General features: G+C 68.6%; 49 protein-coding genes and 3 pseudogenes. 27 read left to right on the top strand and 25 right to left on the bottom strand.

Annotated elements, in window-relative coordinates:
* Both E3T42_RS16820 and E3T42_RS14325 read left to right on the top strand, forming a co-directional pair.
* A pseudogene (locus E3T42_RS16820) lies at positions 1-209 on the top strand (DEAD/DEAH box helicase); the annotation flags it as partial.
* A 358-nt stretch (positions 210-567) separates the two neighbouring features.
* Complete coding sequence (locus E3T42_RS14325; RefSeq protein WP_134366782.1) at positions 568-1,101, top strand: GNAT family N-acetyltransferase; 534 nt, start codon at positions 568-570, stop codon at positions 1,099-1,101.
* Between the two features lie 122 nt (positions 1,102-1,223).
* Here the strand turns inward: E3T42_RS14325 and E3T42_RS14330 are convergent, their stop codons facing one another.
* Both E3T42_RS14330 and E3T42_RS17460 read right to left on the bottom strand, forming a co-directional pair.
* On the bottom strand, positions 1,224-1,811 hold the full coding sequence (locus E3T42_RS14330) for an NUDIX hydrolase family protein (RefSeq protein ID WP_134366783.1): 588 nt from the start codon (positions 1,809-1,811) through the stop codon (positions 1,224-1,226).
* Between the two features lie 69 nt (positions 1,812-1,880).
* Positions 1,881-2,006, bottom strand: a complete 126-nt coding sequence (locus E3T42_RS17460; RefSeq protein ID WP_255572818.1) for a hypothetical protein — start codon at positions 2,004-2,006, stop codon at positions 1,881-1,883.
* On the opposite strand from E3T42_RS17460, the gene E3T42_RS14335 reads away from it, so the two are divergent.
* On the top strand, positions 2,005-2,766 hold the full coding sequence (locus tag E3T42_RS14335) for an alpha/beta hydrolase (RefSeq protein ID WP_134403216.1): 762 nt from the start codon (positions 2,005-2,007) through the stop codon (positions 2,764-2,766). The two genes, E3T42_RS17460 and E3T42_RS14335, sit on opposite strands and share 2 nt — an antisense overlap.
* Before the next feature lie 169 nt (positions 2,767-2,935).
* Here the strand turns inward: E3T42_RS14335 and E3T42_RS14340 are convergent, their stop codons facing one another.
* On the bottom strand, positions 2,936-3,373 hold the full coding sequence (locus E3T42_RS14340; protein WP_134366785.1) for a DUF5997 family protein: 438 nt from the start codon (positions 3,371-3,373) through the stop codon (positions 2,936-2,938).
* A 97-nt stretch (positions 3,374-3,470) separates the two neighbouring features.
* On the opposite strand from E3T42_RS14340, the gene E3T42_RS14345 reads away from it, so the two are divergent.
* Positions 3,471-4,262: a LysR substrate-binding domain-containing protein gene (locus E3T42_RS14345; protein WP_160141070.1), complete on the top strand. Its 792-nt coding sequence runs from the start codon at positions 3,471-3,473 to the stop codon at positions 4,260-4,262.
* Between the two features lie 130 nt (positions 4,263-4,392).
* Positions 4,393-5,619, top strand: coding sequence for a GAF domain-containing protein (locus E3T42_RS14350; RefSeq protein ID WP_134403217.1), 1,227 nt, complete (start codon positions 4,393-4,395; stop codon positions 5,617-5,619).
* A 5-nt stretch (positions 5,620-5,624) separates the two neighbouring features.
* Here the strand turns inward: E3T42_RS14350 and E3T42_RS14355 are convergent, their stop codons facing one another.
* The 4 genes from E3T42_RS14355 to E3T42_RS14370 are packed head-to-tail and all read right to left on the bottom strand — an operon-like array spanning position 5,625 to position 8,617.
* On the bottom strand, positions 5,625-6,320 hold the full coding sequence (locus E3T42_RS14355) for a GyrI-like domain-containing protein (protein ID WP_134366788.1): 696 nt from the start codon (positions 6,318-6,320) through the stop codon (positions 5,625-5,627).
* Positions 6,317-6,748, bottom strand: a complete 432-nt coding sequence (locus tag E3T42_RS14360; RefSeq protein WP_134366789.1) for a VOC family protein — start codon at positions 6,746-6,748, stop codon at positions 6,317-6,319. The genes E3T42_RS14355 and E3T42_RS14360 overlap by 4 nt, the downstream gene beginning before the upstream one ends.
* A gap of 49 nt (positions 6,749-6,797) precedes the next feature.
* Positions 6,798-7,625 carry an ABC transporter permease gene (locus E3T42_RS14365; protein ID WP_134366790.1) on the bottom strand — a complete coding sequence of 276 codons (828 nt, stop codon included), beginning with the start codon at positions 7,623-7,625 and terminating at the stop codon, positions 6,798-6,800.
* The gene (locus E3T42_RS14370; RefSeq protein ID WP_134366791.1) at positions 7,622-8,617 is read right to left on the bottom strand and encodes an ATP-binding cassette domain-containing protein; all 996 of its coding nucleotides are present in this window, start codon (positions 8,615-8,617) and stop codon (positions 7,622-7,624) included. The genes E3T42_RS14365 and E3T42_RS14370 overlap by 4 nt, the downstream gene beginning before the upstream one ends.
* A 174-nt stretch (positions 8,618-8,791) precedes the next feature.
* Between E3T42_RS14370 and E3T42_RS14375 the strand changes: the two genes are divergently transcribed.
* The gene (locus E3T42_RS14375) at positions 8,792-9,277 is read left to right on the top strand and encodes a hypothetical protein (RefSeq protein ID WP_134403218.1); all 486 of its coding nucleotides are present in this window, start codon (positions 8,792-8,794) and stop codon (positions 9,275-9,277) included.
* Between the two features lie 12 nt (positions 9,278-9,289).
* Positions 9,290-9,442, top strand: a pseudogene (locus E3T42_RS17465) (two pore domain potassium channel family protein); the annotation flags it as partial.
* Between the two features lie 132 nt (positions 9,443-9,574).
* On the opposite strand, the gene E3T42_RS14380 reads toward E3T42_RS17465, so the two are convergent.
* Complete coding sequence (locus E3T42_RS14380; protein ID WP_134403219.1) at positions 9,575-10,435, bottom strand: transglutaminase family protein; 861 nt, start codon at positions 10,433-10,435, stop codon at positions 9,575-9,577.
* Between the two features lie 89 nt (positions 10,436-10,524).
* On the opposite strand from E3T42_RS14380, the gene E3T42_RS14385 reads away from it, so the two are divergent.
* Positions 10,525-11,073 (top strand): pyridoxamine 5'-phosphate oxidase family protein, encoded by a 549-nt coding sequence (locus tag E3T42_RS14385; RefSeq protein ID WP_134366794.1) that lies wholly within the window; start codon positions 10,525-10,527, stop codon positions 11,071-11,073.
* Positions 11,074-11,109: 36 nt separating this feature from the next.
* On the opposite strand, the gene E3T42_RS14390 is transcribed toward E3T42_RS14385, so the two are convergent.
* Positions 11,110-12,084: an FKBP-type peptidyl-prolyl cis-trans isomerase gene (locus E3T42_RS14390; RefSeq protein WP_134366795.1), complete on the bottom strand. Its 975-nt coding sequence runs from the start codon at positions 12,082-12,084 to the stop codon at positions 11,110-11,112.
* A gap of 120 nt (positions 12,085-12,204) precedes the next feature.
* On the bottom strand, positions 12,205-14,010 hold the full coding sequence (locus tag E3T42_RS14395) for a chromosome partitioning protein (protein ID WP_134403221.1): 1,806 nt from the start codon (positions 14,008-14,010) through the stop codon (positions 12,205-12,207).
* Positions 14,011-14,245: 235 nt separating this feature from the next.
* Between E3T42_RS14395 and E3T42_RS14400 the strand changes: the two genes are divergently transcribed.
* The gene (locus tag E3T42_RS14400; protein WP_134403222.1) at positions 14,246-14,458 is read left to right on the top strand and encodes a hypothetical protein; all 213 of its coding nucleotides are present in this window, start codon (positions 14,246-14,248) and stop codon (positions 14,456-14,458) included.
* 79 nt (positions 14,459-14,537) lie between these two features.
* Here the strand turns inward: E3T42_RS14400 and E3T42_RS14405 are convergent, their stop codons facing one another.
* The 6 genes and pseudogenes from E3T42_RS14405 to E3T42_RS14425 form a co-directional block, all read right to left on the bottom strand.
* Positions 14,538-14,735 (bottom strand): hypothetical protein, encoded by a 198-nt coding sequence (locus E3T42_RS14405; protein ID WP_134366798.1) that lies wholly within the window; start codon positions 14,733-14,735, stop codon positions 14,538-14,540.
* 248 nt (positions 14,736-14,983) lie between these two features.
* Positions 14,984-15,484 (bottom strand): hypothetical protein, encoded by a 501-nt coding sequence (locus tag E3T42_RS17680; RefSeq protein WP_370262561.1) that lies wholly within the window; start codon positions 15,482-15,484, stop codon positions 14,984-14,986.
* Positions 15,467-16,634, bottom strand: a pseudogene (locus E3T42_RS14410) (AMP-binding protein); the annotation flags it as partial. The pseudogene E3T42_RS14410 and the gene E3T42_RS17680, both read right to left, overlap by 18 nt.
* Positions 16,635-16,754: 120 nt before the next feature.
* Positions 16,755-17,915 (bottom strand): acyl-CoA dehydrogenase family protein, encoded by a 1,161-nt coding sequence (locus E3T42_RS14415; RefSeq protein ID WP_134366852.1) that lies wholly within the window; start codon positions 17,913-17,915, stop codon positions 16,755-16,757.
* A gap of 53 nt (positions 17,916-17,968) precedes the next feature.
* Positions 17,969-20,158, bottom strand: a complete 2,190-nt coding sequence (locus E3T42_RS14420) for a 3-hydroxyacyl-CoA dehydrogenase NAD-binding domain-containing protein (RefSeq protein ID WP_134366799.1) — start codon at positions 20,156-20,158, stop codon at positions 17,969-17,971.
* An 81-nt stretch (positions 20,159-20,239) separates the two neighbouring features.
* Positions 20,240-20,980 carry a TetR/AcrR family transcriptional regulator gene (locus tag E3T42_RS14425; RefSeq protein WP_134366800.1) on the bottom strand — a complete coding sequence of 247 codons (741 nt, stop codon included), beginning with the start codon at positions 20,978-20,980 and terminating at the stop codon, positions 20,240-20,242.
* 156 nt (positions 20,981-21,136) lie between these two features.
* Between E3T42_RS14425 and E3T42_RS14430 the strand changes: the two genes are divergently transcribed.
* Both E3T42_RS14430 and E3T42_RS16825 read left to right on the top strand, forming a co-directional pair.
* The gene (locus tag E3T42_RS14430; protein ID WP_134366801.1) at positions 21,137-21,451 is read left to right on the top strand and encodes a hypothetical protein; all 315 of its coding nucleotides are present in this window, start codon (positions 21,137-21,139) and stop codon (positions 21,449-21,451) included.
* A 212-nt stretch (positions 21,452-21,663) separates the two neighbouring features.
* Complete coding sequence (locus E3T42_RS16825) at positions 21,664-21,825, top strand: hypothetical protein (protein ID WP_160141071.1); 162 nt, start codon at positions 21,664-21,666, stop codon at positions 21,823-21,825.
* A 143-nt stretch (positions 21,826-21,968) separates the two neighbouring features.
* Here E3T42_RS16825 and trxA read toward each other — a convergent pair whose 3' ends face one another.
* The 3 genes from trxA to E3T42_RS14445 are packed head-to-tail and all read right to left on the bottom strand — an operon-like array spanning position 21,969 to position 23,575.
* The gene (trxA, locus tag E3T42_RS14435) at positions 21,969-22,361 is read right to left on the bottom strand and encodes a thioredoxin (protein ID WP_134366802.1); all 393 of its coding nucleotides are present in this window, start codon (positions 22,359-22,361) and stop codon (positions 21,969-21,971) included.
* A 46-nt stretch (positions 22,362-22,407) separates the two neighbouring features.
* Complete coding sequence (locus E3T42_RS14440; protein ID WP_134366803.1) at positions 22,408-22,749, bottom strand: rhodanese-like domain-containing protein; 342 nt, start codon at positions 22,747-22,749, stop codon at positions 22,408-22,410.
* A 52-nt stretch (positions 22,750-22,801) separates the two neighbouring features.
* Complete coding sequence (locus E3T42_RS14445) at positions 22,802-23,575, bottom strand: sulfite exporter TauE/SafE family protein (protein ID WP_134366804.1); 774 nt, start codon at positions 23,573-23,575, stop codon at positions 22,802-22,804.
* 268 nt (positions 23,576-23,843) lie between these two features.
* Here E3T42_RS14445 and E3T42_RS14450 point away from each other — a divergent pair, with 268 nt between their 5' ends.
* From E3T42_RS14450 to E3T42_RS14470, 5 genes are all read left to right on the top strand, one after another.
* Entirely contained in the window at positions 23,844-24,551 is a 708-nt protein-coding gene (locus E3T42_RS14450) for a TetR/AcrR family transcriptional regulator (RefSeq protein ID WP_134366805.1), read from the top strand.
* Between the two features lie 162 nt (positions 24,552-24,713).
* On the top strand, positions 24,714-26,303 hold the full coding sequence (locus E3T42_RS14455; RefSeq protein WP_134366806.1) for an APC family permease: 1,590 nt from the start codon (positions 24,714-24,716) through the stop codon (positions 26,301-26,303).
* Between the two features lie 58 nt (positions 26,304-26,361).
* On the top strand, positions 26,362-27,633 hold the full coding sequence (locus E3T42_RS14460; protein ID WP_134403223.1) for an MFS transporter: 1,272 nt from the start codon (positions 26,362-26,364) through the stop codon (positions 27,631-27,633).
* A gap of 51 nt (positions 27,634-27,684) precedes the next feature.
* Entirely contained in the window at positions 27,685-29,175 is a 1,491-nt protein-coding gene (locus tag E3T42_RS14465; protein ID WP_134366808.1) for an alpha-amylase family glycosyl hydrolase, read from the top strand.
* Positions 29,176-29,224: 49 nt separating this feature from the next.
* Positions 29,225-30,199, top strand: a complete 975-nt coding sequence (locus tag E3T42_RS14470) for a magnesium transporter CorA family protein (RefSeq protein ID WP_134366809.1) — start codon at positions 29,225-29,227, stop codon at positions 30,197-30,199.
* Between the two features lie 22 nt (positions 30,200-30,221).
* Here the strand turns inward: E3T42_RS14470 and E3T42_RS14475 are convergent, their stop codons facing one another.
* The 3 genes from E3T42_RS14475 to E3T42_RS14485 form a co-directional block, all read right to left on the bottom strand.
* Positions 30,222-30,803 carry a hypothetical protein gene (locus E3T42_RS14475; RefSeq protein ID WP_134366810.1) on the bottom strand — a complete coding sequence of 194 codons (582 nt, stop codon included), beginning with the start codon at positions 30,801-30,803 and terminating at the stop codon, positions 30,222-30,224.
* Positions 30,804-30,922: 119 nt separating this feature from the next.
* On the bottom strand, positions 30,923-31,096 hold the full coding sequence (locus E3T42_RS14480) for a CsbD family protein (protein ID WP_134366811.1): 174 nt from the start codon (positions 31,094-31,096) through the stop codon (positions 30,923-30,925).
* Entirely contained in the window at positions 31,093-31,296 is a 204-nt protein-coding gene (locus E3T42_RS14485; protein WP_134366812.1) for a hypothetical protein, read from the bottom strand. Before E3T42_RS14485 ends, E3T42_RS14480 begins: the two co-directional genes overlap by 4 nt.
* Before the next feature lie 119 nt (positions 31,297-31,415).
* Between E3T42_RS14485 and E3T42_RS14490 the strand changes: the two genes are divergently transcribed.
* Genes E3T42_RS14490 through E3T42_RS14500 form a run of 3 tightly spaced genes read left to right on the top strand, consistent with a single transcriptional unit; the run spans position 31,416 to position 32,969 of the window.
* The gene (locus E3T42_RS14490; protein ID WP_134366813.1) at positions 31,416-31,994 is read left to right on the top strand and encodes an RNA polymerase sigma factor; all 579 of its coding nucleotides are present in this window, start codon (positions 31,416-31,418) and stop codon (positions 31,992-31,994) included.
* Positions 31,991-32,647, top strand: coding sequence for an Asp23/Gls24 family envelope stress response protein (locus E3T42_RS14495; protein ID WP_174776168.1), 657 nt, complete (start codon positions 31,991-31,993; stop codon positions 32,645-32,647). Before E3T42_RS14490 ends, E3T42_RS14495 begins: the two co-directional genes overlap by 4 nt.
* Positions 32,640-32,969, top strand: coding sequence for a hypothetical protein (locus E3T42_RS14500; RefSeq protein ID WP_134366814.1), 330 nt, complete (start codon positions 32,640-32,642; stop codon positions 32,967-32,969). The genes E3T42_RS14495 and E3T42_RS14500 overlap by 8 nt, the downstream gene beginning before the upstream one ends.
* Before the next feature lie 5 nt (positions 32,970-32,974).
* Here the strand turns inward: E3T42_RS14500 and E3T42_RS14505 are convergent, their stop codons facing one another.
* Positions 32,975-33,976 (bottom strand): CapA family protein, encoded by a 1,002-nt coding sequence (locus E3T42_RS14505; protein WP_134403224.1) that lies wholly within the window; start codon positions 33,974-33,976, stop codon positions 32,975-32,977.
* 96 nt (positions 33,977-34,072) lie between these two features.
* Here E3T42_RS14505 and E3T42_RS14510 point away from each other — a divergent pair, with 96 nt between their 5' ends.
* Both E3T42_RS14510 and E3T42_RS14515 read left to right on the top strand, forming a co-directional pair.
* Positions 34,073-34,900: a shikimate 5-dehydrogenase gene (locus E3T42_RS14510; protein ID WP_134366816.1), complete on the top strand. Its 828-nt coding sequence runs from the start codon at positions 34,073-34,075 to the stop codon at positions 34,898-34,900.
* A gap of 76 nt (positions 34,901-34,976) precedes the next feature.
* On the top strand, positions 34,977-35,735 hold the full coding sequence (locus tag E3T42_RS14515) for an SDR family NAD(P)-dependent oxidoreductase (protein WP_134366817.1): 759 nt from the start codon (positions 34,977-34,979) through the stop codon (positions 35,733-35,735).
* Positions 35,736-35,797: 62 nt separating this feature from the next.
* On the opposite strand, the gene E3T42_RS14520 is transcribed toward E3T42_RS14515, so the two are convergent.
* Together E3T42_RS14520 and E3T42_RS14525 are read right to left on the bottom strand one after the other, a co-directional pair.
* Positions 35,798-38,725, bottom strand: coding sequence for a bifunctional diguanylate cyclase/phosphodiesterase (locus E3T42_RS14520; RefSeq protein WP_134403225.1), 2,928 nt, complete (start codon positions 38,723-38,725; stop codon positions 35,798-35,800).
* Between the two features lie 139 nt (positions 38,726-38,864).
* Positions 38,865-40,274 (bottom strand): aldehyde dehydrogenase family protein, encoded by a 1,410-nt coding sequence (locus E3T42_RS14525; RefSeq protein WP_134366819.1) that lies wholly within the window; start codon positions 40,272-40,274, stop codon positions 38,865-38,867.
* Between the two features lie 193 nt (positions 40,275-40,467).
* Here E3T42_RS14525 and E3T42_RS14530 point away from each other — a divergent pair, with 193 nt between their 5' ends.
* The 6 genes from E3T42_RS14530 to E3T42_RS14555 all read left to right on the top strand — a co-directional run bounded on the left by E3T42_RS14530 (position 40,468) and on the right by E3T42_RS14555 (position 46,564).
* Positions 40,468-41,334 (top strand): MBL fold metallo-hydrolase, encoded by an 867-nt coding sequence (locus tag E3T42_RS14530; RefSeq protein WP_134403226.1) that lies wholly within the window; start codon positions 40,468-40,470, stop codon positions 41,332-41,334.
* 475 nt (positions 41,335-41,809) lie between these two features.
* Entirely contained in the window at positions 41,810-42,502 is a 693-nt protein-coding gene (locus E3T42_RS14535; RefSeq protein WP_166805338.1) for a ferric reductase-like transmembrane domain-containing protein, read from the top strand.
* Complete coding sequence (locus E3T42_RS14540) at positions 42,481-43,221, top strand: hypothetical protein (protein WP_134366822.1); 741 nt, start codon at positions 42,481-42,483, stop codon at positions 43,219-43,221. The genes E3T42_RS14535 and E3T42_RS14540 overlap by 22 nt, the downstream gene beginning before the upstream one ends.
* Complete coding sequence (locus E3T42_RS14545) at positions 43,221-43,700, top strand: FMN-binding protein (RefSeq protein ID WP_134366853.1); 480 nt, start codon at positions 43,221-43,223, stop codon at positions 43,698-43,700. Before E3T42_RS14540 ends, E3T42_RS14545 begins: the two co-directional genes overlap by 1 nt.
* A 13-nt stretch (positions 43,701-43,713) precedes the next feature.
* Positions 43,714-44,523, top strand: a complete 810-nt coding sequence (locus E3T42_RS14550) for an FAD:protein FMN transferase (protein WP_241976192.1) — start codon at positions 43,714-43,716, stop codon at positions 44,521-44,523.
* Between the two features lie 256 nt (positions 44,524-44,779).
* Positions 44,780-46,564, top strand: a complete 1,785-nt coding sequence (locus E3T42_RS14555) for an ATP-binding protein (RefSeq protein WP_134366823.1) — start codon at positions 44,780-44,782, stop codon at positions 46,562-46,564.
* Positions 46,565-46,726: the final 162 nt, after the last annotated feature.

Below are 46,726 nucleotides of genomic sequence, written 5' to 3' on the forward strand. Positions count from 1 at the left end.
CCGCGCCGGCCGGCGGAGCGCGCCAGGAGCGTTCGGGCCGCCCCGCGGCATCCGGTCACAGCCACGCCCCCGCGGGCAACGGCGGCGGCCAGGGTCGTTCGGCTCAGGGCTCCGGTCGCTCCGGCGGCCTGCAGGTCGGCGGCCTCGTCCGCGGTGCCGGTTCCACCGGAGGCGCACGCCGCTCGGCTCCGCGCCGCGCGCAGGGCTAACCCCTCAGCACCACGTCTTGCCGTCTGAACGGGCCGGTCTCTCACGAGGCCGGCCCGTTTTGCGTTGCCGGAGTGGCAGTTGAGACGATTGTGCACCCCGCCGCAGCAGTGCTGCCACACTTCAGCGACAGGGTCGCCCCTCCCCCTCGTGGCTAACTCAGGAGAAACGTGACGGCGCCGGATGCTCGGCCCGGAATCACGCGGCCATCCGCCGGTTGCGCACCTGCCCGCCGCGGATCTCCTGAGTTGGCCACGGCAGCAGGCGACCGCGACGGGAGCCGGCGCGCGTTCTGCGGCGTGATCAGGCCGTGACCCCGGGGTGTAATTCAGCACCGCGTCGCTGGGTTAGTCTCGGGTCATGGTCACCACTGCAGTCATCCGTCCTGTCGAAGAAGCGGACGCCGAAAGCCTCGGCCGCGTGCACGCCACCTGCTGGCACGAAACCTACGACCAGCTGCTCAGCACGGCCGCCCTCGAGCAGCTGCAGCCGGCCCGTCTCGCCGCGATGTGGCGCAGGTTCAGCTCCCAGGGGCCGCAGTACCGGCAGGTCGCCGCCCTCGTCGACGGCGAGATCGTGGGATTCGCGGGCAGCGGCCCGGCCCGCGACACCGACAAGCCGGCGCCGCAGGAGCTCTACTTCATCTACCTGCTCGATGCGTATCACGGCACCGGCATCGGCCAGCAGCTCTTCGACGCCGTCGTCGACGAGGGCCCGTCCTACCTATGGGTCGCCGAAGTGAACCCCCGCGCGCACTCGTTCTACAAGCGCAACGGCTACGCCGCCGACGGCCACGACCAGGACCAGGAAGTCCTCGGCGAAGAATTGCACGAGGTGCGTCTGGTGCGTCCCCGGTCGCTCGCTCGCCGGCTCTCGCTCGTCACGTCCGAGTAGTCCCGCAGACGAGTAGCCCGGTTTCGGGCTCCCGCTGAGGGAGCCCGAAGCCCGCGCTGCGTCCCGTTCTGGCACACCGGCCCGAGCTGGCACACCGGCCCGAGCTGGTGCGGCAGCCCGATCTAGCGGAGCTGTCCGACCGAGGCCAGCGCCATCCGCAGCAGGGCGCCGCGACCGCCCTCCATCTCCGCTGCCACGGCGTCCGAGGCTGCCTCCCGGGGCGTCATCCAGGTCAGTTCGAGGGCGTCCTGGCGCGGGTCGCAGGTGCCGGTGACGGGAACGACGTAGGCCATCGAGACCGCGTGCTGGCGGTCATCCGTGAACGCGGTGATGCCCGGCATCGGAAAGTATTCGGCGACCGTGAACGGCACCGGGCTCACCGGCAGCTGGGGGAAGGCCATCGGCCCGAGGTCCTTCTCGAGGTGACGGAAGAGCGCGTCACGCAGGGTCTCGCCGTAGAGGACCCGGCCGGACACCAGCATCCGGGTCATCTCGCCGGTCGACCGCGCGCGGAGGAGCACGCCGACCTCGACGACCTGGCCGAGACCGTCGACCCGCACGGGCACGGCCTCGATGTAGAGGATCGGCAGCCGACGACGCACCTCGGCCAGCTCGACGTCGCTCAGCCAGCCCTGGTTGGTGCTCGGCGGCGGAGCGTCCTCGGGGCCAGGCGTCCAGTCCGGATCAGGGTCAGGGGTGCGCACGCTCATGAAGCCATTCTGTACTACGCCGCGACCGGATGCCGATTTGCGGCCGCCCGGGGTCGTGACACCGACACGTCAGCGACCTTCGCGGGCGACGGATGCCGCCGGGCGGCCCTGATCGCGGTGCCGAAAACCGCACCGCAATGGAAGGATTGACTGGTCGACGGTCACGATGTCGACCTCGAGCAGGAGGACCGCCATGGACCAGTACGATCAGAGCAGCGACAGCACCGGCGCCGGCAACGACGACACCGCCAACGCCGAGAGCCCCGGCGCCACCGGGGATGCCCGCACGGTCCGCGCCGAACCGATCAACCCGGACGCCGTGCTGTGGTCCGCGTCAGCTGCCGACCGGGCCGGGCGACCGCTGCTGCTCATCCTGCACGGTTACGGCTCGCATGAGGGAGACCTCTTCTCCCTCGCCCCGCACCTGCCGCTGCATCCGGTCATCGCCGCTTTGCGCGCCCCGCTGGCGGCCGGACCGGGCTGGGCCTGGTTCCCGATCGGAGCGGCGGGGGCCAAGGTCAACCCCGGCTCGCCGAGCGCCGACGCCCTGGAGGCGGCGGCCGCCGGAGTGCTCGAATGGCTGGACACCCTGCCGGAGCAGCCGTCATCCGTGGGCCTGCTCGGTTTCTCGCAGGGCGGCGCGATGGCGCTTCAGCTGCTGCGCCAGGCCCCCGACCGGTTCGACTTCGCGGTGCAATTGAGCGGCTTCGTGGGGCGCAGCACGCATACGGGCGACGAACGCCTCGCCGAACGCCGCCTGCCGGTGTTCTGGGGTCGCGGCACGGCGGACCCGGTCATCCCTCAGGATGCGATCGACCGCACGCAGGCCTGGCTGCCCGGCCACTCGACGCTCACCGAGCGCATCTATGAGGGCCTCGAACACTCCATCTCCGAGGCCGAGCTCGGCGAGATCGTCACGTTCCTGCGCGCACAGTACGCCGCGCCGGCCGCCTAGACGCGCCGGGACCGCGGCATCCGTTCGCCCGAACGAATTCGACGGAGATTTTGGCCAAAAAGGGCTCAAACGGGCGAAAAACGGTTCGCAGCGCGAAAATCTCCGTCGAATTGGTTAGACGGCGCGCCGATCAGAACAGGCCGGGCCGACAGGGGCCGGGCCGAGCGGGCTAGCGGCCGCGGCCGGCCTTCTCGTTCTGGGCCGCCTGGCGGGCGACGTGCGCGATCTTGCGTGCGCGCTCGGCGTCGCGGTCCTTGACGCGGATCTGTTCTTCGCGCACCTCGAACTGGGTGGCCCGCTCGGTGACCAGCCAGGTCGGCGGCTGCTGCAGCAGGGCCAGGATCTCGGCGCTCGTGAGCGGCTCGGTCACGTCGCCGCGGACGAGGCCGGAGATCGACACGCCCAGCTTGGCGGCGACGACCTGCTTGGGGTGCGGGCCGTTGGCGCGCAGGTCCAGCAACCAGGCGGGCGGGTTCGCCTCCAGCGCGGCCAGCTCGGTGCGCGAGATGGGTGCGGCCTGGAAATCCTCGGGTGCTGCTTCGAGCAGAATCCCGAGCTTCTGGGCCGCCGTGGAGGGCTTCATGGTCTGGGTCTTCTTCTCGGTCATCAGTCAAGCGTATAGCCTGAGAAGACCCGTATAGCCGTAAGAGCCTGTCGTTCCGGCGGAAGACACGATACGAGAGCCAGAAAGTATGAGGATGCCGGTGACCTTTTCCATTGCCTTCACCGCCGGTGTGACCCCCACCAAATGGACCCGGATCTGGGCCGATCGCAGGCCCGACCAGCCCCTTGAGGTCTTCCGCACCGACCCGTCCGAACAGGATGCGGTGCTGCGCGACGGCCGGGCCCAGGTGAGCCTGGTGCGCCTGCCCGTCGACGAAACCGACCTGAGCCTGATCGCCCTCTACCGTGAGATCCCCGTGGTCGTCGCGGCGAAAGACCATTTCATCGCCGACGCCGACAGCGTCGTCGTGGCCGACCTCGCCGACGATCACCTGCTCCAGGACCCGGACGCCGTGCCCGAATGGCGCGATGTCGCCACCGAGGTGCGCGACGGCACCCGCCGCCCCCTGCCGAAGATGCGCGACCTGGACGACACCATGGAGCAGGTCGCTGCGGGCGTCGGCATCGTCATCCTGCCCCATTCGCTGGCGCGACTGCACAGCCGCAAGGATGTCGTGTCCCGCCCGGTCGAGGACGTCTCGGAGAGCCAGGTGTCCCTGGCCTGGCTGACCCGGGAGACCACCGAAGACGTTGAGGAGTTCATCGGCATCGTGCGCGGCCGCACCCGGGACAGCTCGAGGGTCGACACCGTGCCGGCCGGCGCCGAAAAGGTGCGGAAGGAAAAGAAGACCGACAAGGCCAAGGCGGCCGCGAAGGCCGTGCGGGTGGCCGCCGCGAAGGCCAAGCCCGTCACCAAGAAGGCCACCAGCGTGACCGGGCGCACCCGCAACACGCCGAGCCCCCGGGCCGGCAAGCGCCGCGGCGGCCGCTGACCCGCACGACCCCAAGCACGGAACCGCCGACCGCGGCCAAACCAGGTCACCGCAAACCACACACCTGAGATAGGCTCAGCCATCTGCCCTCAGTGCAGGCTGAAGACCCATTTCAGGCCAAGGAGCACGAGTGCCCGAACTCATCCGGTGGGTGTTGGTCCCGCTCATGCGTGCGTGGTCCGCGGCCACGACTCGCGACTACGCGGGCATCCCGCGTCCGACGGATGGCCAGCGCGCCCACTCCCCCGGAATCAACAGCGATCGCATCCTGATCTTCGGCAGCGGCCCCGCAGTCGGCTGGGGGGTGCTCAGTCACGACGTCGCCCTGCCCGGGTCGCTCGCGCGAGCCCTGTCCGCCCGCACCGGCCGGGGTACGGATGTCGATGTGGTCCCGAACCCGCACGTCACCATCCGAACGGCCCGGGCCGAACTCGACGGGCTGGGGCTCTGGCGGTACGACGCCATCGTCGTGAGCCTGGGCACGAGCGACGCCGTCAGCCTGATTCCCGCGCGGGTGTGGCAGCGGGAATTGACGGCGCTGCTGGACCGGATCGAACTGGAATCCTCGCTCACGACGAGGATCTTCGTGCTCGGCGTGCAGCCGATCCGGTCGATAGCCGCCTTCGATTCCCCCCTCGGCGCCGTGGCTGAGAAGAATGCCCGGTCCCAGAACGACATCAGTGCCTGGGTCTGCTCCCAACGCCCCCAGGCCCACTTCGTGCCGATGACGGCCAACCTGGCCGTGACGCCCGGGCGGGTGCGTACTGCGGCGCATTACAGCCGGTGGGCCGAACTCCTCGCCGCACGGATGGGGCCATCCCTCGACGCCGAACACCTCGAGGTCGACACGTCCGGCAACGGCCGTTCGAAGGCCCGTGACGCCGAGCAGCGCTCACCCGATCCGGGTCGCGCGATCGACCGGCTCGGCATTCTGGAAGGAGACCCGGACGCCAGGCTCGACCGGATCGTGGCCATCGCGAAGAGATCGTACGGCACCGCATCGGCCGCGCTCACCTTCATCGACGGCGACCGGCTCTGGGACAAGACGAACATCGGCCGGGCCCCGCGGGTCTTTCCGCTGGCAGGGTCGATCACGGCCATCGCGGTGAGCGAGCCCGGAGCGACGGTCGTGCCCGACGCTCAGGCGGAGGAGAGGTTTCGCGACCATCCCCTCGTGACGGGCGCCCCGCACACCCGCTTCTACGCCGGGTTCCCGATCGAGGCAGACACCGGCGAGCGGATCGGCGTGCTCAGCGTGTTCGACCCGGAGCCCCGGCCCGCCGCCGACATCGACATCGTCCTGCTGCGCGAACTCGCCCTCCTGATCCAGGCGGAGCTGGGGCGCCTGCCGGACTAGCCGTGTCACACCGGGGCGACCGGCTGCCTGAGTACGGTCCGGAGCTTGGCGGGCTCGGTTCGGCGCGGGTCGCCGAGGTAGAGCTCGTGGTGCCGGCCGTTCATCCGCAGCCCGTGCTCGGCCAGGAACTCCCCGTGCAGGCCGGCGAGCGTGGGCGCCTCATCGGCGTAGGACCCGAGATGCAGCAGCTGCGCGCACAGGCCTTCGTCGAGGGCCTCCACCCGCACGCTCGCAAGGGCGGGCAGCTTCTTCTTCGCCCGGACCACCGCGATGGCGTCGGCGATGAAGGCATCCGTCACCCAGTCCGGCTGGCTGATCAGCATGGTCCACTGCCATCTCGCCTTCTCGCCGGCCGTGAAGACGGATGCGTCGTCGGCGTACCAGAGGCCCTCGAGCGGTGCCACGACCAGGTCCTGGCCGAGGGTGCGACGGCCGGCGAACTTGATCGCGTAGGCGACCGCGTAGAGCGCCTCGACGGCCTCGGCATAGGCGGGCGCGGTGGCCGGGTCGCCGCTGCCGTCGGCCGCGATGAAGCGCTGCGCGGGCACCTCGATCAGCTCCCAGTCGCGATTCGCGGGGGCGTAGAACGGCTTCAGCACGCGCTTCACGTCCCACGGGCCCGCCCCGGCCGGCGCGGTGTTGCGGGGCGAGCGCAGCTGTCCGGTGCGGCGGTCGGTGCGAAACGGCACTTCGCCGCTCATTCTGCGGTCCCACCCGACGCTGCGGCATCCTGCGGCGCCGCGTTCTGCGGCGCCGCGTTCTGCAACACCGAGAGGATGTTGCCGGCCGGGTCGGTGAACCAGGCGACCTTCGGGTCCCCGTTCCGGGAGACGCCCGCCGCGTCCTGGTCCATCCCCTCGTAGCGTTCGAATGCGACTCCCCGGGCCGTGAGCTCGGCCACCGCGGCGTCGATGTCCTCCACCACGAAGTTGAGGATGGTGAAGACGGCCGGCACGTGGTCCGGCTTCGGGTAGACGATCACCTCGGCCCCGCCGGGCAGGCGCAGGCGCAGCGGGCCCATGGCGTCATCCGTCACCTCGAGCCCGAGCGTCTCACCGTAGAAGCGGCGTGCGGCCGCCAGCTCGGGAACGGCGAATCCGCCGAACGCGTGCACGATTCCAATACTCATGTCAGGACTCCAGTCATCGAGGGCGGCCGGATGTCGGCCGGATGCGGCATCAGCGGGAGCTGATCGAGGCGAACTTGCGGATGCACAGCGGCACGAAAACGACCAGCATGACCGTGACCCCGATCAGGACCGTGGTGATCGGGTTCTGCAGGGTCCAGATGTCGGGAACCGGGGCGGTGCCCTCGTTGCCGAACAGCTCCCGGGCCGCCTGCACGAGCGCGGACACCGGGTTCCACTCGGCGAAGATGCGCAGCGGGTCGGGCAGGGTATCGCTGGGGACGAAGGCGACCGAGACGAAGGTCAGGGGGAACAGGATCAGGAAGGACGCGTTGTTGATCACCTCCGGTGACTTCACGCTCATGCCGAGCAGCGCCATCACCCAGCTGAAGGAGTAGCTGAACAGCAGCAGCAGCCCGACCCCGGCGAAGAACTCCGCCGGGGACGAATTCACCCGCCAACCGACGAAGAGCCCGGTGGCCATCATGATCACCATCGAGATCGTGTTCAGCAGCAGGTCGCCGTTGGTGCGTCCGATCAGCACGGCGGACGAGCTCATCGGCAGGCTGCGGAACCTGTCGATGATTCCCTCCTTGAGGTCCTGCGCCATCGCGGAGCCGGAGAAGGTCGACCCGAACACGACGGTCTGCGCGAAGATGCCGGCCATCAGGAACTGCACGTAGTCGGTGCCCTGCACGGAGATCGCGCCGCCGTAGACCTGGCTGAACAGCAGCACGAACATGATCGGCTGGATCACCGCGAAGACGAGCACGTCCGGGGACCGCTTGATCTTGATCAGGTTGCGCTTGGTCACCGTCCAGCCGTCGGAGTACCAGAGGGCGAGCGGGTTCCAGGCCGCCAGGCTGCCGGCGGCGCTCATTTCGACTTCTCCAATTCGCCGTCCTCCGCCGCGTCGGCGGCCCGGTCGGCCTTGTGCCCGGTGAGCTTCAGGAACACGTCGTCGAGGGTGGGCCGGCGCATCCCGGCGTCGTGCAGACGGATGTTGGCGGCGCCCAGTTCGGACAGGACATGCTTCAGCGCGTGGGGCCCGTCGATCACCGCGACCTCGAGTCCGCGGCCGTCGCTGGTCGACGTCGGCACACCCGCGCCGTACCGGGCCAGGATCTCCCGGGCCGCGGGGCCATCGTCACCCTCGACCAGGGCCAGCTCGAGCCGGTGCCCGCCGATCTGGGCCTTGAGCTGGTCCGAGGTCCCTTCGGCGATCACCCGGCCGTCATCGATCACGACGATGTCGTCGGCGAGCTGATCGGCCTCTTCGAGGTACTGGGTGGTCAGCAGAACCGTGGTGCCGTCGGCGACCAGACGCTTGATCACAGCCCAGAGCGCGATCCGGCTGCGCGGGTCGAGCCCGGTGGTCGGCTCGTCGAGGAACAGCACCTTCGGGTTGATCACCAGCGCGCCGGCCAGGTCGATCCGCCGGCGCATGCCGCCGGAGAACCCCTTGACCGGGCGGTTCCCGGCCGCGGTGAGTTCGAACAGGTCGATCAGTTCCTGGGCGCGACGCCGGGACGCGGTACCGCCGAGGTGATAGAGCCGGCCGACCATTTCGAGGTTCTCGAAACCAGTCAGGTTCTCGTCGACGGCCGCGTACTGGCCCGAGACGCCGATGATGCGCCGCACGGACTTCGGGTCGGCGGCCACGTCGATGCCGTCGACAAAGGCGGTGCCGGCATCCGGTCGAATCAGGGTGGTCAGCATCTTCACGACCGTGGTCTTGCCGGCGCCGTTGGGCCCCAGCAGCGCCTTCACGCTGCCGCGGGGCACGGACAGGTCCAGTCCGGCGAGCGCCCGCACGGGCCCGGACTTGGAACGGTAGGTCTTGGTCAGGCCAGTGGCCTCGATGATGGTCATTCGGTTGATCCCTGCCTGGTCGGGGGCGACACACGAGGTGGAAACGCGGTGAACCACAGACTCAACATTTTAACCACCCGCACCGGCTTCGACAATGACCGATCCGGGCAATAAACGGATGCGACGGCGGTCGCCGCCCGCGCGCACCGGCACCCCCGTGACTATGGTGTGCTCATGGATCAGGCGCGCTGGGACAGGCTCGTGCAGTGGCCGCTGCTCGCCGCATCCGTGCTCTTCCTGCTCAGCTACAGTTGGCGCGTGCTGGCCGACCTCGACGGCCCCCGGTACACGCTCACGTTCGCCATTCTGGTGCTCGCCTGGCTGGTGTTCCTGGCCGACTACCTGGTCAACCTCTATCTGGCGCCGCAGCGCGGACGCTGGTTCATCACCCATCTGTTCGACCTGCTGGTGGTCTTCCTGCCGGTCCTCCGGCCGCTTCGCCTGCTCAGACTGGTCACGATGCTGCCGGTGTTCCAGAAAACCCCGGGCTCGGCCGTTCGGTCCCGGGTCGGCCTCTACCTGGTCGGGACGTCCAGCCTGCTGATCTGCATGGGCGCGCTGGCGGTGCTCGACGCGGTGCGGGCCTCGCCCCGCGCGAACATCACCACCATCGGCGATTCCGTCTGGTGGGCGTTCGTCACCGTGTCGACGATGGGCTAAGGAGACTACTTTCCCGTCACCGGTGTCGGAAGGCTCATCACGGTGGGGCTGATGCTCGGCGGCGTCACGCTGGTCGGTGTGATCACGGCGACCCTGGCCTCCTGGATCATCGACCGCATCGCCGCCGTCGGCCAGGACCAGCGGTCCCGAGCGGGCAAGCACTAACCAATTCGACGGAGATTTTGAGTTAAAACCACGTTTCCGGCCGGTTTGGGCCCGATTCCGGCAAAATCTCCGTCGAATTCGTTCCGCGACGATGGTCTGGCGGCAGCGGCAGCGGCCCGAAGGCGGGTACGACTAGCGCAGCCGCACGAGTTCCGTCAGGTCGTCCCTCGGCAGCTCGTCGACCACGGCCGACACCGCCATCGAGTGCAGGAGCACCCCGCCGCCGATGGTGGTGAGAAACGCCGTGTCTGCGGCGTCGCGGCCCGTCGCGATCCGCACCAGCGACTGCCGGGGCGCCAGCAGGGTCGCGTCGACCACCTGCCAGGCGTCGTCGACGAAGGCCTCGGCCACGGCGTGGAAGTCCATTGGCGCCAACCCGGGCGCGTAGACGGAGACCAGCCGAGCGGGCACGTCGCGCGCCCGCAGCAGCGCCACGACCAGGTGGGCGTAGTCCCGGCAGACGCCCCGGCGGGCCAGCAGGGTGCGCACGGCGCCATCGGTCGGCAGTCTGGCCCCGGGCACGTAGCTGAGCTTCTGCCCGACCCACGACGTCACCCCGTGCAGCAGGTCGGCCCCCTCGAGCCCGGCGAATTCGGCGTGGGCGGTGGGACCGAGGCTGTCGGACTCGCAGTAGCGGCTCGGCCGCAGGTACCGCACCAGGTCGATGTCGGCCCCTGGCGACGGATGCGCCGGGCCGGCCAGGTCAGCGTGGTAATCCACCTCGACGGGGCCCGCTGCCACCTCGGCCAGATGCAGGCGGGTGCCGTGCTCGTCGGTGACCTCCCGAACCGGCACCTCGGCGCCACCCTGCATGACACTGAGGAGCTCGACCCGGTCGGCAGCGGCACCGGCAGCGTCGGCCGCACCGGCCGCACCGGCCGCGCCGACTGATTCCCGCGATGCGGTCGGGCCGCCCGCCACGGCGATGGACAACACGAGGCGTGCGGGCGCCAGGGCCTCGAGCGAGAGGTGCGCGGCCACGGTGCGTTTCATGCCTCGATCCTGACACGGCGCCGTGCGTGACGGCCACTCCGCGGCCGCAGCCACTGGCGAGGTGCCCGGCGCGGGGCCACACTGGCCGCATGCTGGGTGAACTGAACGAGCCTGAGATCGACGCTGTGCTGCGCCAGGCCGTGGTCGGCCGAATCGGCTGCCACGCCGAGGGCTGCACCTATATCGTGCCGATCTCCTACGCCTACGACGGTGACGCCGTGTACGGCCACAGCGCATCCGGAAGCAAGGTGCAGATGATGCGGGCGAACCCGTCGGTCTGCTTCGAGGTCGAGGAGGTCGACGATCTCGCGAACTGGCGCAGCGTGATCGGCTGGGGCAGCTATGAGGAATTGACCGGTGAGGATGCCGCGGCCGGGATGCGGGTGCTGCTGACCCGGTTCGCGCCGCTGGTCACGAGCGTCACCGCCGAGCCGCACCTGGGCCCGGACGGCACCGTTCTGCCGGGCCCGGCACCGGAGCCGAAATCGGTGCCCAAACCGGGGCCCGGGCCCCGGCCGAAGCCGGGTCCCGGGACATCCGTGCTGCCCCCGGACCACGCCGCCGCGGGGTCATCCCCGCACGCCGTGATCTACCGGATCCGGCTGACCGAGAAGACCGGCCGGTTCGAGAAGGCCTGAGTTCGAGAAGGCCCGAGTCGGAGAAACCCGCGGGGCCTACGCCTTGCCCGCGGCGAGGATATCGACGACGAACACGAGCGTGTCGGTGCCCGTGATCCCGGCCTGGGTCTGTCCCGCATCACCGTAGCCGAGCGCCGGCGGGATGATGATGACGACCTGGGAACCGACCGTCTGGCCGACGAGGCCCTGGGCGAACCCGGGAACGACGCTGCTCAGTGACATCGGGGTCGGTCCGCCCTTGCCCCAGGACTGGTCGAACACCTTGCCGCTGGACCAGACGACGCCCGAGTACTGCACGGTCACGGTCGCCCCCTCCGCGACCTTGCGGCCGTCGCCCTTCTTCAGCACCTCGGTCTTCAGGTCGGCTGGGGCGTCGGCCTTGGGGATGGTCACGGTCGGGGCGCCGTCCTTGGCCAGCGCCACGGTCGGGAAGCCGTCCTGGGGCTTCTGGTCCTTGCCGCTGGCGCGGGTCGGGATCTGGCCCTTGACGTCGATGACGAAGATGATGTTGTCCTTGGCGCCGACCTTGAGGTCCGCGTTTCCGGCACCGCCGAAGGCGTCAGCCGGCGGCGAAACGACGGCGACACGCGCTCCGTAGTTGGAGCAGGCCACGCCCTTGATGATGGCCGGGAAGACGCCCGACTTCTCGTCGAGGGTGATGGAGGCGCCGGCGGCGTCACCGTAGCCGCCGGCGTTCATCTTCTCGCCCGTGGTCGCGTTGTAGACCGCGAAAGCGAGTTCGACGACGTCGCCGGTCTTCACGGCGCCACCCTTGCCCTCGGTGATGACGCTGCGTTCGGTGGTCTTCGTGCTCAACGGCTTCGAGAATTTCACCGTGGGTTCCGCGTTGGCCTTTCCGGCGACCTTGACGGAATCCGAGACCTTCCCGGAATCGGTGCAGGAGATCGACGACGCGCCGGCCGCCTTGTCGGTCGAGGGAGAGGCGCTGCAGCCCGCGAGCGCGAGAACGGCGACGGTGGCAACGGAGATGAGGGCAGGAAGTTTACGCACGCTGATCTTTCTATTCGTCAAAGCCTGGTGTGGCTGGATTGAGGCGGGTTGGAACAGCCGCCCAACGCCGGGCCTTCGCCAGTATGCCGGAACGACATCTGTACCGGCTGAGTCCCCGGGTCAGAGGCCCTCGGCGATCGCCGCGGTGGCGAGGAGCCACGCCTCCCTGGTGCGAGGGTCGAGAGCGTCGATGTTGAGCGATCCGCCGGCGACGAGGGCGGCGTCATAGGGAACGTCGACCACCGCGCGGGTCAGCTGGCTGAAGTGGTCGTGCAGCCGTTTGGACAACTGGTGGTCCGCCGTCTTGGCCGGCGACGCGAGGATGGTGACCGCCTGCGCGACCTTGTCGGCGTGGCCCTTCTGTCGCAGCCCGTCCAGCAGGGCGGCCGCCCCGTAGGCGGTGTCCTCGCGGATCGTCGAGACGACGACGAGCTGGTCGGCCGTTTCGACGGCCGCTTCCCAGTTGGAGGCCCGCATGTTGTTGCCGGTGTCGATGATGAGCACGCGGTAGAACCGGCTCAGGGCAGCGTGCAGTTTGCCGAAGGCCACGTCGTCGATGCTGGCCGCTCCGGCCGGATCGAGGTCGGAGGCGAGGGCGTCGAACCGGGCATCGCCCTGGTTGCGCACGTAGTTGTCGAGGTCGCCGACGCGGGCGGAGCTCGAATAGGCGAAGTTGTCCAGGTCGCGCAGCAGGTCGACGGCGGTGTTGGTGTGCGAAGCGGTCTGTGCCCGCACACCGAGTGTGCCCATGGTCTCGTTGTTGTCCCAGGCGAGCGTGTACCCACCGCGATGGATGCCGAAGGTCGCCGCGATCAGGAGAGTGGCCGTCGTCTTGTGCGCGCCGCCCTTGGGGTTGAGCACGACGATGGTGCGCGGACCGACCAGCCGGCGCTGCACCGAGGCCACGGCGGCGCGGTGCGCCATCTCCGCGCCTCCCGGAGCCGGGGACACCACGCCGCCGGTCAGGCGGCGAACCGTTCCCTGCCAGCCCAGAATCGCCGGGCCGGCCACCATCGCCGGACGGGAGTTCATGAAATCGGAGAGATTAGGGCCCGCCTCGTCGCCGGAGACGCCATTCGAGGAAGCCGGGGCAGCCGGGGCAGCCGGCACCAGCCCGATGAAGGCCGAGGCAGAGCGGGGAACGCTGTGCGCGTCGGCCTCGGAGCCGAGGTCGAGGTCTGAGTCGAGGTCTGAGTCGAGGTCCGAGTCCTTGAGGTCCGAATCCAGGTCGGTCGACGGATCGAACATGAGGTTCTCGAACGGCTGGACCATGACGGATTCGAACGGGTCGGCCGGTCGGGCCGGCACGAAGTCCGCCTGGGAGGCCTCGAGCACGACAGCATCCAGGGGCGCCGGCTCGGAGCCGGTCAGGTCGCGGTCGGGCGCGTCGGCGTCGGTCTCGTGAGCGTCCGTCGCGTCAGTATCCGTCGCGTCAGCATCCGTCGGGAACCCGTCACTCGCACCGAGGGTGTCGGCCTCGAGGAACAGGGCCTCGATGTCGGCGTGGGGCGTGGCGTTCGCCATGTCGGCACGGTACGGTTCCGGCGAGGCAACCACGTCGATCACCATGGTCCCGGTCGGCTCGGCCGGATCGGCCGGATCGGCCGCGGGAGCAGGCGGGTTGGTGACCTCGAACGAGCGGGCGGCGGCGGCCGCGGGCTTCGGGATGAAGGCGCCGTCGGATTCCACGTCCCCGTCAGGGTGCACGATCAGTGGCGACTGGCCCTGCTCGTCCTCGGCGGTCAGGCGCACCGGACGGCCGACCTTGAGGGCGGCATCCGTGACCCGGTTGATGATCTCCTCGCGAACGCCGGCCTCGTCGGCGGCGACGATGTGCTGGCTCACGCCATCGATGGTGAGGTCCCCCGTGCCGTCGCTGCGGATCATCGCGCGGATGCGCGGGAGTTCGGATACGTTCTGCTTCATTTCGGCCTTATTTCCGTCGAGCTCAGCTCATCAGCGTGAGCACGTCGAAGATCCATCGAGCGTGCCGCCCCCAGCCTAACGGGGCAAGACGTGCTACCCCTCGTTCGGGCGGCGGTGCGGCCCGAGCCCGACAAACGATTCCCAGCTGGTTGGCATCCTACGAAAGCATCACGAAATCAAGGATTTGTGCCCCGGACTCTTGCCGGGACCGCCGGTCGTGGCTCACCCTTAAGTGATGAAAGACACCGACTGGGTTTTGATCGCGTACTGCCGGGACTGCGGGGTCTACGGCACGGCCACCATCCGCGATGACCACAATTTCGTCTGGCCGGAGATCGTGCACGAAACCGACTGCCAGCTCGCTCGACACGGGGACATCAAGGAGATGCACTCGTGGTCCCCCAGTGCCCGGCCCGCCGCCGCGGCACCCTCCGGCCTGCTGGCCTGAGCCTCGCCGGTCCCGGCCGGGTCCCGGTTCGCCGGGAACCGAAGCTCCCGTCTCGCCGGGAACCGAAGCCGGGAAAGCGTCAGGCGGCGTGCGGAGCCTGGCCGGTGTATCCGGACCAGCGAATGGCGTTCCGGCCGGCCCGGGTGGCGTGGGTGTCGTCGTGGCCGTTCTGGCGCCGGCACTCGACCAGGTCGTTCGCCGGGGTGATGTGCGGGTCACGGCACGAGTTCGCATAGCTGGTGTAATCGGTTTCGAGAAGGAGTTCGTCGTCGGTCATGGCTGCGTGTTTCCTGGTTCTGCCGCTGCGTTTCCGCTTCGGTGGTTCTGGTGGTTCACCCGGTTTTCAGCGGGCCAGTCGTCACTCCGCGCTGGTGATCCTGCTCCGTGCAGGGCCGTGCGAGGCTGGTTCGGTTTTTGACAGCGTACGGGGGTGAGTCGCGATTGCCAGCACGAACCCGAGCATTGGTCACTTCCGTTACCGAATTGGTGGCGGCGGCCCGATCAGACCGTCGCGACGGATGCGCTCTACTGCTCCAGCTCGAGGTGCAGGTCGCGCAGCATCATCTTCATGACCTTGCCCGTGGCCGTGCGGGGCAGCGTCTCGACGAACTGCACGTCGTCGGGAACCTTGAAGCTCGCGATCAGGTAGCGCGTGTGCGTCAGCAGGTCGACGGCCGTGGCGGCGTGGTCGGGCCGGAGCACCACGTAGGCCTTGGGACGCTCGCCCCACTTCTCATGCGGGATGCCTACCACGGCCACGTCGAGCACGGTCGGGTGCGAGAGCATCGCATTCTCCACCTCGATCGAGGAGATGTTCTCACCGCCGGAGATGATGATGTCCTTGGCCCGGTCCCGCAGCTCGAGGTAGCCGTCGGGGTGCATCACGCCCAGGTCACCGGTGTGGAACCAGCCGCCCCGGAACGCCTCGGCGGTCGCCTGCGGATCCCGGTAGTAGCCGAGCATGACGTTGTTGCCGCGCAGCACGATCTCCCCGATCGTGACCCCGTCCTTCGGCACGTCGACCATGAACTCGTCGACCACCCGGGCGCTCTCGGCCTGCAGCATCCCGACGCCCTGGCGCGAGATCCTTCGGGCACGCTCATCGGCGGGCAGGTCGTCCCACTCCGGCTGGTATTCGCAGATCGTGTACGGCCCGTAGACCTCGGTCAGCCCGTACACGTGCACGACATTCACCCTCAGCCGCTCCAGCTGCTCGATCACACTGGGCGCGGGCGGCGCCCCGGCCGTGGTGATGCTGAGCGGCCGGTCCAGCTCGTGCGCCTGGGGGGGCGTTCGCGATCAGGCTGCACACCGTGGGGGCGCCGCAGAGATTGGTGATGCCGAGCGTGTCGATGGCGCCCCACACGCTGTCGGCGCGCACGGCGCGCAGGCACACGTGGGTCGCCCCGGCCGCGGTGACCGCCCAGGGCGTGCACCAGCCGTTGCAGTGGAACATCGGCAGGGTCCACAGGTACACGGATGCGCTCGTGAACGAATTGTGGAAGACCTCGCCGAACGAGTTGAGGTAGGCACCGCGGTGCGAGTACACAACCCCCTTGGGCTTGCCGGTCGTGCCGGACGTGTAGTTGATGGTGAGCGGCGCCCGCTCGTCGTCGACGTCCCAGCGCAGCGGCCGGGCATCCGTCAGGGCGGCGGCGTCGCCGTCGGCCAGGAAGGACTCGAGGGTCTGCTGGCCGAAGTCCAGCCCGCTCGCGGCGAGGCCGAATTCGGCGTCGGCCATCTCGATCACGCCGCGAAGGAACTTCGAGGACGGCCGGGCGTCGCCGACCGTGGCGGCCAGCTCGGCGTCGACGAACAAGAGTGACGCCTCGGAGTGTTTGAGCACGTACTCGATCTCGGGCCGGGCCAGCCGGGAGTTGAGGGCCACCAGGATTCCGCCGGCCAGGGGCACGGCGAAGTGCGCGATCAGCATCTCCGGCACGTTCGGGGCCAGGAACACGACCCGGTCACCCGGTGCGATGCGGGCACGGATGCCCCGCGCCATCCGTTCGGCCGCCGCCTTGAACTCGGTGTAGCTGTAGCGGCGGCTGCCGTAGAGGATGGCGTCCTTGTTCGGGTAGACCTCCGCCGACCGCTGCAGGAATCGCAGCGGGGTGAGCGGGGAATCGTTGGCCAGCCCGGCTGCGGGCTCGAGCGTCGTCATCTGTTCAAACATGGGGACTCCCTTGTCCGTCGTTTGGTGCGCGTGTCGTGCGAGAGATTCGTGCCGGCAGAGCGAAATCGGCAGAGCAAATCGCCGAGCGAAGTGCGGTGAAGCGCGGTGAAGCGCGGTGAATCAGCGGAAGGCGCTGATCCCGGTGAGGTCGCGCCCGATCAGGAGGGACTGCACGCTTTCGGTGCCCTCATAGGTGTGAATGGACTCGATGTCGGCCAGGTGCCGGATGACGTGGTTCTCCAGCAGGATGCCGTTGCCGCCGAGCATGTCGCGGGCGATGGCCGCGATCTCCCGCGCGGCGCGGGTGTTGTGGTACTTCGCCAGCGACGCCTGGATCGGCCGCAGCGTGCCGGCGGCGTCGAGTTCGGCGAGGCGCAGGCAGTGCAGCTGCATCGACGTGAGCTGGGACAGCATGATGGTCAGGCGCTCCTGCACCAGTTGGAAGCCGGCGAGCGGCTTGCCGAACTGGATGCGCTGGGTCGAGTAGTTCAGGGCCGCCTCGAAGACGGCGGTCGCGTGGCCGAGAGCGGACCACGCCACCCCCAGCCGTGTCGCGAACAGCACCGCGGAGGCATCCTTGAACGTGCGGGAACCGGGCAGGACGGCGTCGAGCGGCACCCGCACGTCGTCGAACCAGATCCGGGCCTGATGGATGGCGCGCAGCGATCCCTTTCCGGTGATCGCCTCCGCGCGATAGCCGGGGGTGTCCTGCTCGACCAGGAAACCGCGCACGTTACCGTCGTCGTCCCTGGCCCAGACGACGGTCACGTCGCCGACCGAGCCGTTGCCGATCCACTTCTTCTCTCCGTTGATGACCCACTCGTCGCCGTCGCGGTGCGCCGTGGTCTCCAGGCCCACCGAGTCGGAGCCGTGGTCCGGCTCGGTCAGGGCGAAGGCCCCGAGTTTCTCGGCTCGGGCGAGCGGCACCAGCCACTGTTCCTTCTGCGCATCGCTGCCGAACAGGGCGATGCTGCGCAAGGCCAGTCCGCCCTGGACCGCGACCACCGTGCCCATCGAGCCGTCGCCGCGGGAGATCTCCATGTTGACGAGGCCGGCGGCGAGCGGCGACATCTCGGTCAGGCCCGGGCCCTCGACCCCGTCGGTGAGCAGGTCGAGTTCGCCGAGCCGGCGGGCTAGGTGGATCGGGTATTCGGCCTTGTCCCAGGCCTCGGTCAGTTCGTCCAGCGTCTCCGTGGCGAACGTGCGGGCGCGGTCCCAGAAGGCCCGGTCGGCGGCGGGCACGTCGGCGAACACACCGTAGTAGTCGGTGTCGAGGGGCATGGAGACGTCGTAGTCGGGCACGGTTTCCCTTTCGTGGAGGACAGGCGAGGGGTTCAGCGGGTGGCCACGGTGGCCACCCCGGCCGGGTGGAAGAGGACGCCGTGCGCGGACATCGAGGCCCCCGACCGGTCGAGCAGCGGGGTCAGCCCGCCGGTGTGGTGCGGGTAGTTGGCCCCGAGGATCATGCAGGCGTCGATGTCCGCGGCCGTCTGCACGGTGCCCTCGGCGAGCATCCGCCCGGCTTCGTCGGCGAGGCCGTGCAGCAGGTGCCGGCGCACGTCCGCCTGGCTGCCGGGCACGACCGGACGTGCGTCGACGGGCGGCAGGATCTCCGCGACGGCCGCGGCGGCCGCCGGCGTGAGCACGCCGTCGGGGCCGACGTAGCTGGGCAGCGAGAGCTGCACGATCCGGCGCAGGCTCGGGCTGACCGTGAACCGGTCGGCGAAGCCCTGCTCCATGGTGTCGAGAATGTGCAGCTGCACGGCCGGGCCGATGTGACGGATGAGGGCGAGCGGCGTCATCGGGAAGCCGTCGCCGACGAGGGCGGTGTCCACGAGTTGCGCGTCCGCACCGGCATCGATCAGGGCGAGCGCGTCGCTGAACCAGCGGGTGATCAGGCGGTTGACGACGAACCCGGACGAGTCGGCCACGAGCACGGCCGTCTTGCCCAAGCGGCCGGCGAGGGTGAAGGCCGCCTCGACGGTCTCCTGGCTGGTGTCGGGCGCCCGCACGATCTCCACCAGGGGCAGCACGGCGACCGGGTTGAAGAAGTGGAACCCGACCAGGCGTTCCGGGTGGAGCAGGTGTGCGCCCTGGTCGGCGATCGAGAGCGAGGAGGTGTTGGTGAGCAGTAAAGCGCCCGGTTTCACGACCGCCTCGATCGAGGCCCAGACGTCCCGTTTGACGGTCAGGTCTTCGAAGACCGCCTCGATCACGATGTCGCAGCCGGACAGGTCGGCCACGTCGGTCGTGCCGCTGATCAGGGCGGAGACGCGGGCGCTCTGCGCATCCGTCATCGTGCCCCGGGCGACGGCCCGTTCGAGCTGGTCGGCGATGCAGTCGATGGCCTGGCTGACCCGGTCGGGCGTGAGGTCGGTGATCAGCACGGGGACGTCGAGGCGCTCGGCGAAGACGAGCGCGAGCTGGGTGGCCATGCGCCCGCCGCCGACCACGCCGACCGCGGCGGCCGACTCACCGGACCCGCCGTGGCGGCTGCGCTTACGGGCGGCCTGCAGGGCATAGAAGGCGTAGATGCTGGCCCGGCACTCGTCGCTGTAGAGCAGCGTGCCGAACGCGGCGATGGTCTCGGCCGCGACCGGGTCGCCGCCGCCGGCGAGCCGCTGCTCCGTGCGGGTGGAGGGTCCGGCGTGGGCTGTACCGGCGGTGCCGGCGGCGGACCCGCGGGTCTCGGCGGCCGTTCGGGTGCCGGCCTGCCAGGTGGTCAGAAGGGTGAGTGCGGCGTCGACGGCCGGGATGGCCCCGGGGATCCGCCTGGCCACGGCGGCGCGCACGTCGGCCGGGTCCCACGAGGCGGGGCGCGATCCGGGCCGTGCCACGGATGCCGCGGCGGTCGCGGCCGCCGTCGGGGCGGGGGTCTCCGTTCCGGCCAGCACCTCCGCCGCCCAGGCGAGGGAATCCGTGACGAAGTCCTCGTCGCCCAGGACCACATCGACCAGGCCTCGCCGCAGGGCCTCTCCGGCGGCGAGGTGTCGCCCGGACAGCGACCGGGTGACCGCGATGTCGGCGGCATCCGCGACCCCGATCAGCTCGCTCAGCGAGGAGAGGCCGCCCCAGCCGGGCACCAGCCCCAGCCGCACCTCGGGCAGGCCGATGCTACGGGCGGAGCGGGCCACGGTGCGGTAGTCGGCGCGGAGTGCGAGTTCGAGGGCGCCGCCCAGGGCCGTGCCGTTGATGAAGGCGAAGGTCGGCAGGCCGAGCCGGCTGATCCGGTCCAGCACCGAGTAGCCCTCGCGGGCGATGCGTTCGCCGTCTGACCGGGAGGTGGCGAACCGGAACGGGCCGAGATCGGCGCCGGCCCCGAAGATGGCCCCCTCGCCGGTGAAGGCGACGGCGTCCACCTGGCCGGCGTCGAGCGAGTCCACCGCGTCGCGCAGGGCCGTGAGCGCGTCCCAGGTCCAGGAGAGGAGTGCGCCGGGAGGAGGGCTGAAGGCCACCAGGGCGAATCGGCGGCCACCGACGGTTCGGTTGCTGACGTCGACTTGTGTGCTCAGCCCATTGTGCACGGTGCCCCCTTGCGCCGGTCATGAAATGCGTAAGTACAAGTTGTACCTGAGACTCAGTCTCAGGTCAAGTGATACTCAGTCTCACGCCGAGGGCGCTACGGAGGCGGAACGGAGCTGCGCCTCGATGGCGCGGGCCACCGCGCCCGGCGGTGTGGCCGCCGGGAAAACGGCGACGATCACGGCATCCGTCTGCGTTTTGCCACGGCCGTTCGCGACCCCATCCGGGTGGAACAGACGACTGACTTCCGCCAGCTCGGCATCCAGCGCGTCGGTCCCGACCTGCTCGGCGCCGCGGATCAGCCGGCGCAGAACGTAGTTGTGCGTGGCCGTCACTGCGGCCGCGAATCGAATCGTCGTCAGGGCCGGAACATCGGGGACTGCGGCGCGGAGATAGCTGGCGAAAATGCGTTCGTACCGGATCGCCATGATGGTTTCCCGGTCTCGCAGCACGGGGGTCTGCCGCACCACCTGGTCCCGGATGCGCACGATCTCCAGGCGTTCGCGGAACCGCTTGAAGACCATGGTGGCGGCCTCGGTGACGGCACGCCAGGGATCGTCGTGCGGGGCCGTGAAGTAGGCGCCGATCAGCGCGATCAGTTCATCGTGGTCGGCGAAGATCACATCGTCTTTCGAGCGGAACTGCCGGAAGAAGGTGCTGCGGGAGACCCCCGCCGCCTCGGCGATGTCCACGGTGCTCGTCGCCTCATAGCCCTGCTCGAGGAACAGGCGCACGGCGATATCGGCGACAGCCACCCGGGAGAGCGGTCGGTGCTGCCGGGACGCGTCGGCAGGAGGGGAGGATCCCTCGGGAAGTACGGACATAGTCTGGCGAAATTAGCACGGAACTCCCGGGTTCCGCGGAGCCTAGACCGGGCGGCGCCTTCCGGGCATTCTGGGACGGACGACGGGAGCAGCATGTCCATATCTGATCGAGGCGTCCACCCTCCGGCCCACCGCGCGCCGGTCGAGGGCCGTCGCATGGTTCGTTACGCGTGGATCTGCGTGGCGGTGCTGCCGGTCTCCTTCGTCGCGGCCATGATCCTCGGCGACGCCCTGCTCAGCCTCCAGGGCTACGACAGCGGCACGGAATCGCCGATCCCGATCGGAGTCCTGCTGCTGGCCGGTATTCCCGCCGTGCTGGTCCTGATCGCGCCGACCGTCCCGGCGATGTGGTTCGGCTTCCGGGCGCGGCGCCTGGGCGCGTCCTCCGGCCTCATCCCGGCCGTGATCGGGGCGACGGTGCTGGCCTTCGGCGTTCTCACGAACACACTTCCCCTCCTGTTCAGCAGGTGAGCCGCCGGCTGGAGCGCACTCCCCGGAAACCCACTCTGGTCTCGGGCGCGAATCCGGGGTAACGTTTCGGGCAGCCTGTCATGCACCCTCGTCGCCATTCACGGACCCGGAGGGGTTGGACAGGACATCCGGTGCGCTGACTCTCACGTTTCTTCTCGCCTGAGAGCGCTCCCCCCCAGCACTGTGACGCAGTCCAAAAGAAGAAGGTCGGCATGGAGTTCAGTCCCCCCTGCGTGAAGAAGGCATGCCACGGGCGGATGCGCACGCGCGCTCCAGCCGGCGAGACGCTGGCGGATGAGGAAATCTGGTTCCAGTGCGAGGAATGCGGCACCGAGAAGCACTCCACGAACCTCGGCGCCCACGACGCCCGCTAGAAGCCCGCAGCCCCGTCTGCACCGACCATGTCCCCGACCACGTCTCCGGCGTGAACGAATTCGACGGAGATTTTGCCCGAAACGGCCTCAAACGCTCAGGAACACAGGTTTTAAGCGAGAATCTCCGTCGAATTGGTTAGGGGCTACGGGGCGGTCGGTTGCGAAGCGGGTGGCGCGGCCGCCTGCGCGGCGAGCCGGGCACGCACGACGTCCATATCGAGGGTCTTCAGCGCCTGCACCAGCGTCTCGAGCTGGGTCGGGTTCAGCGCTCCCGCCTGGGAGAAGACCGGCATCTGCTCCTTGAACGCCATCAGGGTCGGGATCGACGAGATCGAGTATGTGCGGGCGAGCTGCTGCTGGGCCTCGGTGTCGACCTTGCCGAAGGCAACATCCGGATGCTGCTCCGAGCCGGCCTCGAAGGTCGGCGCGAAGGACCGGCACGGTCCGCACCAGGCCGCCCAGAAGTCCACCAGGACGATGTCGTTGTCGGCCACGGTCTGGTTGAACGTGGCGTCGGTCAGAGTGAGTGTGGCCATTCGGCTTCCTTCTTTCTCGTGAGGTGAAACGGGTCAGTCGCGCCGGTCAGCGCACCTGTTCGCCGGCCTGGCGCCAGGCGCCCATGCCGCCGCGCACCGAATACGACACATACCCCTTCTCGGCCAGCAGCCGGGCGGCGGAGGCGGAGCGCGCGCCGGACCGGCAGATCGCCACGACGGGGCGGTGTTTGGGGATGCCGGCCGTGCTGGTCTGCAGTCGGTCCAGCGGCACGTGCTTGGCCTGCGGCGAATGTCCGCTGCGCCATTCGTCCTGGCTGCGCACATCGACCAGGGTCGCCCCCGAGGCCATCAGCTGTTTGGCTTCTGCCACCCCGATGGTCTTGTAGGGCTTGGTGAAGATGGCCTTGAGTGAGTCGAGCATTCCCATGGAACGGGTCCTTTCGGTGATGAAGAAACGGGTGCGGGTGCAGGTGCGGAGCTCAGCCGGTGACCAGGGCGTAGACGCTGGCCACGCTCACCCCGGCGGCGACGACCAGCACGACGCCGGCGAAGGTGGCTTTGACCTTGCGTTCGGAGAGCCGGGTGGCGAATCGGGCGGCGACCAGCGAGCCCGCGATGGCGGCTCCCGCGAAGGTCAGCACGAGGGGCCAGTCCAGCGCCAGCGTGCTGGCGTACGCGGCCAGTCCCGCGGCCGAGTTGATCACGATGATCACGAGGGACGTGCCCACGGCGACTCCGATGCCCAGGCCGAGCACGAGGGTCAGCGCCGGCACGATGATGAAACCGCCGCCGATGCCGAGCAGGCCGGTCAGGAACCCCACCAGCGCCCCCACCAGCAGGGCCCGGGGCACGTGGGTGCGCAGGTTGCGGCGCTCGGGGCTCACAACGGCCGCCTGGCCCCGCTTCGGGATCATCCGGATGCCGGCGATCACCATCAGGGCGGCGAACACGAGCATGAGCAGGTTCGGGTCGAGCATCCGGTTGACGGCCGCACCCAGCCAGGCGGCCGGGATGCCGGCGAGCGCGACGATCGTCGCCGTGCTCCAGTCGACGCCCTGACGGATGCGCGGCAGCACCCCGACCAGCGCGGCCAGGCCCACGACGATCAGCGAGGAGGGGATGGCCTCGGCGGGGCTGAGCCCCAGCGCGTAGACGAGGGCGGGGACGGCGATGATCGAGCCGCCGGCCCCGACGAGCCCGAGCAGGCCGCCGACCAGCAGTCCGAGCGGCAGGGCGAGGAGAAGTACCCCCATGATCAGGCGTGCGCCGGCACGCGCAGTGCGGCCCAGGCGTTCGGGGCCACGCTGGAGCGTCGGCCGCCGCGCGAGAGACACCCGATGTAGTACTGCTTCACGATCATGGGTATCCTCCGGAGTCAGCCGACCGCAACGGATGCGGTGGATCGCCCCAGTCTCGCACATACCCCTGGGGGTATGCAAGAAGCCCGGTGGCGTAGCGTGTATCCCGCTGCTGGCCGCCGATCTCAGGCCAGTCTCCCCCACCCGGAAATGAGCCCCCACCATGGCAGACGGATCGCCCGCCGCACCATCGGCCGCCACCGGGCAGGAGTCCGCGGGCCGTCAGCGCCGAGCCGGACGACCGCACGAAAACGTTTTGTCCCGGAAGCTCATCACCGAGGCGGCGCTGACCGTGATCGGAGTCGAGGGTTACGGCGCCTTCACGATGTCGAGCCTGGCCCGGCGCCTGAGCGTAGCCCCGTCGGCCCTCTACAACCACGTCACCTCCAAGCAGGAGGTACTGCGATGGTTACAGGACCACGTGATGACCCAAGTGGACGTCAGCGGGTTCACCGCGGAGCCGTGGGACGCCGCGGTGCGCCGCTGGGCCTGGTCCTACCGTGACGTCTTCGCCGGCCACGTTCCCCTGATTCCCATCGTCGCCGTGCTGCCCGTCGCCGGCGCCCCCGAGACCCTGAAGATGTACGAGAAAGTCGCCGTCGGCCTGGCCGCAGCCGGGGTACCGGCAGCCCTGATCGTGCCGGGCATCGTTGCCCTGGAGTCGTTCATCTTCGGCTCCGCCCTGGACGCCACGGCCCCCGCCGACATCTTCGACACCGCGGACCTGTCCGGCACCAGCCCGACCTTCACCGCCGCGGTCGCCGCCCAGGACCGGGACACCGGCGAGCCGGCCGACGTCGCGTTCCGGTTCGGCCTGGACGCCCTCCTGGCCCAACTGGACTCGACCCGGCAAAAGGCCTCGGCCGACTGATCCGCCTCGGCAACGATCTGCAGGCAGTTTTCTTCATTCGCTTGCAATCTCGCAGGTCCACACCCAAACTAAACGAACTCAATTCATTTTGAGTCACAAACCCCCTCCCCACGACGCCTCGTCAGAGCTGACGCGCGCGCCCTGCTTCCCGAAAGAGTCATCATGACCGAAGTTTCCACCAGGGCCGCACCGGCTCCGGGCACCCCCGCTCACGCGCACAGCGCTCAGATCCACGACGCGGCGGGCACCCGCCACGGCATCACGGGCAAGGGACTCAAGGGCGGGCAGCTGGGCCTGCTGGCCGTCGTCGTGATGGGCGTCTCCTCGGTCGCCCCCGCCTACAGCCTGACCAGCTCGCTCGGTGCGACCGTGAGCGAGGTCGGATTCCAGGTTCCGGCGATCTTCATCGTCGCCTTCATCCCGATGATCCTGGTGGCACTGGCCTACCGTGAGCTCAACGCCGACTCCCCGGACAGCGGAACGTCGTTCACCTGGACCACCAAGGCGTTCGGACCGTTCGTCGGCTGGATGGGCGGTTGGGGCATGCTCGCCGCCAACATCATCGTGCTCTCCAGCCTGGCCGGCGTCGCCGTCAGCTTCTTCTACGTCTTCCTCGGCGAGGTCTCCGGCAATCCCGCCCTCGCCGACCTCGCCGACAACACCGCGGTGAACATCATCACCTGCCTGGCCTTCGTCGCCCTCGCCGTCTGGGTCAGCTACCGCGGCCTGCACGCCACGAAGCTCGTGCAGTACGGCCTGGTCGGGTTCCAGCTGGTCGTGCTCGGCATCTTCACCGTCTCGGCCCTGATCGGCGCCGGCGCCGCCGCCTCGACCACGGCCATCCCCTTCAGCTGGGAGTGGTTCGATCCCACCCAGGTGCAGAGCTTCAGCCAGTTCGCCGCCGGAATCTCGCTGGCGATCTTCGTCTACTGGGGCTGGGATGTCTGCCTCACCATGAACGAGGAGACCAAGGGCGGCCAGAAGACGGCCGGCAAGGCGGGAACCCTGACCGCGCTCGTCGTGCTCGGGCTCTACCTCGCTCTGATCGTGGCGACCATGATGGTGTCCGGCATCGGTGTCGACGGCATCGGGCTCAGCAACCCGGACAACCAGGGCAACATCTTCGCGGCCATCGCGTCGCCGATCATGGGGCCGCTCGCCGTTCTGATGTCCCTGGCCGTGCTGGCCAGCTCCGCCTCCTCGCTGCAGTCCACGATGACATCGCCGGCACGGACACTGCTGGCGATGGCCCACTACAACGCGCTCCCGCCGAAGTTCGCCAGCATCAGCAAGCGGTTCGGCTCCCCCGGCTACGCCACGATCGCCGCCGGCGCCATCGCGGGCGGGTTCTACGCGGTCATGACGATCATCAGCGTCAACGTTCTCAACGACACCATCATGTCCCTGGGCCTGATGATCTGCTTCTACTACGCGCTCACCTCCTTCGCCTGCGTCTGGTACTTCCGGCAGAGCCTGTTCAGCAGCATCCGAAATTTCTTCATGCGCCTGCTCGTCCCGGGACTCGGGGGCCTGATGCTCAGCATCGTCTTCGTTCAGACCGCGGTGAGCAGCTGGAGCCCCGACTTCGGAAGCGGTTCCGAGGTCTTCGGGATCGGGCTGGTCTTCGTGATCGGCGTCGGACTGCTGCTCCTGGGCGTCGCCGTGATGGGCCTGACCTACTGGCGCCAGCCGAGCTTCTTCCGCGGTGAGACCCTGCGCCAGGACACTCCCGCACTGGTCGTGCCCGAGTAGGGGCCGGCCGGCCTCACGGCGGGGGTGGAGCGCGCTCTGGCGTAGCGTGGGTGCAGCAATGACCGCACCCCGCTCCGCTCCCCCGGCATCCGGGCTGCCCCGCGCCTGGACGGGGCACTCCCGCGGCAGCCGCGACTACCGCCGGCTCCTGGCCGGCCTGTTCTTCGCCGGCATCGCGACCTTCGCCCAGCTCTATTCGCCCCAGGCGACGCTGCCCCAGATCGCAGCGGACCTGCACGTCGGCGCGGCGACCGCCGCCCTCGTGGTCTCCGCCTCCACGGTGGGCCTGGCGATCGGCGTCATCCCGTGGTCGGCGGTCGCCGACCACATCGGTCGCGTGCGGGCGATGACCGTCGCCGTCACGGCGGCCACCGTGTTCGGGCTCGTGGTGCCGTTCGCGCCCACCTTCCCGCTGCTCCTGACCGGGCGACTGCTGGAGGGCCTGATGATCGGGGGCGTTCCCGCCATCGCCATCGCCTATCTCAGCGAAGAGATCACGCCCGGCCACGCCGCGCGCGCGGCCGGCACCTATGTCGCAGGCACCACCATCGGCGGTCTGCTCGGCCGGCTCGTGGCTGGACCCGTCGCCGAGCTGTCGAACTGGCGCATCGGGGTCTTCTCCGTGGCAGTCCTCTGCGCGGTCGCGGCTGCACTGTTCGTGGCCCTCGCCCCGAAACCGCGGGGCTTCGTTCCGCGACGGGCGCGTGCGCGAAACCCCGCGGAGAGCCTCCATCGCCTGCTCGCCGTCAACCTCCGCTCACCGCGGCAGCTGGCCTTGTACGCCCAGGGGTTCCTCCTGATGGGCGGCTTCGTCGCCCTCTACAACTACCTCGGCTTCCGGCTCGCAGCACCGCCGTTCAACCTGCCGCAGACCCTGATCAGCCTCGTCTTCATCGCCTATCTCGCCGGCACGTGGTCCTCGGCCCAGGCCGGCATCCTCGCATCCCGGTTCGGTCGCCGCGCCGTTCTCCTCGTCTCGATCGCGGTCATGGTCACCGGGGTGCTCCTGACCCTGACGACCGCGGTCCTGCCGGTGCTGATCGGCCTGGTCGTGGCCACCGCGGGGTTCTTCGCCGCGCACGCGATCGCCTCCGGCTGGACCGGAAGCGATGCCACCACCGGGCGCGCGCAGGCCTCGTCGCTCTACAACTTCTCGTACTACGCCGGCTCGAGCCTGTTCGGCTGGCTGGGCGGGGTTTTCTTCGTCAGCTTCGGCTGGCTGGGCACCGCGGGCATGGTGGCCGGCCTCGCCGCCCTGGCCGGAGCCCTCACGCTGGCTCTGCTCCCCCGCGGTCGCGCCGGAATTGCACTGGCCGAGCGGGTGTCGTAACTTCTGAATCGTCACTGCTCGTGCGGTGCCGGAACGAACAGGGAGTGCACCATGACCAATGTCGAGTTGCTCGTCTACGCCGACCGTCTGGGTGGCACCATCCACGATCTGCGGGCACTGCTCGACGGGCCGCTGCGGGCCTTCGGGAGCGTGCACGTGCTGCCGTTCTATGTTCCCTTCGACGGAGCGGATGCCGGCTTCGACCCGATCGACCATGCCGCGGTGGACCCGCGCCTGGGCACCTGGGACGACATGCGCAGCCTGGCCGGCACGCGCGGTCTGACAGCGGACCTGATCGTCAACCACGTCTCCTCCTCCTCGGTCGAATTCGTCGATTGGCTCGCCCGCGGCACCGCCTCCGCCTACGAGGGCATGTTCCTCACCTTCGACACCGTCTTCCCGCACGGGGGCACCGAGAAGGACATCACCGCGTTCTACCGGCCGCGGCCCGGCCTCCCTTTCTCGGCCTACCAGGGCGCCGACGGCAGTCGCCACCTGGTCTGGACGACCTTCATGCCCACCCAGGTCGACCTGGACGTGCACCACCCCGCGGCCCTCGCCTACCTGGCCCGGGTGCTGAAGACGCTGGCCGGCGGCGGGGTCACGACCGTGCGCCTGGATGCCGTCGGGTACGCCGTCAAGACGCCGGGCACCGACAGTTTCATGACGGAGCAGACCCTCGCGTTCGCCCGCACGGTCGTGGAGATGGCGCACGAGGAGAAGCTGGAGGTGCTGGTCGAGGTGCACGCGCATTACAGCCAGCAGCTCGCGATCGCCCCGATCGTGGACCGCGTCTACGACTTCGCGCTCGCGCCGCTGCTCCTGCACTCGCTGGGCACCGGAACGGTGGACCGGCTCGCCCGCTGGTTCGAGATCCGGCCGGAGAACGCGATCACCGTGCTCGACACCCACGACGGCATCGGCATCATCGACGCGGGTCCGATCGGAACGAAGCCCGGCCTGCTGACCCACGACGACATGGTGGACATCTTCGCGCGGGCGCACACGGCCACGGCCGGCCACTCCACGATCGCATCCGTGGTGCCCGAGTGGTTCACCCTGCCGCACCAGATCAACGCGACGTTCTTCAGCGTGCTCGGCGGCGAGGACCTGCCCTACTTCCTGGCCCGCGCCGTGCAGCATTTCCTGCCCGGTCGCCCGCAGGTCTACTACGTCGGCCTCCTCGGCGGGCTCGACGACTCCGCACTGTTCGCCCGCACCGGCAACGGGCGGGACGTGAACCGCCACGTCTACACGGCCGGGGAGATCGAGCAGGCCCTGACGACCGACATCACCCGGGCGCAGCTCGGCCTCGCCCGGCTGCGGTCGACCCACCCCGCGTTCGACGGTGACTTCTCCTGGGGCGTCACCGGCGACGACGCCCTCGAGCTCCGCTGGTCGCACGACGACGCCACCGCGCGACTCGCCGTGACCACCACGGTGGGCGCGCCGACCGTGAGCATCGTCCTGACGGATGCCGGGCACACGCAGGTGCTCGACACCCTGGCGGCCGTCGCCGACTGGACCCTCGTGATTCGCTGATCGCGGCGCGCCCGGGGCCCGAGTCCGGGCGTTCGCGCTTGACTGAGCTGTGCGCACCCGAACCCGCTGTTACCGCGACGGAATCCTCGTCGACGAGGATTTCCCCCTCGTCGACGTGTCCGAGCATCTCGCCCTGCCCGCCAGCGTCGTCTGGGTCGACCTGTCCGACCCCGACGAAAGCGACCTGGCCCTCCTGGCCGACGAGCTCGGTCTGCACGAACTGGCGGTCGAGGACGCCCTCAACCTGCGGCAGCGGCCCAAGCTCGACCGTTACCCGGACCACCTGTTCCTGTCCGCATATTCCATCAGCCTGGAGAAGTCCACGGCCCGGGTCAGCACGAACGAGATCGCCGCGTTCATCACCGACCAGGCGCTGGTGACCGTGCACAAGAACGGCCGATTCGACCTGGACGCGGTGGTGAACCGCTGGGATTCCACCCCGGACCTGGCCACGAATGGGGTCTCCTACCTCCTTCACGGCCTGCTGGACTACCTCGTCGACGGGTATTTCGAGGCGGTCGAGGCGCTGGACGACGAGATCGAGGATCTCGAAGACCTTCTGTTCCTTCCCAACAGCGACCAGGAACAGGTTCAGCGGCGCTCCTTCGAACTGCGCAAGAGCCTGGTGACGCTGCGGCGGATCATCCTCCCGATGCGCGAGGTTGTGAACACGCTGCTGCGCCGCGACCTGCACCTGCTCCAGGACGAGATGGGTCCCTATTTCCAGGACGTGTACGACCACGTGCTGCGGGCCATGGAGTGGACCGAGAGCCTGCGGGACCTGGCCACCAGCATCCTCGAGGCCAATCTCGCCATTCAGGGCAACCGGCTCAACGTGATCACCAAGAAGGTCACCGGGTACGCGGCTATCATCGCCGTGCCCACCGCCATCACCGGGTTCTACGGCCAGAACGTTCCCTACCCCGGATTCGCCCAGCCGCTCGGGTATTACACCTCCGGCGCACTGATCCTCGGCCTCTCGGGGCTGCTCTACCTGCTGTTCAAACGCAACGACTGGATCTGATCGGCTGGCGGCACCCCCGGCGTCACGGCACCCAGTAGCCGGTCTTGCCGAGCAGCCGGGTTTCGAGATCGGCCTGCGGCGACACGTCGATTTCCGGCCCGAACACGCCCATGGTGCGCCAGGCATCCGCCTGGGGAACGATCTGCTCCCAGAGGTTCTCGACCAGAGGTGCCGGCAGGGAGTAGTCGAGCCCGATCAAGCGCGCGATCGACCACGCCTGGAACGCACGGTAGATGCTCACGTGCTGCAGGTACTCGGCAAGCGTGAAATCGCCGTAACTGAGATGAACGATCGCGTCGGGATCGAGTTCACGGTTGACGGCGCCGGTGGCGAGGTCGTTCAGTCGGTCGTAGGCCGCGATCGGATCCTGTCCGAGGAGGTCGCCGTCGTACGTGTCGCCGACCTCGTCGATCGTGCGTCCGGAGAGAACGTCGGGCACCCAGGCCTCGTCACGAGCGTGCTCGGCGACGATGTCGCCCAGGGTCGGATCCGGCCTGCGTGTCCAGTCGGACGGAGCCGGCATCGTGAGCTGCGTTGGAATGAGCCGGTCGAGCACGGAGCGCAACGCGGCATCCGCCTGGAGAAACATCTCTTTCTGCTTCATCCCCGCACGCTAGCACGGAGCGTGAAGAGTGGTCGGAGGCCGCGGTTCGCCCCTGTCGTTTCGCGGCCCCCGGTCGTGCGGCGCCCCGGTTACCCGAGCGCCAGTCTGGAGGTGAAGGCTCAGTGCTTGAAAGCGTCCTTGACGTTTTCGCCGGCCTTCTTCACGCTGGCCTTGGACTGCTCGGCCTTGCCTTCGGCGATCTTGGAGTCGTCATTCGTGGCCCGGCCGACGGCCTCGGTGGCCTTGCCCTTGAGGTCTTCGGCGGCGTTCTCGATCTTGTCGGATGCGCTCATGGCGTGTTCCCTTTCGGTTGATGTCTCGTGGGTGGCAGCCAGGCGCGGGTGCGCCAGACGAACATGCTCGCAGCCGTCGGTTCCCCGGCGTCCACATCATCATCGCCATCGTCATCGGCCGGCCCGATGAGCAACGCATCGAACGTGGGCAGGACGGCACCGGCAGGTTTGGTGTCATCGGCGGCGAGTGAGTGGAACATCGGGCATCCTTCGGGTCTGCGATTGAGGCTGTCAGTGATAAGACGTGGGTTGTGCCATATTTGTCACACGTATTTGTCAAAAGTTTTTTGAACACGGCGGTGAAGGAGGCGGAGGGACGATGACAACGACCCCGACTCGGGCGCCGCTCGCGTCTCCCCTCGAGTCCTTCCCCGACCAGACCCTGGCCGATCGCGCCGCGGACGGGGACATGCGGGCCTTCGAGGTGCTCGTGCGCCGCTACGGCCCGCTGATGCGGGTGTATGCCAGCCGGGTCCTGGGGTCGAACGACGAGATGGACGACGTCGTGCAGGAGGCCTTCATCACGGCCTGGCAGCAGCTTCCCACCCTCGAGAACGGCGCCGCCGTCAAGAGCTGGCTGATGCGGATCGTCAGTCGCAAGAGCATCGACCGGGTGCGCGCACGGCGTCGGCACGTGGACATCGACCTCACGGATGCCGCGGCTCCGGAACACGAATCCCCGCATAGACTCGTGGAAGCGGAGTCACAGACGGAAGAACTCACACGTGTTCTCGCTACACTGCCCGAAGACCAGCGACGCTGCTGGATGCTCCGGGAACTGGCAGAGTGCAGCTACGGCGAGATCGCCGAACAGCTGGAACTGCCCGTCTCGACGATTCGCGGATTATTGGCCCGAGCACGCAAAACACTGCTTCACGAGATGGAGGAATGGCGATGACCTCATCGAATGATCCCTCCGCAACATCCGTCGCTGATGACGACACCGCTCGCGAACTCGCGCAGTACGACGGTCACACCTTTGAACAGCTGAGCGAATATCTCGATCGGGACCGCACGCCCGCCGACCCGAGTATCGACGGCTCCCCGGAGTGCCAGATCGCCCTGAAGGGGATGCAGCGGCTTCGGAAGGCGCACCGCGCCCTTTTGGACGAGGACGTGCGGCGCGAAGTCGAGGGCGGTGACGGCTGGGTGTCGTCGATCCTGGCGCACATCAGCCTCGAGGCACGCGCAGGGCGCGACATCCCGATCGAGCACCCCTCGCCGGCCGCACGCCTGGTCGTGACCGAAGGGGCCGTGCGCGGCATTCTGCGGGCCGCGGGTGACAGCCTCCCGAACATCATCGTGGGCCGGTGCGGTCTGGACGGCGACGTGACCGTGCCGGGTACACCCATCACCGTGCGTGTCGATGCCTCGATCCGAGAGGGTGAGAATATCCCGGCCACAGCAGACGCCCTGCGGCAGGCGGTCTACGCCGCCCTGCGCCAGCACACCGACCTCACCGTTGCCGCGGTCGACATCACGATCCGCGACCTCTACGCCGGAGTCGCAGCAGCCGCCGCCCCGCGAACGGAATCGAGCACCGATGAGTGACGTCCTCCCCTCCGAGGAGCAACTCGACGACCTGATCCGGGCCGTCCCCGGCGTGGACGAGCTGTACTCGTCCGCCCCACTCGTGGCCGCCGTGATCGCCACGGCGGTTGACGCGGTGACCGGCCGATCACCCTCGGCTGGTTCCGTAGAGATCGCTCAGGGAAAGTCGGGTCTGAGCGTTTCGGTCAAGATCGGCATCGTCGAGTCATTCGCCGCCACCGACGTGTGCCGCCGCGTACACGACGCCATCGCGGAGCAGCTCGACCGGTCCGGCACCGGGCCGGTGGACGCGATCACGGTCACGGTGGCCCGAATCGGCTGACGGTCTCAGTCGACCTCATTCGCCCAGGCTGCCCCGTCGAACCGGATGAGCAGGCAGCTCTCGGACTCCAGCCACTGAGCGGGCGTGCCGAGCGCGGCGTTCAGCTGCTCCAGTCGCCGGGCGATCGGCCGCGCCTCCGCGCCGGCGAGCCGGGCCTGGAAACCGACGATCCGGGTCGGATACAGCCGCAGTGCGCGCGGTACCGCGCCGCTCGTCTCGAGCACGAAAACGAAGGTCTGATCGTTGCGTTCCACGGGGTCGACCGCGTAGTCGTCCACGAAATCGCCCGCGCTGTAGATGATCGGCCGACTGCGGTAGACCTCGACCGCCCGCACGATGTGCGGCGAATGCCCGTAGACGACTCCGGCGCCGGCATCGATCATCGCGTGCGCGAACACCCGGTGCTCGGCCGGGACCGAGCGACCCCAGTTGCCGCCCCAGTGGGCGGAGACGATCAGGAGGTCCACCCGGCCGCTGATCTGCCGCACGAGCCGGAGGAGGTCGTCGACGCGGGCATCCGGCAGGTCGACCGGAACGTAGTGCACACCCGGATGCCCCGGGCCGGCTACCCACCCCGGTTCGTTGTCCGTCACCGCGATGAACCCCACCGTGGCCTCGTCGTTTCGCCAGTAGGCCGGCCGCCGGGCCTCGTCCTCGTCGCGACCGGCGCCGGCACGCCCGATCCGATACCGGTCGAGCGTCCCGAGCATGTCTTCGAGCGCGCCCGTGCCGTAGTCGAGCACATGGTTGTTGGCCAGGGAGACGATGTCGATGCCCGCGGCCGTCAGGCATCCGGCGTTCCGGGTAGCGGAGCGGAAGTGGAACACCTTCCCCGGCCACGGCGTGCCGTCATCCGAGAGCACGCACTCCAGGTTGCCGATCCGCAGGTCGGCGTCGGCCAGGACCGGCAGGGTGTCGCCCCACGGGAAGGCCGGGTCGGCCGACTCGGCCAGATGCTCGTTGACGAGCCGACCGAGCATCACGTCTCCGAGGAAAGCGATTCTCATTCCGGCAGTGTAGGTCGCCCGGGGAACCCTCGCGCCCTTCCCCGCGACCTTCGGGGCGACACCGGCTCCGGTCACCCCGCCGCGTAGCCTTGACCCATGCCCCTGAAACCAGCGTTGAACAAAGACACCCGCCTCTGCATCTCCCTCGCTGCCCGGCCGAGCAACCTCGGCACGCGCTTCCACAACTACCTCTACGCGGAGTTGGGCCTCGACTTCATCTACAAGGCGTTCACGACCACGGACATCGCCACGGCCATCGGCGGGGTGCGGGCGCTGGGCATCCGTGGGTGCTCCGTGTCGATGCCGTTCAAAGAGGACGTCATCGCGCTGGTCGACGAGATGGACGCGTCCGCGACCGCCATCCGGTCGATCAACACGATCGTGAACGACGAGGGCTGCCTGCGGGCCTCGAACACCGACTACATCGCCGCGGCCGAGCTGATTCGCGCGCGCGGTATCGACCCCGCCACGCCGTTCCTGCTCCGCGGCAGTGGCGGGATGGCCAAGGCGGTCGCGGCGGCGTTCCGCGATTCCGGCTTCGAGCAGGGCACCCTGATCGCCCGGAACGAGAGCAAGGGGCGCGCCCTCGCCGACGAGCTCGGATTTCGGTGGGTGGCCGAGCCGACCGGGCTGACCGCCCCGCTGATCGTCAACGTGACCCCGATCGGGATGGCCGGAGGGGCGGAGTCGAATGACTCGGCCTACTCGGACGCGGCCATCGCCGCCGCGACCACGGTGTTCGACGTCGTCGCCCTGCCGGCCGAGACTCCGCTGATCCGCGCCGCCCGGGCGGCCGGGAAGGTCGTCATCACGGGCGCAGAGCTCATCGCGCTGCAAGCTGCGGAGCAGTTCGAGCGATACACCGGGGTTCGTCCGACCCCGGAGCAGATCGTCGCGGCCTCCGAATTCTCACGGAGCCGATAGCCCGCGGCGGGGAGCGAGTGCTAGACAGTGGATAGGGCCGCATTCGGGCGGCCAGTTGTTCGATGAGGAGCATTCCATGAGTATCGAATTCATCCCGAACCGCTTCCAGGGCCAGACCGCGATCGTGACCGGGGCCGGGTCCGGAATCGGGCGCGCCACGGCCATCCGTTTCGCCCGCGAGGGCGCCAGGGTCATCGCCACCGACGTGGTGGCGGACCGCCTGGACCAGTTGACCGCGGACTTCCCCGACCTCGACATCACGACCCTCGTCGGTGATGTGAGCCTGGAGGACACGGCTCAGGCCCTGGTCACGGCCGCGGGCGGCACGGTGGACGTGCTCGCGAACGTGGCCGGCATCATGGATGCGTTCCTCCCGCTGGCCGAGATCGACGACGCCACCTGGGAGCGCGTGTTCGCGGTGAACCTCACCTCGGTCATGCGGCTCACCCGCGCGGTGCTGCCGGGCATGATCGAGGCCGAACACGGCGCGATCGTGAACGTGTCCTCGGAGGCCAGCCTGCGGGCATCCGCGTCGGGGGTCGCCTACGCCGCCTCCAAGCACGCCCTCAACGGGCTGACCAAGAGCGTCGCGGTGGTCTACGGGCCGAAGGGCATCCGGGCGAACGCCGTCGCCCCGGGCGCCGTGAAGACCAACATCGAGGCGCCGTTCAAGTCCGCCTGGGCGCAGGAGCGCCTCGGGCCGCTGATGGCGATCATCCCCACCTTCGCCAAGGCGGAGGAGCTTGCGGCCTCGATCACCTGGCTCGCGAGCAGCGACGCCAGCAACGTCAACGGCGTGATCCTGCCCGTCGACGGCGGCTGGGCCGCCATCTAGCCGAGCGTTCCCGCGCCGGCCCCTGACCGGCCTCGACGAACCAATTCGACGGAGATTCGGCTCTAAAAAACCGGATTCGGGCTGTTCGGGCTGGGTTCGGGCAAAATCTCCGTCGAATTGGTGAGGGGCCGCCGCCCGGCCGCCGCCCCGGGCGCCGTCAGAGGCCGCCCGGCCAGCGGATCGAAGGTCGCGCTCGGGCGCCCCAGCAGGTAGCCCTGGGCCAGCACGCATCCGCTGGCCCGCAGAATCTCGAGCTGGTCGCGGGTCTCCACGCCCTCGGCGACCACCTCGACGCCGAGCTTCAACGCGAGCGCGAGGATTCCCTGCACGAGCGGCACGGAGGCGGCGTCAGGCAGATTCATGATGAAGCTGCGGTCGATCTTGATTTGGTCGACCGGCAGGGTGTTGAGCCAGGCGAGGGTCGAGAAACCCGTTCCGAAGTCGTCGAGTGAAATATGGATGCCCAGACGGCGCAACTCCACTAGCCGTTCGACGATGCCGGGGAGGTCGATGAGAGCGCTGCTCTCCACAACCTCCAGAATGAGCCGCTCCGGGGCGAGGGCATGTCGGTTGAGTGCGGCTCGAACCGTCGGAACCAGTCTCCGGTCGAGCAGCGTGGCCGCGTCGAGGTTGACTGCGACGCCGTATGGCCGCACTGCCGGCCGCGGCCAGTCGGCGACCGCAGCACAGGCGGCTCCGACCACCCACAGGTCCAGTTCGGGCAGCAGGCCCATCTCCTGAGCCAGAGGCAGGAACGCAGCCGGAGCCAGAAGACCCAGCCGGGGGTGCTCCCAGCGGATGAGGGCCTCCGCGCCGACCACGCGCTCCTCCCCCGCACGGGAGATGTCGACGACCGGCTGGAAGTGCAGCCTCATCTGGTTCTCGTCCAGGGCACACGCCAGCTCCAGCGGCAGTGATGGGCCGGTGGCCCCCGGCTCCTCCTGGCGGCCCGCAACGGCGATCTGGTTGCGTCCGGTTCTTTTGGCCGTGTACATGGCGCCGTCGGCTTCGTCGAGCAGGTGCTCGCCGTGGCCTCCCGGTCCCGTGTGGACGGCCACGCCCACACTGGCGGAGATACGCAGGTCCTGGCCGGCCAGGTGGAAGGGATGGTTCAGGCAATCGACTGTCCGGCGGGCCAGCTCGATGGCCGCCGCCTCGCCCTCCAGCTCGGTGACCAGCACCGCGAACTCGTCACCGCCGAGCCGTCCGATCACGTCGCCGCCGCGCACCTCCGCGCGCAATCGCGCCGCGACCTGCCGCAGCAATTCGTCGCCGACCTGGTGGCCCAGGCGGTCGTTGACGCGTTTGAAGTTGTCGAGGTCGCAGAACAGAACGGCCGAGGTGGACCCGTCCCGGCATTCCGACAGTGCGGTGTCGAGTCGGGCCGCGAACAGGACCCGGTTGGGCAGGCCGGTCAAGGCGTCATGCTGCGACTGGTAACGAACCGTGGCGAGCAGCCTGGCCTTCTGCATGGCCGTGGCCCCCTGGTGGCTGACACCCTCGATCCGGGCCATGGCATCGACCAGAACCGCTTCCCCGACCGCGCCGCGCCAGCTGACCGTGGCGACGCCCATCAGCACATCCCCGGCGAGGAGCGGCACCGCCACCAGGCTGTGCACACCGACCGAGCGGACCAGGTCGCCCAAGGCGGGGCTGGCCCCGTCCGCGGTGATCAGAACGAGCTCCTGCCGGGTGAGCAGTCCGATCAATTCCGGCGTCTGGTCGACCGAAATCGTCGTCTGCAGGAACTGTTCGCGCTGGGGGGTTCCGAGCCCGGTGGATGCGACCGGGCGAAGCTCACCGAGGTCGGCGTCCCAGAGCAGGACCGCCGCGGAGTCACTGCCGACGATCGTCGGCAGTGACTCCGCGACGACATCCGCGACCCCCTCGACGCTGTCGCTGGTCGCCAGCTCGTGCGCGAGACTGAGCAGCGCGGCCGTGCGCAGCCCTCCGCGACGGGACTCCTCCAGCGCGGTGAACAGGTCGAGGGCGGCCGCGGCGTGTCCGGCGTACGCCTCGAGCAGGGCCCGGTCGCCGACCATCGCGGTGTGTCCCACGGGGAACAGGGCGGCCAGGTGGCCGTGGATCCTGCGATTCGAGGCGATGTCGACGACCAGCGCGCGCTCGCCCAACTGCTCGCCGCGCAGCATCCGTTCGACCAGATCGTCGGCACGGGCCTCAGTGACCCCTCGGTGGCGCACCAGCGGGGCGCCGCCCCCGTCGGGTTCCACGATGAGCAGGTAGCCCGGCGCGAGCACGGCTGAGCCGGCGCGGTCGACGATCCGGGCAAGCATCTCGTCGAGGTCGTCGCTGCTGACGAGGTCCGCGGCGGCCAGCTGCACCTCCCTGACCTTGTCGCGCAGGACGGTGAGAGACGCGTCGACGAACCGGTTCCTGGCACGCCGGGACCACCAGTGTTCCCGCATTGACCAGGTCAGCTCGTATTCGCACTCCGGGTAACCGTCCGACTGGCACCGAGGGTGACTGACCCGAGCGGGTGCGAGACCGAAGATGGCGGGAACGGACGAGAACAGTCCCTGAGCATATTGGCAGTCCAGTCTGGAGGGCCGATAGCCCTCGTGGAGCCGGTAACCCACCGTCGCCGTGGTCTTGGCGACCTTGATGGCATCCATCGTGGACGTGGTGGTGAACTTCGGCACCATTCGCGGCATCTGGCGATAGATGGCGCCCGGCGAGGCGAACACGCTCAGCAACTGCACGAGCACGGGCTGAATGTCGCCGATCACCGACCCGGCGCCCACCGTGAACATCGTGTTCGGATCGTCGAGCACGGCCGTCGCCGCCTCGAACAGGCGGATGCGGGTGTCGTAGCCGACCCACGTGGACGGGTTCTCAAGAAGGGCCGCATCCTGATGCACGCCCGCCCGCGCGAGCACTTCAGCGACGGCTTCCTCCCCGCCGAGCCGGCGCACGTGGCGCAGGAGCAGGCTGATCGTCGTGCTCGCGGTCTCCCGCGATTCGCCATCCATAGTCCTCCACCCCACCAGTTCATTATCGACGGGATTTCGCGCGGGGTCGGCCGCGACGCCACGAAAAATCGCCGTTCACCGCACTCGCGTGGTGAACGGCGATTCTAGGCCGTGGCGGCTGGTCAGCCGTCGGGCTTGGTCAGCCGTTGATGACCTGGGGCACCCCGAGCGCTTTGAGTCCGTCCACGCCGAATTCCAGGCCGTAACCGGACTGCTTGGAGCCGCCGAACGGAACCATCGGGTGCACTCCGCCGTGGCCGTTGATCCAGACGGTGCCGGTCTCGAGGCGCGCCGCGACTTCGCGGGCCTTGTCGAGGTCGGCCGACCACACGGAGCCGCCGAGCCCGACGTCAACGCTGTTCGCCTCCCGGATCACCGCGTCAAGGTCGGTGTAACGGATGATCGGCAGCGCCGGCCCGAACTGCTCCTCGATGACGAGCGGATTGGCGCCGTCGATGTCGGCGATGAGGGTGGTCGGGTAGAAGTAGCCGGGCTGGTCGAGGTCGGGGTTTCCGCCGATGAGCACGCGGGCGCCGGACTCTTTCGCCGACTCGACCAGACGGGACACGATGTCGAACTGCGCCTGGTTCTGCAGCGGGCCGAGGACGTTCTTCTCGTCGAGCCCGTTGCCCATCGGCATGGCCGCGGCGACAGCGGTGAGCTCCTCGCAGACCGCGTCGTAGACGTCGTCGTGCACGTAGAGGCGCTTGAGCGCGGCACAGGTCTGACCGGTGTTGATGAAGGCGCCCCAGAACAGGTTCTGGGCGATGGCCTTCGGGTCGACGTCGGGCAGCACGATGCCGGCGTCGTTGCCGCCGAGCTCCAGGGTGAGGCGCTTGATCGTGTCGGCGGAGCTGCGGATGATCGCCTTGCCGGTTGCGGTCGAGCCGGTGAACATCACCTTGCCGATGTCGGGGTGGGTCGACAGTCGCGCGCCGATCTCGCGGTCGCCCGATACCACGCTCAGCAGGCCGGCCGGCAGCACCTGGTTCATCACCGCGACGAGGGCGAGCACGCTGAGCGGGGTATATTCGGAGGGCTTGACCACGACGGCGTTGCCCATCCGCAGCGCCGGAGCGATCTGCCAGACCGCGATCATCATGGGCCAGTTCCAGGGGCCGATCGCGCCGACGACGCCGATCGGGCGGTAGTGCACCTCGGCGTGAACCTGGCCGTCATCGACGACGACCTCGGCCTCGAGCGGCGTCGCCGCGGTGGCGCGCAGCCAGGCGGATGACGCGCCGACCTCGAAGCGGGCGTTCGGCCCGTTCAGCGGCTTGCCCTGTTCCCGGGAGAGCAGCTCGGCGAGCGGCTCTGCCGCGGCGTCGATGGCATCGGCAACGCGGTTCAGCACCTCGCTGCGGGCCGCGTGACCCAGGGCAGCCCAGGCAGGCTGAGCCGCACCGGCGGCGGTGACCGCGCGGTCGAGGTCCTCGGCGGTGTCCACGGGGGCCAGGCCCACCACCGCACCCGTTGCGGGATCGAAAATTTCTCTCGTCGGTCCCGATGCCGGCGTGATCGTCGCAAGGAGATTGTCGTAGGTGTCCATGGGTCCTCCACTTTGAGTCCGTTAGTTCTCTGAACCTATCCAGCGGATGCCGGGCCCGTTTGTTCCAGCGCGCAGTGCGGTTGTTGCCGGGCGCAGGACCGGCATCCGCTTGCCGTGCGCAGTGAGAGCGGCATCCGTGTGCCGTGCGCCGCCGCGCGGTGGCGGCGACCCCGGGGCCGCTAGGCTTCCCGGCATGGGCAACGACGCACACCCGCCGGTCGGCATCGAGCGGAGCATTCAGCGCAGCAGCCCGCTCACCCGGAAGCTGCTCGCGCCCAACCCCGGACCGATGACCCTCGACGGCACCAACAGCTACCTCATCGCCGCGCCCCGTTCCGCCTCGGCTGTGGTGGTCGACCCCGGACCGCTCGACGACGCCCACCTGGCTGCGCTCGCGGCAACGGGTTCGGTTGCCCTGGTGCTGATCACGCATCGCCATGCGGACCACAGCGCGGCGAGCGCACGGTTCGCTCGGCTCACCGGTGCGCCGGTGCGGGCCCTCGACCCGGCGTTCTGTGTCCGTGCCGGACCGCTGACCGACGGAGAGGTGATCGAGGCCGGGGGAACGCGCATCCGTGTCATCGCCACGCCGGGGCACACCGCGGATTCGGCGTGTTTCCAGTTGCCCGATGATGGACCGCACGGGTCGGTGCTCACCGGGGACACGATCCTCGGGCGGGGAACGACGATCATCGCTCCCGACGGCACGCTCGAGGGTTACCTGCGTTCGCTCACCGCCCTGCGGGCGCTCGGGCCCGCCACGGTGCTCCCCGCCCACGGGCCGGTGCTGCCGAACCTCGAGGCGGTCTGCGACGCCTATCTCGCGCACCGCCACCAGCGCCTGGCCGAGGTTCGCCGTGCTCTGGCCGAGCTGGGGCCCGACGCGACGGTCGCGCTGGTCACCGATCGCGTCTACGCCCACACGGATGCTGCCGTCCGCTTCGCCGCCGAGGCCTCGGTTCACGCGCAGCTGGCCTACCTTCGCGGCGCGGAGCCGGTGCCGGTGCCGGTGCCCGCGCTGGTGCCCGCGCCGCCGCTGGTGCCCGAACCGGACCAGTGAAGGTTCCCGGCGCCTCCGGACCGCCCCCGCCCCGGCCGCGCTCCCGGGGGCCCCAGTCCCTCCCGACGGGGAACGAATTCGACGGAGATCTTGCTCTAAACAGCCTGTTTTGGGCCAAAACAGCCCGATTTCGGCAAAATCTCCGTCGAATTGGTTAGTCAGTGAGCTGGTTCGTGGGACCTCGCCGCACCGGGGCAATGCGGGCTCCTCACGCCCGGCGCCGGATTACCGCGGCCGGCCGCGAGGCGCGGCGCCGACCGGCCCCCGCACCCGGCCCGCGTCTCGCACCGAGTTCGACAGTTCCGGTCGAGTTCGACCGGCTCAAGTGTCCGGCTCGACCGGAACGGTCGAACTCGGCGTGACTCATCGCAGAAAGACAGCGTCGACGATCTCCGGGGTACCCTCGGCTCTCACCCGCGCGCAGGCGCGGAACCGACTACATTGAGAGCCATTCGGTGAGATGAAGGGGAGCGACGTGACTCGGCCCAACGGTGTTGGTGTCCATTCCGTCGCGCAGACCGCCGAACCGCCCGCGCGGCGATTCTTGTGGCGTCAACGCCGGGCGGACGCGCTTGAAGGTCTGGCCTGGTTCTCGATGGCCGTGGTGCTGGCTCTCTTCCTGTCCGACGGGGGCTGGACATACTTCACGAATATCCGGGACGTCACCACGGGAATAGGGATAGTGGCCGGCCTGGTCGGAAGCAATCTCCTGCTCGTCATGCTCCTGCTGGCCGCCCGGTTGCCGGTCATCGACGGGGCGATCGGCTACGACCGTGCCCTCGCGGCCCATCGACGGCTCGGCAAACCTGTGCTGTATCTGATTCTCGCCCACATGGTTCTGCTGCTCATCAGCTACGGCCTCGCGCTGGGGCGCAACCCCGTGGCCGAGGCAATCGCCATGATCACGTCCATGCCGGACATGCCGCAGGCCTTCATCGCCCTCGTCCTCTTCGTGCTCGTTGTCGTGACCTCCCTCGTGATCGTGCGGCACAAGCTGCCGTACCTGGCCTGGTACCTGGTGCATCTCCTGGTCTATGCCGCCGTGCTGCTCGCGCTCCCCATCAGTTCGGTCAGGGCGAGCTTTTCGCGGTCGGAACGTGGGCGCGCTGGTACTGGCTGTCCCTGTATGTCGGCACCCTGGCCGCCGTGGCAGTGTTCCGGTTCCTGATCCCCCTCGTTCGCAACCTGCACCACCGGCTGCGGGTGTCAGAGGTGCGCGCCGAGGCTTCCGGCGTAGCGTCCATCGTGATGACGGGTCACGACCTGGACCGGTTGGCCGCGCACGGCGTTCAGTTCTTCAGCTGGCGGTTCTGGTCGCCCGGGCTTCGCCTGGAGGCGCATCCGTATTCACTGTCGGCGGCTCCCGACGGCCGAAGCCTGCGGATCACCGTGCGCAATCTGGGCAACGGGAGTCACCGCCTTCTCGGCGTGCAGCCGGGAACCCGGGTCTTCTTCGAGGGACCGTACGGCCTGTTCACCGCCTCGGCCCGCACCACCGGCAGGGCGGTGCTGATCGGCGGGGGAATTGGAATCACCCCGATCCGAGCCCTCCTGGAGGACATCGACACGCCAGCCGGGGCGCTCACCGTGATCCTTCGCGGCGACGACCCTGAACACGTGTACCTGAGGCGGGAGGTCGAAGAGATCTGTGGCCGTGTCGGCGCCCGCCTCGAGGTGCTCGTGGGTTTGCCACCCCACGAAGGTCATACCTGGCTGCCGTCGGCCGTGTTCGCTGCGGGCCAGACTATTTCGACTCTCGCGCCCGACATCCCCGATGTCGACCTCTTCGTCTGTGGCCCGAAGCCGTGGGCCGAACTCGTGATCCGCGATGCGCGCGAGGCCGGTATTCCCGCACACCGCATCCATGCCGAACGGTTCGACTGGTGATGCGACGCTTGAGCACCGCCATCGTCGGGGTGGGCTCCGTCGCCGTGCTGGTCGTGGGCTGGCTGGCAGGTTCGAACAGGTTCACGGATGACGTACCCGTCGCCCCCTCGACGCGGCTCCCGACCACGACACCAACCTCGCCCCCATCGGATTCCGGGCCGAGTGCGGTTCCGTCGCCCACCGAGGCGGTGCCGCTTGCCACGGCCTACGACGGCCAGCTGATCGAGACCAAGTACGGAACGGTGCAGGTGCGGGTCGTCTTCACGGACGGTGTGATCACGGATGTCGTCGCCCTGAAACTCACCGACACGAGTGAGACCTCGGTGGAGATCAGTGCACGGGCGGCGCCGATCCTGCGGGAGGAGGTGCTGGCGGCGCAGTCGGCTGCCGTGAGCAACGTCAGCGGGGCGACCTACACGTCCCAGGGCTATCTCGGTTCGGTGCAATCGGCGCTCGATGCCGCGGGATTCACGGGATAGCCGGGGCAACCCGATGGGCGTGCACACGTTCGAGACCATGGGCACCGTGGTCAGCATCCGTCTGGCAACGGATGCCGGTGCCAGCGCCGGCGCCCTGGCCGATGTCCACCGGGTTTTCGACGACCTCGACCAACGGTTCAGCCTCTACGCCCCGGAGTCGGAACTGTCGCTGATCGTCGCAGGCGTGCTGCCGCTCTCCCACGCCGGCCCGGAAATGCGCGGCGCCTACACGGATGCCCTGGGCTGGCGGGAGCGCACAAACGGGGCCTTCACCCCGCACCGGCCAGACGGCGTGCTCGATCTATCGGGCCTGATCAAGGGTGTCGCGGTGGAGCAGGCCGGCCTGGTCCTCGAGCGCCACGGACACCGGGTCTTCTCCATCAACGCGGGTGGCGACATCCTGACCGGAGGCGTGCCCGCGGAAGGCACCTGGATCACCGGGATCACCGATGCGGCCGACCGGACCAGGCTGCTGACCAGCGTGGGCCTCACTCCCGACTGGCCGGCCGCGGCGACGTCGGGTTCGGCCGAACGCGGCAACCACATCTGGCGGCGACCAGACACCGACCGATCCTTCCTCCAGGCCACCGTCATCGCCGGGGACATCGTGACCGCGGATGTCCTGGCCACAGCGATCATCGCGGGCGGACGGCCGACGCTGGATCACGTCACCGACAGATTCCGCATCGCCGTGCTCGTGCAACTCGCCGACGGCGCCCTGCTGGCGAACCCGGCCTTCCGCGCGCTCATCGCCCGCGATCCCGACGGCACCCCCAGCAGCATTCCCACAGCATCGGCGGCTGGTTCGTCAACGCAGTCATGAGGGCTCAGGCGATCGACCCGCCTCCCGCTGATCACTCCGCATGACCTCCGGCGCTCGGCGGCCAATCTCGCCATTAACGCCGACGCGAACGTGAGAGCCAACGTCCGCGATAGGAAGTCCTGCGCACGGAGCCGCGACCTGCTCGGAGGCAGTATGCTCAGTGGGCTTCGTGCCGGTCCCGTCTTTGGCGGCGAGATTCGATTGATTCTTCTTTGATTTAAGTGCAAGACTTGCAGAACTATCAAAGGACCGATCAATGAACGACGAGATATCTGCCGCACTCCGGGCAATTCATTCAGGCTCGGCTGTCGCCGACAAGCGCGAAAGTGTAACGCTCGACTTCAAACGTCAAGACAATTCAATCTCGGACACCAGCAACAACATTGCGGACGCCGTGGTCTGCTTCGCTAATGCCGGAGGGGGATCGGTGATTCTGGGGGTTCGTGATCGCATCGAGGGCCCAGATGCAATTGAAGGCACGAGTCTCGACGCATTGGCTTTGCGCAAAAGGATTCGTGAGGTCACCGCACCGAGTCTCGATGCAGTTGTTGCTGAGTTTGAATTTGAGGGCAAACGTCTCCTGGAGATTACCGTTCAGGAAGGTCTCGATGTGTATGTTTCACGCGGCAAGGTTCCGTCCCGGAGATTCAATGACGAATGCATCCCGATGACGACTGCCGAGATTAGCCGCCTCCACCAAGAGCGTCAGGGAGGCGATTGGAGCGCCCAAGACACAGGGCGCCCAGTTCAGGACATCGACCCGGACGCCATACTGAGAGTGAAAGCGCTGCTGCGTCAGCTTCCAGATGAGACTCGCAGAGCGATCGCGGATGCCGACACTGAGTTCATCCTCGCCACTTTGGGATTAATCACCAGCAATGGCACCCTCACTCGCACCGCTTCGATACTCCTTTGTCACAGCGACACGAACCCGACGGTGGAGGTTCTCGTGTATCAGCATCGGGAAAACATGGGAGGAGAAGTCAATGCCGGGCGACGCTGGACAGGCCCGCTACTCACGGCGCTAGTCGATGTCCTAGGAGTCATCGAAGCGCGCGTACAGACGACACCGATCAACCTCGCTTCGGGCCAACAAATTCAGATTCAGGACTACCCACTCGAGGCGGTTCGTGAGGCAGTCGCAAATGCAGTGATGCACGGCGACCATCGGCTTAATCGACCGATCACAATCGAGCATTCCGACCAATCGCTGGAAGTCCGCTCGCCGGGGCCCCTCGTCTCCGGTGTGACGCCGTCCAACATCCTCACACACCCCACGAAACCCCGCTTCCCATTGCTGGCTGACACGATGAGAGGGCTCGGGTTGGCCGAGAAGTGGGGCCAGGGTGTCGACCGCATGTATCGGGAAATGATTCGGAGCGGCAAGAAAGCACCAACGATCGAAGTCTTTGACGGCGATGACCCTGAGACATCGGTTACTTTCAGCGGCGGCAGCCCCAACGCACGTGTCGCGAAATTCTTCTCCACGCTTCCGCCCGGCGTGCAGAACGACACCAACGCACTGGTCGTCGTCTCGATGCTCACCGCCAAGCGCACTGTGACTGCGTTGGAAGTCGCCCCAATGATTCAAAGGGATATCGGCGTGACACAAGCAGAGCTTCAACGTTTGGCGAACGGCGAGGCAGAGCTCATCGAGCCGACGCCACGCACCGTCACCAGAAGCAACCCCGACTACCGGCTGCGAGCGAGTGCGTTGGCAGGGCTCGGATCCGCGCTCGGCTACCAGCCGCGGGGACGAAGCGACCGTGATCAGAAGATCATCGCCCATCTTCACGAGTACGGTTCCATCAACAACGCCACGATCCAGCGCATGTTCGATCTCGACGTCTTTAACGCGCGAAACGTGATTCAGGATCTCGTCGGCCGTGAGATCCTCGTCCGCACAACGAAGGCGAAGAGCGGAACTGCAGTCCGCTATGGACCAGGCGCGAAGTTCCCGGCCCGAGTTAAAGGTCGGAAGAATACGGGTCTTTCTCGGGAGCCGGCGACCCAGCTGGACCTGGAAATAGGCGAGGATTAGGTCACGAAATATTCAATAACCCAACAGATACATCGTGTCTCGACATTCCGCGAAAAGGGCCGCAGCCCTCTCTGTCAACCTTGGACAAGGCACCGGGATCGTCCCGAATAGTGTTGTAGAGGGCGGGGAAGGAGTTCCCCTTGACGAACGCAGTGATGACAG

It is taken from the genome of Cryobacterium sp. TMT4-10, from assembly GCF_004403275.1.
Lineage (GTDB): Bacteria > Actinomycetota > Actinomycetes > Actinomycetales > Microbacteriaceae > Cryobacterium > Cryobacterium shii.

Coding starts and splice junctions, on each gene's coding strand:
- E3T42_RS14555 (WP_134366823.1), top strand. CDS start 44,780: ATGAACGACGAGATATCTGCCGCACTCCGGGCAATTCATTCAGGCTCG.
- E3T42_RS16825 (WP_160141071.1), top strand. CDS start 21,664: ATGGAGTTCAGTCCCCCCTGCGTGAAGAAGGCATGCCACGGGCGGATG.
- E3T42_RS14365 (WP_134366790.1), bottom strand. CDS start 7,625: ATGAGCGCCGCCGGCAGCCTGGCGGCCTGGAACCCGCTCGCCCTCTGG.
- E3T42_RS14425 (WP_134366800.1), bottom strand. CDS start 20,980: ATGTCCGTACTTCCCGAGGGATCCTCCCCTCCTGCCGACGCGTCCCGG.
- E3T42_RS14510 (WP_134366816.1), top strand. CDS start 34,073: ATGCCCCTGAAACCAGCGTTGAACAAAGACACCCGCCTCTGCATCTCC.
- E3T42_RS14450 (WP_134366805.1), top strand. CDS start 23,844: ATGGCAGACGGATCGCCCGCCGCACCATCGGCCGCCACCGGGCAGGAG.
- E3T42_RS14415 (WP_134366852.1), bottom strand. CDS start 17,915: ATGCCCCTCGACACCGACTACTACGGTGTGTTCGCCGACGTGCCCGCC.
- E3T42_RS14330 (WP_134366783.1), bottom strand. CDS start 1,811: ATGAGCGTGCGCACCCCTGACCCTGATCCGGACTGGACGCCTGGCCCC.
- E3T42_RS14340 (WP_134366785.1), bottom strand. CDS start 3,373: ATGACCGAGAAGAAGACCCAGACCATGAAGCCCTCCACGGCGGCCCAG.
- E3T42_RS14375 (WP_134403218.1), top strand. CDS start 8,792: ATGGATCAGGCGCGCTGGGACAGGCTCGTGCAGTGGCCGCTGCTCGCC.
- E3T42_RS17460 (WP_255572818.1), bottom strand. CDS start 2,006: ATGGCGGTCCTCCTGCTCGAGGTCGACATCGTGACCGTCGACCAGTCA.
- E3T42_RS14495 (WP_174776168.1), top strand. CDS start 31,991: ATGACCTCATCGAATGATCCCTCCGCAACATCCGTCGCTGATGACGAC.
- E3T42_RS14520 (WP_134403225.1), bottom strand. CDS start 38,725: ATGGATGGCGAATCGCGGGAGACCGCGAGCACGACGATCAGCCTGCTC.
- E3T42_RS14360 (WP_134366789.1), bottom strand. CDS start 6,748: ATGAGTATTGGAATCGTGCACGCGTTCGGCGGATTCGCCGTTCCCGAG.
- E3T42_RS14395 (WP_134403221.1), bottom strand. CDS start 14,010: ATGAAGCAGAACGTATCCGAACTCCCGCGCATCCGCGCGATGATCCGC.
- E3T42_RS14525 (WP_134366819.1), bottom strand. CDS start 40,274: ATGGACACCTACGACAATCTCCTTGCGACGATCACGCCGGCATCGGGA.
- E3T42_RS14355 (WP_134366788.1), bottom strand. CDS start 6,320: ATGAGCGGCGAAGTGCCGTTTCGCACCGACCGCCGCACCGGACAGCTG.
- E3T42_RS14380 (WP_134403219.1), bottom strand. CDS start 10,435: ATGAAACGCACCGTGGCCGCGCACCTCTCGCTCGAGGCCCTGGCGCCC.
- E3T42_RS14335 (WP_134403216.1), top strand. CDS start 2,005: ATGGACCAGTACGATCAGAGCAGCGACAGCACCGGCGCCGGCAACGAC.
- E3T42_RS14405 (WP_134366798.1), bottom strand. CDS start 14,735: ATGACCGACGACGAACTCCTTCTCGAAACCGATTACACCAGCTATGCG.
- E3T42_RS14370 (WP_134366791.1), bottom strand. CDS start 8,617: ATGACCATCATCGAGGCCACTGGCCTGACCAAGACCTACCGTTCCAAG.
- E3T42_RS14475 (WP_134366810.1), bottom strand. CDS start 30,803: ATGAAGCAGAAAGAGATGTTTCTCCAGGCGGATGCCGCGTTGCGCTCC.
- E3T42_RS14550 (WP_241976192.1), top strand. CDS start 43,714: ATGGGCGTGCACACGTTCGAGACCATGGGCACCGTGGTCAGCATCCGT.
- E3T42_RS14385 (WP_134366794.1), top strand. CDS start 10,525: ATGCTGGGTGAACTGAACGAGCCTGAGATCGACGCTGTGCTGCGCCAG.
- E3T42_RS14325 (WP_134366782.1), top strand. CDS start 568: ATGGTCACCACTGCAGTCATCCGTCCTGTCGAAGAAGCGGACGCCGAA.
- E3T42_RS14460 (WP_134403223.1), top strand. CDS start 26,362: ATGACCGCACCCCGCTCCGCTCCCCCGGCATCCGGGCTGCCCCGCGCC.
- E3T42_RS14465 (WP_134366808.1), top strand. CDS start 27,685: ATGACCAATGTCGAGTTGCTCGTCTACGCCGACCGTCTGGGTGGCACC.
- E3T42_RS14440 (WP_134366803.1), bottom strand. CDS start 22,749: ATGGGAATGCTCGACTCACTCAAGGCCATCTTCACCAAGCCCTACAAG.
- E3T42_RS14400 (WP_134403222.1), top strand. CDS start 14,246: ATGAAAGACACCGACTGGGTTTTGATCGCGTACTGCCGGGACTGCGGG.
- E3T42_RS14545 (WP_134366853.1), top strand. CDS start 43,221: ATGCGACGCTTGAGCACCGCCATCGTCGGGGTGGGCTCCGTCGCCGTG.
- E3T42_RS14505 (WP_134403224.1), bottom strand. CDS start 33,976: ATGAGAATCGCTTTCCTCGGAGACGTGATGCTCGGTCGGCTCGTCAAC.
- E3T42_RS14530 (WP_134403226.1), top strand. CDS start 40,468: ATGGGCAACGACGCACACCCGCCGGTCGGCATCGAGCGGAGCATTCAG.
- E3T42_RS14430 (WP_134366801.1), top strand. CDS start 21,137: ATGGTTCGTTACGCGTGGATCTGCGTGGCGGTGCTGCCGGTCTCCTTC.
- E3T42_RS14515 (WP_134366817.1), top strand. CDS start 34,977: ATGAGTATCGAATTCATCCCGAACCGCTTCCAGGGCCAGACCGCGATC.
- E3T42_RS14490 (WP_134366813.1), top strand. CDS start 31,416: ATGACAACGACCCCGACTCGGGCGCCGCTCGCGTCTCCCCTCGAGTCC.
- E3T42_RS14485 (WP_134366812.1), bottom strand. CDS start 31,296: ATGTTCCACTCACTCGCCGCCGATGACACCAAACCTGCCGGTGCCGTC.
- E3T42_RS14455 (WP_134366806.1), top strand. CDS start 24,714: ATGACCGAAGTTTCCACCAGGGCCGCACCGGCTCCGGGCACCCCCGCT.
- E3T42_RS17680 (WP_370262561.1), bottom strand. CDS start 15,484: ATGGTCGACGTGCCGAAGGACGGGGTCACGATCGGGGAGATCGTGCTG.
- E3T42_RS14445 (WP_134366804.1), bottom strand. CDS start 23,575: ATGGGGGTACTTCTCCTCGCCCTGCCGCTCGGACTGCTGGTCGGCGGC.
- E3T42_RS14480 (WP_134366811.1), bottom strand. CDS start 31,096: ATGAGCGCATCCGACAAGATCGAGAACGCCGCCGAAGACCTCAAGGGC.
- trxA (WP_134366802.1), bottom strand. CDS start 22,361: ATGGCCACACTCACTCTGACCGACGCCACGTTCAACCAGACCGTGGCC.
- E3T42_RS14500 (WP_134366814.1), top strand. CDS start 32,640: ATGAGTGACGTCCTCCCCTCCGAGGAGCAACTCGACGACCTGATCCGG.